This window comes from Candidatus Omnitrophota bacterium, from assembly GCA_028693815.1.
Lineage (GTDB): Bacteria > Omnitrophota > Gorgyraeia > Zapsychrales > Aceulaceae > Aceula.
On sequence record JAQUUP010000009.1, the window covers coordinates 1 to 57,671 of the forward strand.

Annotated in this window: 56 protein-coding genes and 5 tRNA genes (1 of these 61 running past the window's edge); 3 read left to right on the forward strand and 58 right to left on the reverse strand. The window is 37.4% G+C overall.

The genetic code is table 11. The features are described from left to right. From PHY73_04210 to PHY73_04220, 3 genes are all read right to left on the reverse strand, one after another. On the reverse strand, window positions 1-3,225 hold a 3,225-nt coding region (locus PHY73_04210), incomplete at its 3' end, for a C25 family cysteine peptidase (GenBank protein ID MDD3374911.1). Window positions 3,226-3,467: 242 nt separating this feature from the next. Beyond that, a complete protein-coding gene (locus tag PHY73_04215) occupies window positions 3,468-3,944 on the reverse strand; it encodes a peptidylprolyl isomerase (GenBank protein MDD3374912.1) in 477 nt (158 codons plus the stop codon). Window positions 3,945-4,059: 115 nt separating this feature from the next. Continuing rightward, entirely contained in the window at window positions 4,060-5,133 is a 1,074-nt protein-coding gene (locus tag PHY73_04220) for a hypothetical protein (protein ID MDD3374913.1), read from the reverse strand. Window positions 5,134-5,345: 212 nt separating this feature from the next. On the opposite strand from PHY73_04220, the gene PHY73_04225 reads away from it, so the two are divergent. Next, window positions 5,346-5,930, forward strand: coding sequence for a nucleotidyltransferase family protein (locus PHY73_04225; GenBank protein MDD3374914.1), 585 nt, complete (start codon window positions 5,346-5,348; stop codon window positions 5,928-5,930). A gap of 57 nt (window positions 5,931-5,987) precedes the next feature. On the opposite strand, the gene PHY73_04230 is transcribed toward PHY73_04225, so the two are convergent. From PHY73_04230 to PHY73_04330, 21 genes are all read right to left on the reverse strand, one after another. Next, window positions 5,988-6,638: a hypothetical protein gene (locus PHY73_04230; GenBank protein MDD3374915.1), complete on the reverse strand. Its 651-nt coding sequence runs from the start codon at window positions 6,636-6,638 to the stop codon at window positions 5,988-5,990. Window positions 6,639-6,641: 3 nt separating this feature from the next. Further along, window positions 6,642-8,957, reverse strand: coding sequence for a molybdopterin-dependent oxidoreductase (locus PHY73_04235; GenBank protein MDD3374916.1), 2,316 nt, complete (start codon window positions 8,955-8,957; stop codon window positions 6,642-6,644). Beyond that, a complete protein-coding gene (locus PHY73_04240; GenBank protein MDD3374917.1) occupies window positions 8,941-9,417 on the reverse strand; it encodes a (2Fe-2S)-binding protein in 477 nt (158 codons plus the stop codon). The genes PHY73_04235 and PHY73_04240 overlap by 17 nt, the downstream gene beginning before the upstream one ends. Beyond that, window positions 9,404-10,258, reverse strand: a complete 855-nt coding sequence (locus tag PHY73_04245) for an FAD binding domain-containing protein (protein ID MDD3374918.1) — start codon at window positions 10,256-10,258, stop codon at window positions 9,404-9,406. The genes PHY73_04240 and PHY73_04245 overlap by 14 nt, the downstream gene beginning before the upstream one ends. A 31-nt stretch (window positions 10,259-10,289) precedes the next feature. After that, window positions 10,290-12,119 carry a CPBP family intramembrane metalloprotease gene (locus tag PHY73_04250; protein MDD3374919.1) on the reverse strand — a complete coding sequence of 610 codons (1,830 nt, stop codon included), beginning with the start codon at window positions 12,117-12,119 and terminating at the stop codon, window positions 10,290-10,292. 20 nt (window positions 12,120-12,139) lie between these two features. After that, complete coding sequence (locus PHY73_04255; protein ID MDD3374920.1) at window positions 12,140-12,805, reverse strand: hypothetical protein; 666 nt, start codon at window positions 12,803-12,805, stop codon at window positions 12,140-12,142. A gap of 1 nt (window position 12,806) precedes the next feature. Next, a complete protein-coding gene (gene nadC / locus PHY73_04260; protein MDD3374921.1) occupies window positions 12,807-13,658 on the reverse strand; it encodes a carboxylating nicotinate-nucleotide diphosphorylase in 852 nt (283 codons plus the stop codon). Between the two features lie 4 nt (window positions 13,659-13,662). Next, complete coding sequence (locus tag PHY73_04265; protein MDD3374922.1) at window positions 13,663-16,296, reverse strand: valine--tRNA ligase; 2,634 nt, start codon at window positions 16,294-16,296, stop codon at window positions 13,663-13,665. Between the two features lies 1 nt (window position 16,297). After that, window positions 16,298-17,866 carry a citramalate synthase gene (gene cimA, locus PHY73_04270; GenBank protein ID MDD3374923.1) on the reverse strand — a complete coding sequence of 523 codons (1,569 nt, stop codon included), beginning with the start codon at window positions 17,864-17,866 and terminating at the stop codon, window positions 16,298-16,300. Between the two features lies 1 nt (window position 17,867). Then, window positions 17,868-19,094, reverse strand: coding sequence for an aspartate kinase (locus PHY73_04275; GenBank protein ID MDD3374924.1), 1,227 nt, complete (start codon window positions 19,092-19,094; stop codon window positions 17,868-17,870). A 137-nt stretch (window positions 19,095-19,231) separates the two neighbouring features. After that, the gene (locus tag PHY73_04280) at window positions 19,232-20,434 is read right to left on the reverse strand and encodes a cofactor-independent phosphoglycerate mutase (GenBank protein ID MDD3374925.1); all 1,203 of its coding nucleotides are present in this window, start codon (window positions 20,432-20,434) and stop codon (window positions 19,232-19,234) included. Beyond that, window positions 20,431-21,084, reverse strand: a complete 654-nt coding sequence (locus tag PHY73_04285; protein MDD3374926.1) for a phosphopantothenoylcysteine decarboxylase — start codon at window positions 21,082-21,084, stop codon at window positions 20,431-20,433. The genes PHY73_04280 and PHY73_04285 overlap by 4 nt, the downstream gene beginning before the upstream one ends. Beyond that, on the reverse strand, window positions 21,071-22,126 hold the full coding sequence (gene thrC, locus PHY73_04290; GenBank protein MDD3374927.1) for a threonine synthase: 1,056 nt from the start codon (window positions 22,124-22,126) through the stop codon (window positions 21,071-21,073). The genes PHY73_04285 and thrC overlap by 14 nt, the downstream gene beginning before the upstream one ends. Window position 22,127: 1 nt before the next feature. Then, window positions 22,128-23,423: a homoserine dehydrogenase gene (locus PHY73_04295; protein MDD3374928.1), complete on the reverse strand. Its 1,296-nt coding sequence runs from the start codon at window positions 23,421-23,423 to the stop codon at window positions 22,128-22,130. 21 nt (window positions 23,424-23,444) lie between these two features. Then, entirely contained in the window at window positions 23,445-23,828 is a 384-nt protein-coding gene (locus PHY73_04300) for a PilZ domain-containing protein (GenBank protein MDD3374929.1), read from the reverse strand. Window positions 23,829-23,852: 24 nt separating this feature from the next. Next, window positions 23,853-23,931: transfer RNA gene (locus PHY73_04305), tRNA-Pro, on the reverse strand. Between the two features lie 7 nt (window positions 23,932-23,938). Beyond that, the gene (locus PHY73_04310; GenBank protein ID MDD3374930.1) at window positions 23,939-24,934 is read right to left on the reverse strand and encodes an NAD(P)-dependent glycerol-3-phosphate dehydrogenase; all 996 of its coding nucleotides are present in this window, start codon (window positions 24,932-24,934) and stop codon (window positions 23,939-23,941) included. Between the two features lie 116 nt (window positions 24,935-25,050). Beyond that, entirely contained in the window at window positions 25,051-25,755 is a 705-nt protein-coding gene (locus PHY73_04315) for a glycosyltransferase family 2 protein (protein ID MDD3374931.1), read from the reverse strand. Window positions 25,756-25,782: 27 nt separating this feature from the next. Next, window positions 25,783-25,856, reverse strand: a tRNA-Gly gene (locus tag PHY73_04320). 9 nt (window positions 25,857-25,865) lie between these two features. Next, window positions 25,866-25,951 (reverse strand) — tRNA-Tyr (locus PHY73_04325). Between the two features lie 9 nt (window positions 25,952-25,960). Further along, a tRNA-Thr gene (locus PHY73_04330) sits at window positions 25,961-26,036 on the reverse strand. A 407-nt stretch (window positions 26,037-26,443) separates the two neighbouring features. Between PHY73_04330 and PHY73_04335 the strand changes: the two genes are divergently transcribed. Further along, on the forward strand, window positions 26,444-27,649 hold the full coding sequence (locus PHY73_04335) for a 6-phosphofructokinase (protein MDD3374932.1): 1,206 nt from the start codon (window positions 26,444-26,446) through the stop codon (window positions 27,647-27,649). Window positions 27,650-27,716: 67 nt separating this feature from the next. Here PHY73_04335 and PHY73_04340 read toward each other — a convergent pair whose 3' ends face one another. From PHY73_04340 to PHY73_04435, 20 genes are all read right to left on the reverse strand, one after another. Further along, entirely contained in the window at window positions 27,717-28,577 is an 861-nt protein-coding gene (locus PHY73_04340; GenBank protein ID MDD3374933.1) for an NAD(P)H-hydrate dehydratase, read from the reverse strand. After that, window positions 28,546-28,896 (reverse strand): holo-ACP synthase, encoded by a 351-nt coding sequence (acpS, locus tag PHY73_04345; GenBank protein ID MDD3374934.1) that lies wholly within the window; start codon window positions 28,894-28,896, stop codon window positions 28,546-28,548. Before acpS ends, PHY73_04340 begins: the two co-directional genes overlap by 32 nt. A gap of 1 nt (window position 28,897) precedes the next feature. Next, a complete protein-coding gene (locus PHY73_04350; GenBank protein ID MDD3374935.1) occupies window positions 28,898-29,611 on the reverse strand; it encodes a pyridoxine 5'-phosphate synthase in 714 nt (237 codons plus the stop codon). Window positions 29,612-29,735: 124 nt separating this feature from the next. Beyond that, window positions 29,736-30,503, reverse strand: coding sequence for a diadenylate cyclase CdaA (gene cdaA, locus PHY73_04355; protein MDD3374936.1), 768 nt, complete (start codon window positions 30,501-30,503; stop codon window positions 29,736-29,738). Continuing rightward, on the reverse strand, window positions 30,503-31,402 hold the full coding sequence (folP, locus tag PHY73_04360) for a dihydropteroate synthase (GenBank protein MDD3374937.1): 900 nt from the start codon (window positions 31,400-31,402) through the stop codon (window positions 30,503-30,505). Before folP ends, cdaA begins: the two co-directional genes overlap by 1 nt. Further along, on the reverse strand, window positions 31,392-33,329 hold the full coding sequence (gene ftsH, locus PHY73_04365; GenBank protein ID MDD3374938.1) for an ATP-dependent zinc metalloprotease FtsH: 1,938 nt from the start codon (window positions 33,327-33,329) through the stop codon (window positions 31,392-31,394). The genes folP and ftsH overlap by 11 nt, the downstream gene beginning before the upstream one ends. A 120-nt stretch (window positions 33,330-33,449) precedes the next feature. Continuing rightward, a complete protein-coding gene (gene tilS, locus PHY73_04370) occupies window positions 33,450-34,451 on the reverse strand; it encodes a tRNA lysidine(34) synthetase TilS (protein ID MDD3374939.1) in 1,002 nt (333 codons plus the stop codon). Window positions 34,452-34,545: 94 nt separating this feature from the next. Beyond that, window positions 34,546-35,097: a thermonuclease family protein gene (locus PHY73_04375; protein ID MDD3374940.1), complete on the reverse strand. Its 552-nt coding sequence runs from the start codon at window positions 35,095-35,097 to the stop codon at window positions 34,546-34,548. Further along, window positions 35,094-35,651, reverse strand: a complete 558-nt coding sequence (locus tag PHY73_04380) for a hypothetical protein (GenBank protein ID MDD3374941.1) — start codon at window positions 35,649-35,651, stop codon at window positions 35,094-35,096. The genes PHY73_04375 and PHY73_04380 overlap by 4 nt, the downstream gene beginning before the upstream one ends. A gap of 86 nt (window positions 35,652-35,737) precedes the next feature. After that, window positions 35,738-35,814: transfer RNA gene (locus PHY73_04385), tRNA-Met, on the reverse strand. A 61-nt stretch (window positions 35,815-35,875) separates the two neighbouring features. Further along, entirely contained in the window at window positions 35,876-36,178 is a 303-nt protein-coding gene (locus tag PHY73_04390; protein ID MDD3374942.1) for a helix-turn-helix domain-containing protein, read from the reverse strand. A 2-nt stretch (window positions 36,179-36,180) separates the two neighbouring features. Further along, window positions 36,181-36,699 carry a polymer-forming cytoskeletal protein gene (locus tag PHY73_04395; GenBank protein MDD3374943.1) on the reverse strand — a complete coding sequence of 173 codons (519 nt, stop codon included), beginning with the start codon at window positions 36,697-36,699 and terminating at the stop codon, window positions 36,181-36,183. A gap of 14 nt (window positions 36,700-36,713) precedes the next feature. Beyond that, window positions 36,714-37,169 (reverse strand): MgtC/SapB family protein, encoded by a 456-nt coding sequence (locus PHY73_04400; GenBank protein ID MDD3374944.1) that lies wholly within the window; start codon window positions 37,167-37,169, stop codon window positions 36,714-36,716. A gap of 14 nt (window positions 37,170-37,183) precedes the next feature. Further along, on the reverse strand, window positions 37,184-38,155 hold the full coding sequence (gene tsaD, locus PHY73_04405) for a tRNA (adenosine(37)-N6)-threonylcarbamoyltransferase complex transferase subunit TsaD (GenBank protein ID MDD3374945.1): 972 nt from the start codon (window positions 38,153-38,155) through the stop codon (window positions 37,184-37,186). A gap of 4 nt (window positions 38,156-38,159) precedes the next feature. Continuing rightward, window positions 38,160-38,969 (reverse strand): divergent polysaccharide deacetylase family protein, encoded by an 810-nt coding sequence (locus PHY73_04410; protein MDD3374946.1) that lies wholly within the window; start codon window positions 38,967-38,969, stop codon window positions 38,160-38,162. Between the two features lies 1 nt (window position 38,970). Continuing rightward, complete coding sequence (locus PHY73_04415) at window positions 38,971-40,266, reverse strand: S41 family peptidase (GenBank protein MDD3374947.1); 1,296 nt, start codon at window positions 40,264-40,266, stop codon at window positions 38,971-38,973. Then, window positions 40,259-41,695: an Asp-tRNA(Asn)/Glu-tRNA(Gln) amidotransferase subunit GatB gene (gene gatB / locus PHY73_04420; GenBank protein MDD3374948.1), complete on the reverse strand. Its 1,437-nt coding sequence runs from the start codon at window positions 41,693-41,695 to the stop codon at window positions 40,259-40,261. Before gatB ends, PHY73_04415 begins: the two co-directional genes overlap by 8 nt. After that, a complete protein-coding gene (gatA, locus tag PHY73_04425; GenBank protein MDD3374949.1) occupies window positions 41,692-43,128 on the reverse strand; it encodes an Asp-tRNA(Asn)/Glu-tRNA(Gln) amidotransferase subunit GatA in 1,437 nt (478 codons plus the stop codon). The genes gatB and gatA overlap by 4 nt, the downstream gene beginning before the upstream one ends. Next, window positions 43,125-43,409 (reverse strand): Asp-tRNA(Asn)/Glu-tRNA(Gln) amidotransferase subunit GatC, encoded by a 285-nt coding sequence (gene gatC / locus PHY73_04430; GenBank protein ID MDD3374950.1) that lies wholly within the window; start codon window positions 43,407-43,409, stop codon window positions 43,125-43,127. The genes gatA and gatC overlap by 4 nt, the downstream gene beginning before the upstream one ends. A 120-nt stretch (window positions 43,410-43,529) precedes the next feature. After that, on the reverse strand, window positions 43,530-43,928 hold the full coding sequence (locus PHY73_04435; GenBank protein ID MDD3374951.1) for a YbgC/FadM family acyl-CoA thioesterase: 399 nt from the start codon (window positions 43,926-43,928) through the stop codon (window positions 43,530-43,532). 237 nt (window positions 43,929-44,165) lie between these two features. Between PHY73_04435 and PHY73_04440 the strand changes: the two genes are divergently transcribed. Continuing rightward, window positions 44,166-44,552 (forward strand): PilZ domain-containing protein, encoded by a 387-nt coding sequence (locus PHY73_04440; protein ID MDD3374952.1) that lies wholly within the window; start codon window positions 44,166-44,168, stop codon window positions 44,550-44,552. 38 nt (window positions 44,553-44,590) lie between these two features. On the opposite strand, the gene rsmA is transcribed toward PHY73_04440, so the two are convergent. The 14 genes from rsmA to hisD form a co-directional block, all read right to left on the reverse strand. After that, window positions 44,591-45,391, reverse strand: coding sequence for a 16S rRNA (adenine(1518)-N(6)/adenine(1519)-N(6))-dimethyltransferase RsmA (rsmA, locus tag PHY73_04445; GenBank protein ID MDD3374953.1), 801 nt, complete (start codon window positions 45,389-45,391; stop codon window positions 44,591-44,593). Then, window positions 45,388-46,350 carry a 4-hydroxythreonine-4-phosphate dehydrogenase PdxA gene (gene pdxA / locus PHY73_04450; GenBank protein MDD3374954.1) on the reverse strand — a complete coding sequence of 321 codons (963 nt, stop codon included), beginning with the start codon at window positions 46,348-46,350 and terminating at the stop codon, window positions 45,388-45,390. The genes rsmA and pdxA overlap by 4 nt, the downstream gene beginning before the upstream one ends. Further along, window positions 46,325-47,278, reverse strand: a complete 954-nt coding sequence (locus tag PHY73_04455) for a peptidyl-prolyl cis-trans isomerase (GenBank protein MDD3374955.1) — start codon at window positions 47,276-47,278, stop codon at window positions 46,325-46,327. Before PHY73_04455 ends, pdxA begins: the two co-directional genes overlap by 26 nt. Next, a complete protein-coding gene (mfd, locus tag PHY73_04460; GenBank protein MDD3374956.1) occupies window positions 47,275-49,161 on the reverse strand; it encodes a transcription-repair coupling factor in 1,887 nt (628 codons plus the stop codon). Before mfd ends, PHY73_04455 begins: the two co-directional genes overlap by 4 nt. A 36-nt stretch (window positions 49,162-49,197) precedes the next feature. Then, the gene (secD, locus tag PHY73_04465) at window positions 49,198-51,399 is read right to left on the reverse strand and encodes a protein translocase subunit SecD (GenBank protein MDD3374957.1); all 2,202 of its coding nucleotides are present in this window, start codon (window positions 51,397-51,399) and stop codon (window positions 49,198-49,200) included. Window positions 51,400-51,441: 42 nt separating this feature from the next. Beyond that, window positions 51,442-51,720 carry a preprotein translocase subunit YajC gene (yajC, locus tag PHY73_04470; GenBank protein MDD3374958.1) on the reverse strand — a complete coding sequence of 93 codons (279 nt, stop codon included), beginning with the start codon at window positions 51,718-51,720 and terminating at the stop codon, window positions 51,442-51,444. A 24-nt stretch (window positions 51,721-51,744) separates the two neighbouring features. Then, the gene (rpsP, locus tag PHY73_04475; GenBank protein ID MDD3374959.1) at window positions 51,745-51,993 is read right to left on the reverse strand and encodes a 30S ribosomal protein S16; all 249 of its coding nucleotides are present in this window, start codon (window positions 51,991-51,993) and stop codon (window positions 51,745-51,747) included. A 144-nt stretch (window positions 51,994-52,137) separates the two neighbouring features. Then, window positions 52,138-53,643: an anthranilate synthase component I gene (gene trpE / locus PHY73_04480; protein MDD3374960.1), complete on the reverse strand. Its 1,506-nt coding sequence runs from the start codon at window positions 53,641-53,643 to the stop codon at window positions 52,138-52,140. A 2-nt stretch (window positions 53,644-53,645) separates the two neighbouring features. Continuing rightward, window positions 53,646-53,993 (reverse strand): phosphoribosyl-AMP cyclohydrolase, encoded by a 348-nt coding sequence (gene hisI / locus PHY73_04485; protein MDD3374961.1) that lies wholly within the window; start codon window positions 53,991-53,993, stop codon window positions 53,646-53,648. Then, window positions 53,990-54,745, reverse strand: coding sequence for an imidazole glycerol phosphate synthase subunit HisF (gene hisF / locus PHY73_04490; GenBank protein MDD3374962.1), 756 nt, complete (start codon window positions 54,743-54,745; stop codon window positions 53,990-53,992). Before hisF ends, hisI begins: the two co-directional genes overlap by 4 nt. Beyond that, window positions 54,727-55,458, reverse strand: coding sequence for a 1-(5-phosphoribosyl)-5-[(5-phosphoribosylamino)methylideneamino]imidazole-4-carboxamide isomerase (hisA, locus tag PHY73_04495; GenBank protein ID MDD3374963.1), 732 nt, complete (start codon window positions 55,456-55,458; stop codon window positions 54,727-54,729). Before hisA ends, hisF begins: the two co-directional genes overlap by 19 nt. Beyond that, window positions 55,455-56,057 (reverse strand): imidazole glycerol phosphate synthase subunit HisH, encoded by a 603-nt coding sequence (gene hisH, locus PHY73_04500; protein ID MDD3374964.1) that lies wholly within the window; start codon window positions 56,055-56,057, stop codon window positions 55,455-55,457. Before hisH ends, hisA begins: the two co-directional genes overlap by 4 nt. Beyond that, window positions 56,057-56,674 carry an imidazoleglycerol-phosphate dehydratase gene (locus tag PHY73_04505; GenBank protein MDD3374965.1) on the reverse strand — a complete coding sequence of 206 codons (618 nt, stop codon included), beginning with the start codon at window positions 56,672-56,674 and terminating at the stop codon, window positions 56,057-56,059. The genes hisH and PHY73_04505 overlap by 1 nt, the downstream gene beginning before the upstream one ends. Before the next feature lie 12 nt (window positions 56,675-56,686). Next, window positions 56,687-57,671 carry the 3' portion of a histidinol dehydrogenase gene (gene hisD / locus PHY73_04510; GenBank protein MDD3374966.1) on the reverse strand. It continues 242 nt past the right edge of the window, so 985 of the gene's 1,227 nt are visible here — the last part of the coding sequence; the start codon falls outside the window, past its right edge; its stop codon occupies window positions 56,687-56,689.

The following is a 57,671-nucleotide window of genomic DNA, read 5'->3' on the forward strand; positions in this document are numbered from 1 at the left end:
CGGGCTTGTAATTTTTATGGGAGCATAGGCGTTGGGTCCGCCGTAGGCGCCCATGTCGTTGCGTGAGCCATCGAGATCGTTATAAATAGGGTCTGGGTCTCCGGCGTCAACGCAGGGCGATGTTTCTGCAAGGTGAAAGTTGCTGTTGTTCGGGTCGATAAACTCTGGATTAACATTAATGTTATTAGACCCCCAAGCAAGAAGATAATCAATGTCCGTGTTGTTAAAATTATTTTGAATATTAATTTGCAATGGATTTATTAAGTTATGAAAATTTTCTCGAATGATATTATTTTTAATATTTAAGCTATTAGAAGAATCCTCGCCGCTTGAAATGTTCACGAATCGCGTGTTATCATAGACAACATTATTGATGAATGGAACATTAATTTTTTCATCGATTATTTTTATGGCATTAGTGTTGTTGAAAAAGATATTATTTGTGATATCCGCGGAATATCCATCATTATAAAATGCCCATGTATTTTGAACCTGGACACCTGTTTGATTCCCATAAAAAATACAATTTTTAACAGAAAGGATATCTTCCGTCACAATAGGAACGCCATCAGGAACATTAAAAGCGATATTATTAAATTCTATTGAGCCAATACAATCAAAGCTGTCTTGCTTTATAACGATGCTTTCTGATTCGCCTTCTCCTGTCAAAGACATATCTCTTAATGTAAAGGTATTCTGTCCTTCTTCTTCGCCATAAATGCCTGGATAAAAATAAATAGTGACACGAAGCCCTGGCTCTCTTGCGTTGATGATTTTTTGCATTCCTTTATTAGTGTTATCGGGATATGGATATTTTAGTTTTGTGTACGGATGCTCGTAGGAACCCACTTCAATTCCGGTTGTGTTATTGGGATTAAAATGCATAGGGTATTGAACGCTAAAATATACGTTGCTATTATCAATATTATTAAATTCTGATAGTTCATCTACCCATTCGTTAATAGGAACACCCATTTGAGTGTCTACTCTAAAATGTTCCCAGAATTTTTCTTGAAATTCCCAATTTTCTTTAACAGTGTAGGTTCCGTCCGCCATCAAATTTGGGCTTATATGGATTTCATCGCTTAGCGGAATATCTCCAGCATAATCATAATAGAACCCTTGGAATGTATACGCAGGCAGTGTGCCTCGCCCAACATTTTTTACAGAGATATTTAAAGGAATGTTCTCGCCGGCAAGGGGGTGTTGAGGCATATCAGCGTTAAAAAGTACCTTCGCTTCAGGTTTTGAAGAAAGGCCGAGATGATTTGTGATATTAACGGCTGGGTCTCCAAGCAGATTATAGCGATACTGCTCCTCACAGCCTGGCGTGACGGCAAATCTTAGAATTGCCTGAAACACGGATGCGCCTAAACTTACTGCTCCATTTTTATAAATACCTTTAAGAATTTCTTCATCAGCAAAAAATGAAGGATTCGTTGTTGTTGTTCTCGATGGTCCCAAAAAGGCTAGCGCGCCACCATTTGTTTTCTTAATCCATCTTTCTCCAAAACAGTCGCCTTCGATCCAATCAAAGCGTGCTGTGCGCGAAGAAGCGCTGATGACAAGCGCTGGTATATCATTAGTATTATTAAGAGCGTCAAGATCAATATTCTCAGGCTGCCATCCCTCTTCGGTACCGTCGTTACCATTATATGCGATTGTTAATACGCCTTTATTATTGATAAGATCGTGAATCATTGGATCATGATGGATAAAGGTAAAATTAGGGTAATGATTGTTATAGACTTCTCGGTTGTTGTATTCTTCGGATTCTTGATAGTTTTCAAGCAGCGTATAGCGAGCACCATTGCTTGATGGATAAAGAGCTTCTGCAGAGCCTCCTAAAAATAAATGCCGTGTCCCATAGTGATTTTCGCCTTGCGGAGGATTGTTTTCAAACGAAAGTGTTTTGTTGATGATGGTTGATAGTTCCGTTTCATCCTTAATAGGAAATCTGCCAATCAAAAGCTCAGGGATATCATCGTTACCGATAAGACATCCGTATTTATTATCCCCTGTAATTCCTGTGGTTTGATTATTGGAATCCCATGTCGGCATAAACCAAGATTGCGCCTCGGATCCATAGTCAGCGTCTCCAATAAGCAAAAGATACGTAATGTCAGCGATGTTCGCGCTTTGTCGCCAATTCTGATAAAGGAAACTAATGCAGTTTTTGATGCGCTGCTGATTGGTTCCGGAAGAATAGGCGCTATAAAGGGTTTCAAGTGATATCACGCCAATGGTATGAGCGCCTCCTGCCTGCAAAACACGATGATTCAACCAAGAATTAAACGAAGCTGAATTGATAAAGGCTTGTGAACGAATAACGAGGTAATCCGGAAAGAACTGGGTATTAGTATCATAAGCTGGATCAAGGATTTGCTGGGCTGTCAAGACGCGGTATTCTCCTTGTGTTTTAGGCTTATTCTTGCCCTCTAGAATGGCAGTATCTTTTTTCCATTGATAGTTAAGAAATTGGCTCTGATAGATTTTGTGAAAGACATTCTTTTCAGGGTTTTTGATTTTTACGGTGTTGTCTGAAGCTCGTGTTTGAAAGCTTAAATTAAACTGTATCCCTTGTGTTTGAGTAATTATATGGTTTGAAGAGTTGTAATCTACAGGAAAAATTTGAAGTGTTAAAAATGTGATATCCCGAAATTGAGATGTGCCGAGTATTTTGACATTTGATGATTTTTGCTCTCTGTTTGTTTTAGCAGATTTGTTCTTTTCTTCGGCTTGTTCAAAAGTCAGGGGTTGATTAATTTCTTTTTGAATTTCTTTTGTTTTGATATTAGAAATTTTAAAGTCTTTTGCATCCTTAGGCACGACAATGTTAAGCGTGTAGTAAGGAACAGGTGTTTTTCCGTTATGATTAGTTAAGAGGTATTCATGATTCTCTGCAAATTGAATCTTTTGAGATCCTCCTTCGCTAAGTGAGATAACAGGAAATTCTTCAGGGAATTTAATAGAAACTTGAAGCTGTCCCTTCCCTTGATTAGCAATGGATGGATTTATTTCAAGGGAACGTGAAAAATTATGTAGATTAGATTCAATGATTTTTTGAGAAGATATCTTTGGAGGAAAATCTTGTTTTTCTGCAGAATAACTGATGTTGTTAATAGTTAAAAGAATTGTGAGAATTGAAACTGTGGTAAGAAGACTTCTTTTTTTAATTTGAAAAAAACGCGAAAATAAATAATTCTTCAACCAAGATTCGCACATAATTCATGTCTTTCTCCGTGGCGAGAATATTTTAAAAATACTACAGGATCTAAGAAGTAAAAACTAAGGATGAAAAAATGATATAAAAGAAAGCGCTTTCTTTAGTAAAGGGTAGCATGCAGATTATGAAATGTCAAGGTCGAGACAAAAAAAATTTTTCAAAATAAATATTTTCTAATTATTTGTCCTAGATTCCAACTCTTTTTATATCAACAGTTTAAGACTTTGCCTAAAATATCAGACTACTTTTTGAGATAAGCTCGGATAATCGTTTGGTCCTCAATAGGCTTATCTTGAAGCCCTGTTTGGGTGTTATCAATCTTTTCGATAACATCATAGCCATTGATAACTTCACCAAATATTGTGTGTTTCATATTTAACCATGGTGTTGGAACGGTTGTAATAAAGAACTGACTTCCATTTGTATTAGGCCCAGCATTAGCCATCGCTAGAAGGCCTTTGCGGTCAAAGGCAAGAGTTTCCACAACTTCATCTTGAAATGGGAATCCCCAAAGGCTTTCTCCGCCGCGACCGGTTCGCGTTGGATCGCCACCTTGAATCATAAAATTCTTGATGACGCGATGAAATACGGTCCCATCGTAATATTTTTTTTCGATTAAGCCGATCATGTTTTCACATGCTTTAGGTGCGATTTCTGGAAAAAGTTGGATTTCAATATTGCCTTGGTTTGTTTCAAAAACAATAATTGGATTAGACATTTTTTCAACCTCCTCTTGCGCGTAAGTATTTTTGGATAGGATTATTATGGATGTAAGAAAAAATAAACACAATAAAAGTTTTTTTATCATTATGTACTCCTTAGGGTAAATATTTTTAAAAGTTCTTATTTTCAGGCGTATCTTCTTTGCTCTCTTTAGTTTGCGTCTGATTAAAGACGCTTGGCCCTTCATGGGAAGATAGCTTTATTTCTTCTGGTTCGAGTTTAGATGCTAGATCTACATTAGGCTTAGGTGTAGGTTGAGAAATAGGTTCTGATTTTGATTCAGGTTCTGATGCAGCAGTCGGGTTAATTTCAGTTTCTGTCGGAGCGCTTAGATCAAGCATTGCACTCTTTTCAGGGTTTTCTATTCCAGAATTATTGCTGATTATTCTAAAGTCATCTGAGGGCGGCGCAATTGGTTCTGGTTGTCGAATAGGTTCTCGAATAGGTTCCGGTTCTGGAGGAGTTGGCTCTGGCTCAGACTTGAAGTTGCGAGATGTGAGATCGATTTCAGTATTTTCTGTTTGAGGTTCGTTGCTTATTATTTTAAAGTTATCTGAAGGTGGCGGGATAGGTTCTCGCTCTGGTTCTGGCTTTGGCTCTGGTTTGAGTTCTGGCTTTGGCTCTGGTTTGAGTTCCGGCTTTGGATCAGGTTCTGGTTTTCGAATAGGTTCTTGAATAGGTTCCGGTTCTGGAGGAGTTGGCTCTGGAATAGGCTCTGGTTCTGGAACAGGTTCTGGTTCTTGAACAGGCTCTGGTTCTGGAACAGGTTCTGGTTCTGGAACAGGTTCTGGTTTTCGAATAGGTTCTTGAATGGGTTCTGGTTCTGGAGTTGGCTCTGGAATAGGCTCTGGTTCTGGTTCAGCAGCAGGCTCTGGTTTGGGTTCTGATTTTTCAATTTCCTGAACAGCTTCTTCTGCGATAATAGGTTTTTCTTCAGGTTTTGGTGCTTGAGATTCTTGTTCTTTTGATTTGTTTTCGGCTAGACGTAAGCGATCTAAAAAACTTGAGGTTGCGCTCATTTTGCTTGCATCCTGATTTGACGCAACATCATCTGTTGGTTCGTCAATTTCAAGACTTTCAAGAAGCTCAGATGGCTTTGGTTTTCGGCTACCTTTCTCGCTCAGTAAAAGAAAAATAATTGCGATAATTCCGACTGCTAAAATTCCTAAATAAATTGTTAACACGAAAATCTCCTTTAAATGAGCACACAACTTAAACGATTTAAAAGAGTTTTAAGTTGTTTGTGCGAATTTACCCCGCACACGAAGTGTGCTGGGGTTAATGATTTATTTGACCCCATGAATTTACCCCTAAGATATTTTTTGAGGGGTTTCATTAATGTTTAATATTCTTTTTCCGAAGTTGACAAAAAATCAAAACTTTTTATAATGATTTTATGATTTCTTGTATCGTGCTTTCTGCGGGATTAAGCTCCCGATTTGGTTCTCCTAAAGCTTTGGCAAGTTTAAATGGTCAAACTGTTATCGAGCATTTATTGCACAACCTCGTGCTTTCTTGTCTTGATGAAATTATTATTGTTTTAGGCGCCGAAGCTGAAAGAATTGAACCTTATATATTAAAGCATAAAAAGGCTAAGGTTGTCTACAACAAAGATTATAATTTTGGTCAAACATCTTCTTTTCAAGTCGGACTTCAATCGCTCGATAAGAATGTTAACGGGTTTATGCTTTTGCCCGTAGACTATCCTTTGGTTCGATCAGAGACCATTGATTTTCTTATTTCAAAATTCCTAAAAGATTCAGAAAAAATTACAATTCCAGTTTTTGAAAATAAAAAAGGCCACCCTCCTATTTTTCCAGTGAGTCTTAAGAATGAATTTTTATTGCTTTCAGCTGATAAGGGTTTGAATGCAGTTGCTCATCGTTATCCAGAGAAAATAAAATTAGAAGAAGTTTTGGACTTCGGTGTAACGCAAACGTTTAATACAAGCGAAGAATTTAAGAATTTAACTAGTAGCTAGAATTTGGTACGTGTCCTCGGAATCGCGGAATCGGATTTTATGTTTTTAGAATTTTTGCTAAGGACACGTACAATTTGGAAGATCTCCCCCGCAAGGATACATGTTGTCTGTGTGGATATCATTGCAAACAGGATAATCTTTATGATAATTTCCATGATAATCAACACTTCCGACATCAACACATTTTGAAGTGGCGCTCCAGCTCACAAGATTCAAATCGTTACCTGAGGGTGAGATTGTTTGAAGCTTATAATCGATTCGCCACATCTGTTCACAGCCAGCTGGTTCAGCTTCTGCGCAGCGAAAGGCAAAGCAGTAAATCGCATTTTTCTGTCTGCGGCAGCGATAACGGATATCGCCACCGTTAGTAATTGTCATCGCAGGAAGTCCGGAAGGAAAGTTTGTATCAAGATCAGCGCTTGACCCAATAATTGATGATGAATTCCAGCAAACATCTGATCCTCTTGTGCAACTAGTGGTGAAATATTCTTCTGGTGGCTTATAACTGTCACACTGCGTTGGAAGGATCGAACACGCAAGGTATTGTAATCTGGTGACCGCTTGCGCAAAATTATTTCCTTCGTTATACTTGCTTGATGGGTGGGCATCGGCTTTTGTATCTTGAATATTGAGAAGAGAAAAAATTAAAATTAGAAAAGAAAGAGTAGAAATTATTATTTTTCTTGTTTTATTTCTTTGAGATTTCATTTCTTATTCCTGATTGTTTTTCGTTTTAAGCGCGTTTAGAATCTTTTCCGGGGTAATCGGAAGCTCTTTAATGCGCACACCGACGGCATCGTGAATCGCATTGGCAATCGCGGCTGCTGTTGGCAATAGGGCGGCTTCTCCCATTCCCTTGGCTCCAAAAGGTCCTTGTGGGTCGTTGGTCTCAATCAAAATTGATTCGACTGGACATGTGTTAACTGAGCGCGGAAGTCTATAATTTGCAAAGTTAGGGTTAACAACGCGACCGTTTTTAAATTCTAGATTTTCAGATAAAGTATAACCAATCCCCATAAACAATGATCCTTCAATTTGACCTTTGACGGATTGTGGGTTAATCGCTTTTCCAATATCGTGCGCATCCCACATTCTTAATACTTTGACTTCGCCTGTTTCGGTGTTGACTTCCACCTCGGCAATTTGTGCTTCAAACCCATAGCTTCCTGAAACGTTGCCCTCTCCTGTCCGAAAATCAACAGGCGTTGTTTTGGGGTTATAGCTGCCACGGCCAATGATTTGTTGGCCGTAATTAAATGAATAGCAAAGTTCAATGGCTTTTTCAAAAGTCATAATAACTGAAGAAGTTTTTTTGTTAATAACTTCTTCGGCGACAATATCTAGGTCTTCAACGGGAATATTTCTTTCTTTTGAAATCACTTTTAGGATTTGTTTTTTCGCATCTAAGGCCGCTAGCTTTGTCGCATTGCCAGAGATAAATGTGACGCGAGAGGCAAAGCTTCCTGTATCAAATGGAGTGATGCCTGTATCGGCAGCTGTAATTTTAATTCTTTCGTAGCTAACGCCAAGCTCTTGAGCGGCAATTTGCGAAAGAGCTGTGTTGGATCCTTGCCCGGTATCCGCGGCCCCTGTTAAAAAACATATGGAGGCATCTTCTTCAATTTTAATGATTGACCCCGCGGACTCATGCGATTTGTACATTTTTGATCCCATCACGTCAGCGGCGATGCCAATACCAAGACCTCGCTTGATATTTTTTTGTTTGCCTTTTTTATTTTTCCAATCACAGGCGACTGCAGCTTTTTCGATGCATTCTTTTAAGCCGTTAGAAGTTAAAAGCATTTTGTTGGTTGTGACCATATTTGGAGTTGTGATATTTTTAAGTCTAAACTCAACGGGATCCATTCCGATATTTTCGGCAAGCATATCCATATGCGATTCAACAGCAAATCCTGATTGAACGCCACCAAAGCCTCGAATAGCGCCACTAATGGGATTGTTGGTATAAACGCGGTAGCCTGTAATGCGAAAGTTGCTGATTTTGTAAACCATAAAAATACGCATCATCGCAGCCGCTAGTACTGTTGGCCCATAACTGCAGTATCCGCCGCCATCTGCGTAAACTTCTCCGGAGATAGCCATTAAGGTGCCGTCTTTCTTGACGCCAGATTTTAATTTGTAAATCATGGGATGTTTTCGACGAGAAAACGAAAACTCTTCTTCTCTGGAATAAGTAATTTTGACCGGGTAGCCTCCTGCTTTCTTTGATAAAAGACAAGATGCAAAATCCATCGGTAACATTTCTAATTTTCCGCCAAATCCGCCACCAACAGCCAATTTGATTACCCGCACATCGTTAAGGTTCATTTTTAAGCATTTTGCTAATGTCTCGCGTATCTTAAACGGAGCTTGCGTTGAAGTCCAGAGTGTAATTTTTTCAGAAAAGTCTTCGAATTGACCAACGCAAACATGGGGTTCCATGCACGTGTGAGCTGCCGAAGGCAAATAAAAAGTATCTTCACGGACATAGTCGGATTCTTTTAAGGCACGTTCGACATTGCCGAAATTTGTTGGTAAAATTAATGCAATATTGTTTCGCGCATTATGGATTTGAGGTGCACCAGGTTTGATGGCTTCTATCATATCAAAAACTGCGGGTAAAACTTCGTATTGAACATCAATAAGTTTTAAGGCTTTGTCCGCAGTTTCTTCATCAATGGCGGCGACTGCTCCAATCTCATCCCCGATATAGCGAACTTTATCGGCTTCGAGTGCTTGCTGATCTGCTGTTTGTGGAAAAAAGAATTCATTGGATCCAAACTTGATGCCAAGGGTATCTTTTGCGGTAATGATGGCTTTGACTCCTGGGAGTTTTTCAGCCTCAGATGTGTCGATGCTAATAATCTTAGCATGAGGATGTGGTGAGCGTAGCATTTTTCCAATGAGCATACCAGGAAGTTTTAGATCGAAGACATATTTGGTCTGACCCGTTACCAGTCCTCTGCCATCAATGCGTGGAACGCTTTTTCCTACAGGATTTAAGAAATTATTATTCTTTGTTGTCATGATTATTCAACTTCTGGGATGCATCTTTGACGGCATCAAATATTTTTAAGTAGCCACCGCATCGGCAGATGTGGCCGTCGAGTGATTTCTTTATTTCATCAAGGTTTGGCTTTGGATTTCTATTTAAAAGAGATTTTGTTGATAAGATAAATCCAGGTGCGCAAAAGCCACATTGCACAGCGCCATTGTCTAAGAATGCCTGTTGAATGGGATGAAGCTCTTCGCCGCGGCTTAAGCCCTCGATAGTTAAAATTTTACACCCTTCAACATTTTTGGCAAGAGTAATGCATGCTAAAACAGATTTGTCATCAACAAGAACTGTACAGGCTCCACATTCGGCTTCATTGCAGGCTGTTTTTGTTCCTGTGAGTCCGAGCGTATCGCGCAAGACTTCTAGAAGAGTTTCGTGCCCTTTGAGATCTAGAGAATATTCTTTTTCATTAATATTAAGTATTGTCATTGATTTGAGCCAGTAATTTCTGAATTGCGTATTTGCTATGAACTTTTAACAATTCTTTTTTGTATTCTGTATTAAGCTTGTATTTTTCAGGATCAAGGCTTGTTAGAATTTTTTCTTCTATTTTTTCATCAAGATGAGATTTTTCTAATGCTTTTTCAATAGATGCATCTCTTTTTGAGAAGGATGCGCCGTCATTTATAATGAATCGGACATTGGAAATTCTCTCTTTTTCTACAGAAGCCTTGATGCAAATTGTTAGCATTGGAAGATCTATCCCGGAAGTTTTGGCAACGCGTTCGTAAATAATAGCTGTATTTTTTTGAGTTGAGATCAAGATAGAAATCAATAGTCCTTCAGATTTTGCATTATTCTTAAAAAAGTCTTCAGCGGGTATTTCTTTTATTTCGTTGTTTTTGGCAAATTTTAATGTTGCTTCTAAAGCAATAAGACAGCTTGCAAACTCTGCCCAACCATAGCGGCAGGCAACGTTGCCTCCAATGGTTGCCATGTTTCGAATTTGTGTTGAGGCGATATTTTCTGCGACAACTTTTAGGATCGGACAGTTTTTCTTAATATCGTTATTTTGGATAATATCATCAAGTGTTGTCATCGCGCCGATGGTAATTGCCCCTGTCTTTATTTCGATACCTTTGATTTCGGAAATTCTTTGAAGGCTGATAATGTCATCAGGAGTTTTTAGCCCTTTTCGCTTTAATGATTTTAAAGTGTTAATTAGAAAAGTCCCTCCTGCTAAAACCCGAGCATTTTTAAGGGTGCTTAGAAGATGGCAGGCTTCTTTGAGAGTTTTTGGACTGTGGTAGTTAAATGGATTTAGTAACATTTTTAATATTATAGTTGAGTATTGTTCTTTTTCAACTTTCTTTTTTTTCAAGAAGCTCAAGTGCCTTGTCGATGATTAAGGCATCCCATCCATGGGCTAGAAGTTTTTGTTTGATCTGTTCTTTTGAGTTCTGATCCCAGTTGATCGGGGTGCTTAGAAAATTCTTTAGAATTCTAAGATTATATTCTTGGTGCTGATTCAATTTTAAAGGAATTTCTTTATTTTCTAATTTATTTATAAAAAATGCGAAAAGTCCCCAAAGCAAAGGAATAAACAAAACAAAAAGACATGTAATAAAGTCAAAGGGTTGACTTTTTCCAAGAATAAATCCTGCCCCACCCCAAAAAGCATCAAAAAGATAATGGCTGACGACAACAGGAATAATGCCAAATCGAAGATAAATAAAAGATAAAAAGAACCCGAGAATAGAAACCTCGATACCTCGAAACCACATTGGAAAGATTGGATAATGAGTGTGTCCAAATCCCCAGATGATAGATGATAAAATGACGGCGAGAAGAACGTTTTTGAGAATTTTTGTTCCAAAGTGGATGCCAAAAAGACGAAACATAATCTCTTCGCTTAAGCTTGCTCGAATGGCGATAATAAAAATTGTCAAAAATGGCCAATAATTTGAGGAAAGCTGCGGGATTTGTAGCCGTTCAATCCAAACATTAAAATATTGTTGGCCGATATAAAAAGCAGCAGACTGGATGCCAAGCATAATGATTGCACCTAAATAGCCAATGAGTACCAAGAAAAAGATTTCTCGTGATAAGAATCTTGATGAAAGATAAGGAAGAAAACCTTTTTGTTTTTTTGGAGATTCGCAAGCCATTGATTCGCCAGCAAGTCCTGGTAGAACTAGACTTATGGCGGATAAAAACGCACCGATGACTAAATAAAGGGCCAGTTCCGAGAAAAAAATCTTTAATGTAGAGGCTGTTGAGTAGTCAAAAAGAAAATTTTGAATATTGTTTAAATGGAAAACAATGAGAAGCACAAATACTACTCCAGCTAGTATTGCGTAAAAGTTTTTTGTTGCATGCATGGCAATACTATTTTTTTGGATAACGACAAAGAAAATAGCTGCCATTAGCAACAAATAATAAAGGAGCATAAAAATTCCAGAGAAAACTCGACCAGATTGTTTGCTATTTTCAATCATGCGAGAGAATTGATCTGGGACATCAAGGTGATTTTTAGAGAAATATAAAATTTCGTTTCCAGAAATTGTCAGACTTGTAATAAGTTTGGCGGTTCCTGAATTCGGAGTTTTGCTCCAGGGGATTTCGATGCCATTTTTTTGCCAGGCGAAATAATAATCTGTTCGGTTGTCACGTTTTTCTGTTGACTCTTCTTTGAAGGTATATCTGGAGAAATCAAAATTAAAATTATCTTTTAAAAAGTTTTTAGCAAGGAGCTGGGAGTTTTTAGATCCAATCTCTTCTCTTTTGGCGGTGTCAGAAATAATATGTCTAAAAGATATGATGTCTCCGTTTTTGGGATCAATTGAGACTAAGAATTCTTCTTTTTCATTTTCTTTAAAGAAACGAACTTTCCAATAAAAAAGATTAAAGTCATTCTTTTTGATAAATTCTAGTTCTTTATTAAATCCGATGGTTTTTTGAAGATATCGATCAGCGCTTGTTCTTGATTTTAAAATAACAGCATGTTGAAAGTTAGCAAAATCAACATTTTGTTTTTGAGCGATATATTCTTGAGCAATTTGTAATGCTTGTTTTTTTCCGATGGAAAGATTGAGAAATGAAATTTGCTTGTAGCTTGTTTGTTTCCAAATTAAAAAACTAATGATGGCAAATAATGATAATACAATCCATGTTTGTTTTTTAATGTTCATAGCGTTTTAAGCCTCGATGATTAAAATAAATGCAGCGTCTCTGGAGGAAGTCTTTTGAGTTCTTGGTTGCCAAGAATCTTTATAGACCAGCGAAGCAATTCAATTTTTTGTTTTAGTCGTTCATTTGGTTCTGTGATATTACGTATTTTCTTTCGGGATAAGAATAATATTTTTCGAAGTGTATTGAAAATAATGCGAGCCTCTCTGGCTCTGTTTTGACCGGATGAAATAATGTTATTGATATAAGTGAATGAGAGCTCGTTTGCGGTTGTGTTGTAATGATCAAGGTCTCGGATTAAATTTGGGACCATTGATTTAAAATATTTATATCGGTCCATTTCACAAAGGGTATACATGATCTCAATTTCTACGAAGATTGAGTCCGTTCGGCTAAGTCGACGAATTAGAGATCGAATGGCTAGTTTTTTTTCTCTAGAAAAGATAACTTGAGCGAATTTTTCTCTAAAAATACGCACAGCAGCAGCAGTTTTGTACTGGGAAAGCGTTTCATCATCAACCATGGCAAGAAGGACATTTTTAGGTTCGTTGGCGTATTGCTTAGAATACTCTTCTAAAAGGTTTTTGTCGTTAAAAATCCCATGCTGAGTTTGTGCGTAAGTAAGCGTTGATTGTAGTGTACAGAATGAGACAAGTAAAATAAACAATGAATAAAAAATAGTTTTCATTTTATTGGGTAATCTCCATTGAAACATTGATTGATTTTTTCGTATGAGTTAATGCGCCGATTGAAATACGGTCAACGCCAGTTTGAGCATACGACCTGACATTCTCTAGATTGACCCCTCCTGAAACTTCTAGCTCAGGGTTTCCTTTTTTGTGCTTATTTTCTTTGCTAAAGGCGACGGCTTTTTTGATTTGTGCTAAATTCATGTTGTCAAGTAGGATGATGTCAGGACCAGCTAGCCAAGCTTCCTTAAAATGATCGAGGTCCTCTATTTCAATTGTAATCAATTTTTTCGTCTTTTTTCGTGCTGCTGTTAGCATGTCTTTAACAGGCATTTGCGGGCAGGCAATATGGTGATTGTCCTTAATGAGCACCATTTCGCCTAAATTAAGACGATGATTCGTGCCTCCTGCTTTTTTGACGGCGAGTTTTTCTAGGAAGCGTAATCCTGGTGTTGTTTTTCTCGTATCAAGTATTTTAGCCTTGTAGGGTTTAATCGCATTTACAAACTCCGTTGTATTTGTTGCAATGGCAGAAAGATGGCTTAAGAAATTTAACGCAATTCTCTCCCCTGTTAAAAGGGCGCGCGTTTTTCCTCGTAATTTTATAATACGTGTTTCAGCTTTAACAATATCGCCGTCTTTAAAAAATGTTTTTATTTTAATGTTTTTATCTAGTTTCTTAAAAACAGCTTTTACGACATCGAATCCAACAAATGTTGCTTTTTGATGCGTTACAATATATGCATCGCAGATCATATTTTTTGGAATAAAAATATTGGTTGTGATATCTTGCTGTCCGATATCCTCTTTAAGGGCGATATTAATGAGTTGTTCGATTTGTTTTTTGCTCATATCGTTAAGATAAATCCTTTATAATAGAGGTTAGCTCGCTAATATTATTTGTAATTTCTTTAAGGCGCACGGTCTCTTTTTCGATTACGTCTTTGGGTGCTTTCTTTAAGAAATCTTTGTTTTTAAGTCGGGCAGAGAGTCCTTTGAGAGCCGATTGACTCTGAAAAAGCTGTTCTTTAATTCTATTCTTTTCTCGACCAATATCAATAATTCCAGAAAGTGGAATATAAAACTTTATTTCTCCAGAAATTCCAGCGGCAGCGTCTTTTGAAGAGAAATCATTGCCAAATTTAAGATTTTCGATGCTTGAAAGTGAGCGTATGATTTCAGCGTTCTCTTTAAAGCTTTTAAGAATTTTATTAGTTCCAATCAAAACGCAATCACTTTTTGTTGAAGGCTGGATGCGCCATTGTGCTCTGACGTTACGGACAGACACAATAAGATCAAAAATATTTTTCATATCTGATTCAATTGAAGTGTTGATAAGTTTTTTGTTTGTTTTCGGCCAGGATTGCTTTGCTAAAGACTTGTCTTCAGGATGGATGTTGTGCCATATTTCTTCGCTTACAAAAGGCATAAATGGGTGGATCATTCGAAGAATTTGTTCTAAAACAAAAAGTGTTACAACTTTAACGTTTTTGTTTTCAAAGTTGTTTTTAATCATTTCAAGATACCAATCACAGAAATTCTTCCAAATAAAATCATAAATAATGTTTTCGGCCTCTGAGAATTTGTATTTCTCGATTGCATCTTCAAGCTCTAAAAGCGTTATTTGCATCCGAGAGAGAATCCATTGGCAAGGCATGACAAGATCTTCTTTTTTAATATCCGCAAAATCTTGGTCTAGATGCGCTGTGTTTAAGTCAGCTGTATTCATGAAAATAAGACGAGATGCATTCCAGATTTTATTTGCAAAATTTCTTCCAATTTCAAATTTTTCTTTAGAGATAAATAGATCTTGGCCGGAATTCATAATTAAGCTAAAGCGAAGAGCATCGGCCCCATATTCTTTGATGATTTCTAGTGGGTCAATGGCGTTCCCAAGTGACTTTGACATCTTTTTTCCTTCAGCATCTCTAACGGTTCCATGAAGATAAACATCGGAAAAAGGAATATCTCCCATGAATTCAAGGCCGGCCATGATCATGCGCGCAACCCAGAAAAAAATAATTTCTGGAGCGGTGAAAAGCGATTTTGTAGGATAAAAATACTTTAGGTCATCATTTTTTTCTGGCCACCCCAACGTGGCAAATGGCCAAAGCCATGAAGAAAACCAAGTGTCTAAAACATCGGGATCTTGATAGAGATCCTCCTTTTTACATTCTGGGCAACATTTTGGTGTTTCTTCAGAAACAATGAATTTTTCATCGCCGCAAGATTTGCAGTACCAAACCGGAATGCGGTGCCCCCACCATATTTGCCTTGAAATACACCAGTCTCGAATGCCTTCCATCCAGTTGACGTAAACTTTTGTCCAGCGATCAGGGTAAAATTTGACTTTTCCTTTTTTGACGACATCAAGTGCTGGCTTAGCTAAAGGTTTCATTTTGACAAACCATTGCTTTGATAGATATGGTTCAACAACGGTATGGCAACGATAGCAGTGTCCAACCGCATGTTGGTGTTGATCGATTTTAACAAGTAAGTTTTGCTGTTTTAGTTTTTCGATGATAATCTTACGTGCTTCGAAGCGATCTAGATTTTTAAATTCTTTTGTATTTTCGTTTAAAGTCGCATCCGCATTAAGAATGTTAATGAATTCTAGGTTGTGGCGTTTTCCCATATTAAAATCATTGGGATCATGAGCCGGCGTTACTTTAACCGCGCCTGTTCCAAATGTAGGATCCACAAAATCATCGGCAATAATTTTTATTTCACGATTCATTAAAGGCAAAATGAGGATTTTGCCAATAAGATTTTTGTATCGTTTGTCTTTTGGATTAACAGCTACTGCTGTGTCGCCAAGCATAGTTTCTGGGCGGGTTGTGGCAACAGTGACGTATTGGTTGGGGTTATCTTTAAAAGGATATTGGATATGATAAAGTGACCCTTGCGTATCTTGATGCTCGGCCTCTTCATCCGAAAGGGCCGTGTGGCATCGTGGACACCAATTAATAATGTATTGTCCTCTGTAGATCAGGCCTTTTTTATAAAGCTTAACAAATACGGTATTAACGGATTTTGAATATGAGCCATCCATTGTAAAGCGTGTACGCTCCCAGTCACATGATGAGCCAAGTTTTTTTAGCTGATGGATGATTGTATCGCCATATTGTTTTTTCCATGCCCAAAGTCTATCTAGAAAATCTTCGCGACTAATATCGTGACGTGTTTTTCCTTCTTTAGCGAGTTGTTTTTCAACGACATTTTGTGTAGCAATTCCTGCATGGTCTGTGCCAGGCATCCAGAGCGTCTCAAAGCCTTTCATTCGCTTGTATCGAATGATGATATCTTGCAGCGTATTGTTGAGCGCGTGGCCCATATGTAAAATCCCGGTGACATTCGGCGGTGGAATGACAATAGAATATGGTTTTTTATCTTTATTGTACTGGGCATGAAAAATGTTATTTTCTTCCCAGCTTTGGCCCCATTTGTCTTCAACTTCTTGAGGCGTGTAGCGTGCAGGTATTTCGTTCATTTTATTTTTTGGAATCTTTCAGTAATTTATATTCAATGCTGTCGATTAAGGCTTCCCAGCTGGCTTCGATAATATTTTCATGAACACCAACTGTTGTCCAACAATCAGTTTCATCTTGAGATTCGATTAAAACACGGACTTTCGCTGCTGTTGCCGATTTTGAATCAATGACTCTAACCTTGTAGTCTGTTAGGTGCATTTTAGAAAGTCCGGGATAGAATTTTGTTAAAACTTTTCGCAAGGCGCAGTCAAGTGCATCGACGGGCCCATCGCCATCAGAAGCACTAAAAACTTCTTCTCCTTTAACTTTGATACGAACAGAGGCTTCGGCAAAAACTTTTCCATCGTATCGCTTTTCAGTTGTTACCTTAAAACCTTCAAGGATAAAAAATGGCGTATATTTTTTTAATTCTCTTTTCATAAAAATTTCAAATGAAGCATCCGCAGCCTCAAATTGATAGCCTTTATGCTCTTTTGCCTGAAGGCTTTTTAGCATTTTTTTAGCGGCAGAAGATTTTTTATCAAGAGTGACATTCATTGATTGAGCTTTGAGTATGATTGGCATTTTGCCTGCAAGTTCTGATGTGACAAATCGTCTGTGATTTCCGATAACTTGAGGATCGATGTGTTCGTATGCGGACGTATTTTTTAGCATGGCATCAATATGAACGCCGCCTTTATGCGCAAAAGCAGAGTGCCCAACAAACGCATGGTTATCAGGAAGTTTAACATTGCTAATTTCGCTAATAAAATATGACGTTTCTGTTAGGTGTTTTATTTTTGATGCTGGAATTGATTTATGTTTTGTTTTTGTGTGTAAAATTCCAACAATGGTCGTTAGGTCGGCATTGCCACAGCGCTCCCCTAGACCGTTAAAAGTTCCTTGGATTTGTGTGCATCCACATTCAACTGCCATAAGGCTATTGGCGGCTGCTAAATCAAGATCATTGTGGCAGTGGATTCCTAGAGGAATTTTTATTTCTGTTTTAATTTTAGAAATAATTTCTTTTATTTCACCGGGAAGTGTTCCGCCATTTGTATCACAGAGGATGATGCAATCAGCTTTGGCTGATTGTGCAGCTAATAATGTTTTAAGCGCGTATTCAGGATTTCTTTTATATGCATCAAAGAAATGTTCTGCATCGTAAAAGACTTCTCTTTTCTTTTTCTTTAAGAATGTGATCGAATCTGAAATCATAGCTAGATTTTCTTCTAGCGTTGTTTTTAAAACATCTAGAACATGAAAATCTGAGCTTTTTCCAAAGATAGTGATTGTTTTAGCTTGGGATTTGATTAGTTCTTTTAAATTGTGATCCTCAGATGGCTTGATTTTAGCGCGACGCGTTGAACCAAAGGCCGCAATAATGGAGTTTTTTAATTTCCGTGTTTGAATAATTTTAAAGAATTCTTTATCTTTTGGATTTGAGCCTGGCCAACCACCTTCAATGTAGTGAACGCCAAGTTCATCAAGCTTTTCAGCAATTCGTACTTTATCATTTGCAGAGAAAGAAACACCTTCAGTTTGCGATCCATCTCGCAGTGTTGTGTCATAGATCGTGATGGTCGACATATTATCCGATCCTTTCCAAATTAAATTTTTTATGTAAAATACGAACAGCCTTATCAACAAATTTACGATTAATAATACAGGATATGCTAATTTCAGATGTTGTAATCATTTCGATATTGACTTTATTGTCTGCGAGTGCTTGAAACATTTGTGCTGCAACGCCTTTGTGAGAACGCATGCCAGAACCAACCACAGAAACACGTGCAATGTCTTTGTCTGAAAGAACATCGCCAATTTTTATTTTTTGGGAGAGGTCTTTTATTGTTTTAAGAGCCTTGCTTAATTCTGTTTTTGGGACAGTAAACGAAATATCTGTTTGCCTGGTATGACTTATGTTTTGTACGATGGTATCAACATTAACACCAGCTTTTGAAATTTCTGTAAATATTCTAGCCGCAACGCCTGGCTTATCTGGAACGTTACAGATTGTTACTTTTGCTTCTGATTTGTTGCACGTAACGCCTCTAACCGAGACACTTTCCATTTTTTCATTTTTTTTAATAATCATGGTTCCTTCCTCCTTGGAAAAACTAGATCGAACATGCATTGGAATGTTATATTTTTTTGCAACCTCAATAGAGCGCGATTGCATAACTTGGGCACCTAAAGCAGCCATTTCAAGCATTTCTTCATAGGTAATTCTTGAAATCTTTTTTGCTTTCTTTTCTATTCTTGGGTCTGTTGTGTAGATTCCTTTAACGTCGGTATAAATTTCGCAAACATTGGCATCCAGAGCTTTGGCTAGAGCTACGGCTGTTAAGTCAGAGCCGCCTCTTCCAAGCGTTGTTATCTCAAGATCAGACGTAATGCCTTGAAATCCTGCAACAATAACAATTTTTCTTTTTTCTAGAGCTTTTCGAATTCTTTTGGCATCGATTTTTATGATTTTAGCTTTTGTGTGTGATTTATCTGTTCTAATGCCGACTTGCCCACCTGTAAATGAAATGGCATCATGTCCAAGTTTTTTAACAGCCATTGCTAAAAGAGCACACGAAATTTGTTCTCCTGTTGATATAAGCATATCCATTTCGCGTTCAGGAGGCGTTTTATCGATTGAAAATGCTAATTCTTCAAGCTCATCAGTTGTGTCTCCTAGCGCGGAAACAACAACGACAACGTCTTGATTATGTTTTTTATAGGAAACAATCCTTTTGGCGACTTCTTTGATACGGTCAATGTTAGCGACTGATGAACCGCCAAATTTTTGCACAATAATTCTTCTTTCCATCGTATTCCTCTTTTTTGTTAAAATTTTCTTTAAATTTTTCAAAATAAGCAGAAATGTTATTATAAGAACTATAGAAATAAATACAAGTAAAAAATATTTATATAATACTTAAAAACAGTATAAAAAGTTGATATTAGCTATAAATATTTGTTGATAAAACAATCCATCAGCTGCTCTCCTGTTTCAAATGAAAGTCCTGATTGATCAGATGTTTTTTCACAAAAAGAAATATTGTCATTTTTAGGGATGCCTTTGCCGAACATTTCAAAACAAACTGATTCGCTTGTGTGCGTTCTCTTTTCAACTGGTGTTCTATGGTCAGGTAGAACGAGAATACGAAAATCATCATTTAGGTTAAAATGATTTAGAATGGCTCCAATAATCTCTTTATCGATTCGTTCGATAGACTCAATTTTCATCTTCAGGTCACCATTATGGCTTGCTTCGTCAGGTGCTTCAATGTGAATAAAAACAAAATCTTTTGTTTTTAAAGAATCAAGAGCGTATTGAGCTTTTCCTGAGAAATTAGTATCATAATATCCCGTGACGCCTGGAACATTAATCACCTCAAGGCCAGCTAGCTTTCCAATGCCGTTGACAAGATCCACAGCAGAAATTACAGAGCCTGTTAGTTCAAATTTTTCTTTGAACAGAGGAAGATCAGGTTTGATGCCTTGCCCCCAGAGCCAAATGTTATTTGCTGGATTTTGTTTTAAATCAATGCGGATTTCATTGATATGATGTTTTTGAAGAATGTCCTTTGCTTTTTCCATAATTGCCAAAAGCGTTTGCGCATGCATCCCGTTTGGTAGATGTGAATTAATGTTTTGATTTGAAATATCATGCGGAGGTGTGCAGTTAATTTTTGCAAGAGCCTTTGGGTCTCGACATTTAATGACCACAAGATGTCGATAGCTTTTTCCAGGATAAAATGTAACATTGGGGATGTTTATTTCTTTGTTTAGAGAATCAATGATGGTTCCGGCTTCTTTCGATGTAATATGCCCAGCGCTATAGTCAATCATGACATTATTTTCAATAGTGACAAGATTACATCGAAATGCAATTTCATCGTTTGCTAGATTAATTCCAAGATTAGCAGCTTCAAGCGGCGCTCTTCCAGAAAAGAATTTTCTTGGATCATATCCAAGGGTAGAAAGATTTCCAACATCAGATCCAGCAGGCAGACCCTTAGGAATAGTGTAAACAGAGCCAATTAGCCCATTTCGTGCAATAAAATCCATATTGACAGTATTGGCATGTTCTAGCGGAGTTTTTCCTCCGAGCTCTTTAATGGGATAATCAGCCATCCCATCAGGCACAACGACAATGTATTTCAAAGTTTTTTCCTTATGTGTTCAATGAGATCTTTAGCCATGTGTTCTTTTGAATGTTGATTTGATAAAACGTCGCCCTTTTCATCAACAATAAAGCTTGTGTATGATTTTTGCGAAGCGACATTAACAACAACAAGATTGCATTTGGCTTTTTGAATCAGTGTTTCAGATCGAGCGATGAGAAATTCTTTTTTAGCATCTGATTCAAGCTTAAATCCGACAAGAAAAGTTTTTGGAGAAATTTTTTTTATTTTTTGAATTAATTTTTGTGTTGGAACTAGATCTAATTTAAATTCAGAAAGATTCGAGTTGATTTTTTTAGTATAAGGTTTGCGAAGCTTGTAATCTGAAACAGCAGCTGCATGAATAACAACATCATAGGATGTTTTTTTTAGTTCTGACAAAAGTATTCGCGAAAGTTCATCAAAAAATCGAAAATTTAGAATGCGATTCGGCATATGTCGAAGAGGATGTGTGACGGGTCCTTGGACCAGAGTCGTGTTTGCTCCTTCTCGAGATAAAAGGTGGGAAATGCGATGTCCGATCTCTCCTGTTGACGCGTTACTGATGACGCGCATTTGATCAATCGGAACCCATGTGGGTCCGCAGGTAATAAGTATTTTTTTATTTTTTAGGGGTCTATTTAAATCCAATTTTCTTCAAGATCGCTTTCAAGTCAGGTTCAATAACAGATGGTTTTTGCACGTTTTCAATGGCGAGATTTGGATCTTTTAATCCGTGGCCTGTTAACGTACATACGATGGTTCCTTTTTGATTCTCAAAAAAGTTTGCTTGATGCAGTTTTAAAATTCCAGCAACAGAAGCCGCTGATGCGGGCTCTGCAAAAATGCCTTCTTCTTGAGCTAATATTTTGTAAGCTTGTAAAATTTCTTGATCCGTTACTTTGTCGATGATTCCCCCGGATTCGTCACGTGCTTGTTCGGCAGTTTTCCAGCTAGCAGGATTTCCGATGCGGATAGCAGTTGCAAGTGTTTCTGGATTTTCAATAATGTGTCCATCGACAATTGGTGCTGATTTTGCAGCTTGAAATCCAAGCATTCTAGGGAGATGGGTTGTTTTTCCTGCATGTTTATACTCTTTGTAGGCTTTCCAGTATGCGGTGATATTTCCGGCATTGCCGACAGGAATAGCATGGAAAACAGGCGCATTAGATAGAAAGTCGCAAATTTCAAAGGCCGCTGATTTTTGTCCTTCAATCCGAAATGGATTCAGTGAATTGACGAGCTCGATAGGATAGTTTGATGTAATTTCCTTTACTAGCGTTAGGGCTTGATCGAAATTACCATTGATGGCAATAACTTGTGCGTTGTGAATCATGGCTTGTGCAAGTTTTCCAAGTGCGATATTCCCATCTGGAATTAAAACAATACATTTTAGTCCACACCGAGCTGAATATGCGGCTGCTGATGCAGATGTATTTCCGGTCGAGGCACACATGACCGCAGTGGCATTATTTTCTTTTGCTTTTGATATTGCCATCGTCATGCCGCGATCTTTAAACGATCCTGTTGGATTGGCTCCATCATATTTTAAATAAACATCAAGACCAATTTTCTTACTTAAGAAATTTGATAAAATTAAAGGAGTGTTTCCTTCTTGAAGAGAAACAATTGGTGTTTTATCCGTGACAGGTAAAAAGTCACGATATTTTTTAATGATGCCTTCCCATTTCATTTTACAGATTCTCCATTCGAATAGCCACAGGCTTGCTTTTTACAAGAGCTAGCTTTGAGATTTTTTCTAAGGCAATCCGAAGCTTTTTCTCTTTAGCTAAATCTGTTAGCATGACAAGAGGGGCCACAGACGCTTTCTTTTGAGTTTTTTGATTGACAGATCCAATGCTAATGCCATGTTTTCCGAGAATGCCAGAAATTTTGGATAAGACACCCGGTTTATTGGTAACAAGTAAACGGATATAAAATTTTGTTTCGATTTGATCAATTTGTTTTAGTTTAATTGAGCGATTTTCATATGCAATATTTTTCATGCGTGTTCTGGCAATGTTCTTGCCTTTTGTCGCAAGGTTGATGAGATCACTGACAACGCCAGAGGCAGCGGCAAGCTGCCCTGCTCCCTGCCCGTAGAGTAAGATGTCGCCCAGCGGATCAGTTTCAAGAAAGATTGCATTAAAAACACCGTTTACAGATGCAAGTGGATGGTCTTCATCGATGAGCGTTGGATGAACGCGAAGCTCAAGTGCGTTATTTACCATTTTCGCAATTGCTAAAGGCTTGATCACAAGACCTAAATCTTTCGCATATTTGATATCGTCATGAGAAATTTGAGTAATGCCCTCTACATGAATATTTTTAAGATTAATAACTTTTCCAAACGCGAGATGAACTAAGATACTAAGTTTGTGTGCAGCATCCATGCCATTGACATCGAGCGTTGGATTGCTTTCGGCATATCCATTTTTTTGAGCTTTTATTAAAGCATCGGCAAAGGTGCATAGGGTTTGCGTCATTTCGCTTAAGATAAAGTTTGAAGTTCCGTTGATAATTCCATAAAGACTTGTAAAATTGTTGCCTGCTAGCCCTTCGGTGATGGCATTGATAATTGGAACGCCTGCTCCAACGGATGACTCAAAATAAATATTTTTCTTTTGTTTGATTGCTTCTTTAAAAAGTTCAGGCCCGTATTTTGCAATAACAGCTTTGTTTGCGGTGATCACGTGTTTTTTAGATCGAAGCGCTTGTAAGATAAATTCTTTGGCAGGATGTGTCCCTCCAATAAGTTCGATGATAACATCAATATTCTCATCATCTAATACATCGTTTGCTTTGGTTGTGAAAAGATTCTTTGATAGTTTTATTTTTTTTGCAATCGCAGAATTCTTGTCGCAGATTTTTTTAACGACAAATTCTGTTTGAAATCTTTTTAAAAAAGTTTTATTTTGGTTTTTAAGAATTTTAATAACACCGGCTCCTACAGTACCGCAACCAATTAAACCAATATTAATTTTACTCATATCAAAAATTCCTTTTGTTAATTAATAATCTTGTTGAGATTTTAAAAAAGCTTCTTCAATTTTCTTAAAAATCGCATCCGCATCAGCATCGAGATCTTTAATTTCAACGCGGATTTCATAGATCACTCCAGGGATTCTTTCCTTGCATTCTAGAACTGTTCCCTGAACGCTAAGGGTACTTGCCATATAAGGTGTCTTGATCATGATCTGAAGTTTTTTACCAGGGGCGTGTATAACGCTACTTGAAAACAGAACCCCACCACGGCTAATATTTCTTAGTTGTGAAATGCTATGCTCTGCATCTTGTTTATCAGCTTCAAAGAAAGTAACAATAAAATGTTTTTCAACGCGAGGATATTTTCGACGGTCTTCTCTTTCGTTTGGATTTATTGGACTATCTGTCATGATATCTCCTCTTTTCTTTAGAATTGGTCGGAGCGGTGAGACTCGAACTCACGACCTCTTGAACCCCATTCAAGTGCGCTAATCCAGACTGCGCTACGCTCCGAATAATTTTATTCAGATTTCATTCTTCGATTCATCAAGTCTCTGACAGCAATAGAAGCTTTTTTATTTTTATAAAGAATATTAAAAACTTCTGCTGTAATTGGCATTGAAATGTTGCATTTTTGGCTTAATCGATAAACCCCTTTGGCGGTTGGGACTCCTTCAGCAACCATTGCCATTGACGACATAATATTTTTTAAGGTCTTTCCTTTTCCTAGCTGTTCTCCAACAAAACGGTTGCGACTTTTAGGGCTAAAGCATGTTGTTGTTAGATCTCCTAGACCGCTAAGGCCTGAAAATGTTTTTGATTTTGCGCCAAGCGCTTTTCCAAGCCGAGACATTTCTGCGAGGCCGCGAGATAAAATGGCAGCTTTTGTATTCGTTCCTAATCCTAGTCCATCACAAACACCACAAGCAATGGCAATAATATTTTTGATACTGCCGCCTAGCTCTACTCCTATAATATCAGAATTTGTATAAATGCGAAAGGTTGGAGAGTTAAAAACTTTCTGGAGTTTCTTCGCAAGCGGCGCATTATGAGAGGCAATAACAGCTGTTGACGGAATGCCTTTGGCCACTTCAATGGCGATTGTTGGCCCTGATAAAACAGCAAATTTAACGGCCCCTAGCTCTTCATGGATAAGTTCTGACATTCTTTTAAGCGACGAAGTATTGATTCCTTTAACAACGCTTAAAAATATTTTTTTAGAGATATCGTTCTTTTTAATTTCCTTTAAAGTCGATCTTAAGAATTCTGAAGGAACTGCAAGGACAATAACATCAGAATAATTAAGCGCATCTTTAAGAGATTCTAGGAGCATTATTTTTTTAGGGATATCAATGCCGGGTAGAAATTTTTGGTTTTTTCTAGTTTTTTGCATTTTTTTGATATATTCAGGAAAAGCTCCCCATAGACAGACAGAATGACCATTTTTGCATAAAAGAATGGCTAGAGTTGTTCCCCAGCCGCCATCGCCAATAACTGAAATCTTTGTTTGTTTCATAGAATTTTCCTATTAATATGAATATATTTACTTAATTATATTATATTCTAATGGTCTTGCAAGGGAAATGTCGTAATTTTAGGATAAGAAAAAGGACGAGAATAAGCGCTATTCGATTATTTCCAGACAAAAATTTCTCTGAAAACTTCGTACATGTAAGCTGAGCCCCAGCGGATAATTTGAAGTTTACGTTCTCCGCCTTCTCTTGCTGGTTCGTCACCTGGAATATCTGCAACGCTTAGTTTTCTTTTGGCGGCTCGGATTGATAAAAGTGGCTCCCAGCTAACATCTGTATGAAAAAGCTTCTCTTCTGTTTCATAACTGCTATGTTTGTGCAAGTCTAGGTCGTAAATGAGTTTTGTTTTGTAGGCACGAAACATTACCATAGCATCTGTATAGTGTCCACCATGGAAAAGGTTAATGAAAGTTGTAAACATTTTATTTCCGAAAGCGGTGACGATGTCATCATCATAGCTTTTAGCCTTACCGGCGTATCGTGAAACAATGACCATGTCATGGCCTTCTTTCATTTTATTGATGCAGTCAGGGATAAGTTCTGGAATGCTGTTTCCATCTGGGCTAAAGGTAAGAAGAACATCGCCTTCAATGTGCGGAAGTGCTTCAATATAGGCATGGCGCAATCCTTTTCGTTTTTGGATAATTAACGGCCAGCCTTGTTCTTTCACGTATTCAATTGTTCCATCCTTTGATTGGCCGTCTACGATTAAAAGTTGATCGTACCACTCTTTTTTAATGCGTGGCATGATTGCTTTTAATCCTTGGATTTCATTTAACGTTGGAAGAAATAGGGTGACTTTCATCGTTTCGCAGCTCCTTTAAGTAAAAAATGGAGCGAGAGAAGGGAATCGAACCCTCGTATCAAGCTTGGAAGGCTTGTGTTCTGCCACTGAACTACTCTCGCAAAAATTACTGGTGGGCAGAGAAGGATTCGAACCTCCGTAGCGCAGGCGCAGCAGATTTACAGTCTGCCCTCGTTGACCGCTTGAGTATCTGCCCATAAAGAAATGGAGCTGGCGAGAGGCTTCGAACCCCCGACCTACTGATTACAAGTCAGTTGCTCTACCAGCTGAGCTACGCCAGCAATTTTCCTTAGTTTAAAATTAAGAAAGAATTGCGCTATACTTGCTTTTCATAATTTGATTATTAGAAAAACATGGTACAGCAAACTTATCTTTATATTTGATACTTTATAAATAATATTCTTTAAAACGAGATTTACTTATAACAGATTTCTTTATCGCTGTAAAGTATGTTTTTATATTAATGCAAGCCTGCTCTTTTTTCGGCCTCTCTTCCTTGCTTATTTTAATATTTTACAATTGATTTTAAACAGTGAATATGATACGCTAGCTTCTGTTCGTTGTAAGGGTTGATTCAACTTATTAATTAGAAATCCCGATACGCTGCACGTACGGGATAAATTCGCGCAGATAACTTAGCGTTTCTGCTAGTCACGTAAGTTATGCGCTCATTTAAAGGAGATTTTTGATGAAGAAAATTGGAATTATCACAAGCGGTGGAGATTGCGGAGGGCTTAATGCTGTTGTTAAAGGTGTTGCACAAATGGCAAATCGAAAAGGTGTTTCTTGCCATGTAATACCAAATGGTTACGCAGGACTTTATAATTTATCTGATTTTGATAGTCTTGTGGAACTTACTCCAGAAAGAATTGATTCAGTTAGTTCAGCTTTGGCTGGCTCTGAGGCTGGGCATTCACGTGTTAAGATTAAGAAAATTAAAGATGATAAAAAATATGATCGCATTAAAGAAGGTCTTAAGAAATTCGGTATTGATGGCCTTGTTATTAGCGGTGGTGATGACACCGGAAGTGTTATTGTTGACCTGTCTGAGCATGGGATTAAATGTGTCCATGCGCCAAAAACCATGGATCTTGATCTTCAGACATATTCTGTTGGAGCGGATTCAACTATTAGTCGCATAGCCACTTTTGCGCAGGATTTAAAGACAACGGGAAGAACACATAACCGCATTATTGTTATGGAAGTTTTTGGTCGATATGCAGGTCATACAGCTTTTCGTGGTGGAGTGGCAGCTGATGCAGACGCTATTCTTATTCCAGAGATTCCTGTTGATTTTGATGTGCTTTATCATCATGTTAAGAAACGTTTTTCAAGACGCATCGAACAAAGCGATGTTCGCGCTGGAACATATTTAATTGTTGTTGCTGAGGGTTTAAGAAATTCGAATGGTGAAGAATTAGTTGATGAATCTGCTGGAGTTGATGCGTTTGGACATAAAAAACTCACTGGATCTGGAAAATATGTTTGCCAAGAACTTACAAAGCGTTTTAAAAAAGATGCTGAAATTAAGAAATTTATGGAAAAACAAAAGATGTATGTGGAAGGTTTGTATGAAATACCAGAAGTGCGTTCAGTTGCACCAGGACATCTGGTTCGATGCGGACAATCCTCTGCTTATGATGCAAATTTTGGTAAAGAAGCTGGAGCCGCAGCGGTCCTTCTTCTTTGTGAAGGTATTGATGGCGTTACCGTTGTTGGCGTTAGCGGAAAGAAAATTCGCTACATGGAAACAAAGAAAGCTATTGAACAGCGTCACGTTGATTTAGATGTTGCTTCATTGCACGAAACATTGGGTATTTGTTTCGGACGTCCGCGTCCAGAAATTAAACCTATTTTTGAGAAAACTGAAGGACCGATCGAACGACATTTGTAAGAATAAAAAAGTTGATAAAAAAGGGCTCATGGAAATATTTCCATGAGCCCTTTTTAGTTTTAAGATCTTAATCTTGAAGTGCTTTTTTAAAAGCAGCGGGAATGTTATCAATTAAATCTGTTGCAATAAGTGAAACCTTAGTTTTTTTCTTTGCTGCAATATCTCCTGCTTTTCCATGCAAAAAAGTTGCATATTTAGAAGCATCAAAACCTGAAAGCCCTTGTGCTAAGAATGCAGTAATCATTCCCGTTAGGACGTCTCCAGTTCCAGCTGTTGCAAGCCCAGAATTTCCAGTTTTGTTGACATAGATTTTTCCCCAAGAAGATGCAACGACAGTACGAGATCCCTTTAAGACAAGAATGCAATCATATTTCTTTGCAAAAGTTTTGGCTACGGATTCCCGGTTTGATTCAACATATGTTTTTGTTTTTCCAGTTAGCCTGGCCATTTCTCCTAAGTGCGGAGTAAGAACGCGCACGCCTCCCTTTGTTTCTAGAATAGAGATATTTTCTGATAAAGCATTTAGAGCATCGGCATCAATAACCATGGGGTTCTTTATCGATGAAATTGCTTTTAAGATAAAACGTTTCGTTTCTTTGTTCTGCGAGAGCCCTGGGCCGATTGCAACGGATTGATATTTTGAGAGTTCTTTTTTGATATCGTTTAAAGCAGAGCATGAAATTGTTTGCTCTTTTGTTTCTTTTAGAGGCCAGGTCATGATGACTGGAGAAATCTTTTTTTGTGCGATGGCGTTAAGGCTTTTTGGAATGCCGAGAGTAACAAGACCTGCTCCAGAGCGGATAGCGGAAAGACTGCTAAGGACACCTGCCCCTAGCATACGTTTTGACCCGGCAATAACAAGGACATGGCCAAAAGTATTTTTGTGTGATTTTGAATTACATCGTAATAATGGCGTTGGCAACCGCATAGTTTTTTGTATGGGATAACGAGACAAAGATTTTTTTGTTAAATTCTTTTATATGAAAAATACAAGATGGCTTGCCATTATGTTGGTTTATAATTTCGATGTCCTTCCATCCGACGTGTGCATTTTCACCTAACGCTTTCAAAACAGCTTCTTTAGCAGCGAAACGCGCAGCGAGGTGTTGCTCTGGGTATCGTCTTTTTTTTGCATAGGCAATCTCTTGATCTGTAAAGACGTGCTTTAGAAAATCATCGCCCCATCTTTTGATGGCTCTTGAGATGCGTTCGACTTCAACAATATCTGTTCCGTGACCTAGAATCATTTTATTTCACCAGTTTCATCATATCTTTTACAGCTTTTTTAAGGCCGACAAAAATCGAATGAGCAATGATAGAGTGCCCGATATTAAGCTCATTTATTTCTTTGATTTTTGCAATTGGTTTTGTGTTTTGATAGTTTAGTCCGTGGCCGGCATTAACAATGATGCCGATTTCTTTTCCAAATTTTGCAGCGTTTTTTATTTTCTTAAGTTCTCGTTCTTTGTTTAGCTTTGTTTTTGCATTGGCGTATTGTCCGGTATGAAGTTCGATGGAATTTGCGCCAAGTTCTTTTGATCTTAAAATTTGTTTTTTTTCTGCATCAATAAAAAGACTTACAGCAATACCTTTTTGGCTGAGACGCTTGATCACTTGTTTTAGCCGATAGGAATGTCGAATCACATCAAGGCCCCCTTCGGTCGTGAGCTCCTTACGTTTTTCCGGGACAAGCGTTACTTGATCAGGTTTTAGTTGGCATGCAATTTTTACAATATCTTCGTTCGCAGACATTTCAAGATTAAAGCGAGTTTTGACTTCTTTTCTCAGCTGCCAAACGTCTTTATCATTTATATGTCGTCGATCTTCTCGTAAATGCGCAACAATGCTATGCGCCCCTGCTTGTTCACAAATTTTTGCTGCATTTACAGGACAAGGAAGAAGTTCTCCTCTTGCCTGGCGAATTGTGGCGACATGATCAATATTGACTCCTAGCTTTGGCATGGTAAATTTTTTGCGTAAAAATTAAGTTTGGACTAAAGCCCCATTGACATAAAGCCATGTGATAATGGCTAAGCCTAAAGCAATGAGTTTTAGAGCTAGGTTGTGTGTCAGCCACTTTTTCATTTTATTTCTTATGTCCTAATAATAAATTTTTTAAAATACTAGCAAATCGTTCTTTGTTGACAACAGGAATAAATCGTCCATCTGCAACAATAGAAATGTCACCTGTTTCTTCTGATGCAATAACGCCAATGGCGTCAGTTTGTTCTGTGACGCCTAAAGCGGCACGATGTCTCGTTCCAATGATTTTACTTAAATTGGAATTCTCAGATAGCGGAAAAAGACAAGCAGCCGCTAAAATTCGTTCGTTTCGAATAATAACACCACCATCGTGAAGTGGTGACGTTGGGACAAAAATACTTTGTAAAAGTTCTGATGAAACTTTCCCATCTATAGAAACTCCGCTATCGATGAAAGTTTTAAGTTTGGTTTCTTTTTCGATGGCGATAATGCAGCCGATTTTTCTTTGAGCTAGTTTGTAGACAGCTGTTGTAATTTTTTCAATAAGGGCGATGACTTCTGACTCTTCTAGACTTATATTAAAAAGATGTTGCTGACCTAAGCGTGCAAGCCCCTGCCGTAATTCTTGTTGAAAAATAATTAAGACAGCAAGAATCGATATTGCAAAAAAGTTTTTTAAAAGCCAGTTTAAGGTGGTCAAACCTAATAGTTGAGAAATGAGAAAGGCGATCAAAAGATAGATGAGGCCTTTAAGAACTTGAAAAGCGCGTGTTCCTTCAAAAAAAACAAGAATCTGATAGAAAACAACCCATAAGACAAAAATTTCAACAATAGGCTTGACGAGTGACCAAATTGTAAGGATTGTTAGCATTATTTTGCTCGATTGTTTTTTACATTAATAATAGCGTCTGTTAAGTCGGCGACTTCACGCATTTGTTTAACATCGTGGACGCGAACAATGTGTGCACCATTCAGAATAGACGCACTCACGGATGCAGCACTACCCATTAGGCGATCGGAAACATCTTTTTTAAGAGTTTTCCCGATGAAAGATTTTCGAGACGTCCCGATTAAAATGGTTTTTTTGAGGGCTTTAAATTCAGATAGACGCTGAATGATTTCTAAATTATCCTCTACCGTTTTGCCGAACCCAATTCCTGGATCTACTATTATTCTATCTGATTTTATTCCAATTTCCAAGCATTTTTCAATTGATTTCTTTAGGTCCAAGACTATTTCTTGGACGAGATTTTTATATGAAATGCGTTTTTGCATTGTTCTCGGCGTCCCTCGAATATGCATGAGTATAATAGCGGCGTCGTTTTCTTTTATAACCTTTAGCATAGATTTTGTTAGTTTTGATCCCATGACATTGTTAACAATGCTTGCGCCTGCTTCTAAGGCTGCTTGTGCGATTTCAGGCTTGTAAGTGTCGATCGAAATCGGGATATTTGTTTTTTTAGATAAAGTCTCAATGATTGGAATTACGCGCAATAATTCCTCTTTTATACTAATTTTTTTTGCGCCAGGACGAGTAGATTCGCCGCCAATATCAATAATATCAGCGCCATCTTTGATTAATTTTAAAGCATAGGATACTGCGCGGTTTGGTTTTTTATTTAATAAGCCGTCTGCGCTGAAAGAATCGGGCGTCGCATTGACGATGCCCATAATTTTTGTTTCTTGCCCAAGGACAAGATGTAAATTCTTGGCGCGCACAACAAATTTATTTCGTGTGCGCCTAGAAGGGTTTTTTGTCTTAGGCGTCATTGGTTTTTAAGTTGTTGTTACTAGAATTGACTGGTATTTCTGGATTTGTTTCAGTCTTTTCTGTGTTCATACCAAGGAGTATTTTGGCGTCATCGACATCAAGGATTTCTTTTTCTTTTAGTTTGGCAACCAAAGAAATAACATTTTCTTTGTTATCGGATAATATTTTTTTTGCTTCTTGATAGGCAGAATCTATCATTAGCCGAATTTCTGTATCAATGGCTTTTGCAGTATCTTCGCTATAATTTTTTTGCTCCATCATATCTCGACCGAGAAAAACTTGTCCATGATGATTTCCGAGGGTTAATGTGCCAATTGTTTCGCTCATTCCGTATTCGCAAATCATTGCGCGTGAAATTGAAGTTGCTTGCATAAGATCATTTTGCGCACCGGTTGTAATGTCATCCAAGAAGATTTCTTCTGCCGCTCGTCCGCCAAGGGCGACAATAATTTTTGCGATAAGCTCTTTTTTGCCCCAATTATGCTTGTCTTCCATTGGAGGTGTGATTGTGTATCCCCCTGCCATTCCTCGAGGAATAATGGAAACTTTTGTGAAAGGATCAGCCCCATTAACTAGCAGAGATAAAAGTGCATGACCTGCTTCATGATAGGCTGTTATTTCTTTTTCTTTTTTTGAGACAATGTGGCTCTTTTTTTCTGGTCCCATTGTGACGCGTTCAATCGCTTCTTGCATTTCCTCTTGCTCAACAGAATCTTTATTTTTTCGGGCAGCCAACAGAGCTGCTTCATTGCAAGCGTTGGCTAAGTCTGCGCCAGAAAAATAAACGGTTTGCTGAGCGATTTTTTTAAAGTCAACATTCTTTGAAAGTTTTATATTTTTTGTGTGCACTTTTAAAATAGCTTCACGTCCTAGAATATCCGGAAGAGAAACAACGATCTGGCGATCAAAGCGTCCTGGTCTTAAAAGTGCTGGATCGAGTGTGTCGGGCCGATTGGTTGCTGCCATGACGATAAGACCACCGTGTGTATCGAATCCATCCATTTCAACAAGTAAGGCGTTTAGTGTTTGTTCGCGCTCATCGTTTCCTCCCCCTATTCCAGAGAAGCGTAGGCGGCCAACCGCATCAATCTCATCGATAAAAATAATGCACCCTTTGCCTGATGCTTTTGATGCTTTGCGTGCTTGTTCAAAAAGATCGCGAACACGTGAAGCGCCTACGCCAACAAACATTTCAACGAAGTCTGAACCGCTTAAAGAAAAAAAAGGAACATCGGCTTCTCCTGCGACAGCTTTGGCAAGAAGTGTTTTTCCTGTGCCGGGCCTTCCAACTAAAAGAACGCCTTTCGGAATTTTCCCACCGAGTTTTTCAAATCGCTTAGGATCTTTTAGAAATTGAATAACCTCTTGTAGCTCTTCTTTCGCTTCCTCAACGCCAGCGGCATCATCGAAGGTAATCTTTTTATTCTTTCCATCGTTTATTTTTGCTCGAGACTTACCAAAAGACCATAACTTGTTTCCCATTTGAGCGCCACGATTGGATAAAAACCAAAAGAATAAAATTAAAATTAAAATTGGTCCCAAGGAAAAAAATAGACTTGACCATAGTGTGTTTGGCCTGAGAACTTTAAAGTCAGAAACATTTTTTCGGATAAGGCCTAAAATAACTTCATCATCTAGAGGAAGAATAACTTTAAATTTTGAATCATCTGAAAATGTTCCATCAATTTGGTTGTCAGTCATTTCTAAAGAACGAATTTTCGATGTTTGTTTATTTTCTTGGAGAATGCTGTAAAATTCACTATACGATATTTCTTGCGGTACATGGGCATTGCTAAAATTTGATTGGCTTGATAAAACAATAAGAACGAAAATTAGCCCTAGCCAGAGCCAGAAATTGCTATTCGGCGGACGCTTTTTTTGATTTTCTTTGGAATTCTTTTTTGGTAATTTTAATTTTTTTTGCATGCAAAACCCCTTTATATATCTATATTATGAAAAGTTCTATTATATCCTTGGCTTTGTTTCCAAATCTAGGTTAGAGCTATTATAACGGCTTTTAGGATTTTATCAAGGTTTCCCTAAGGCTTATCTTATTTTCTTTTTTTGAGAAAAAATAAGAACTAATTCTTTTTTTTGAATTGCGATAGATTTGGGTAAATGAACAATCGATTTACTTGGACGATTGTTTATAAGGCATTCTATCTCTTTGATATGGGAAAAAGTCAGCGCTTTCATGTTGCCACTTAGATGCTGAATCGCGAGTCTAATGACAATTCTTTGTATTGCAGGATGGTGTTGGGCAAGTTTTTTTAGATCTAGAGAAATATTTCTCGATTGTTTTGGATGATTTGAAATTTTCAAGAAAATAGTTTCTGCTTCAGATTTAAGAAAATCATAATCAGTGGCCGCTTGAATAGAAAGATGCGCCAAAACGTCCTTAATATTAGGGTTGTATTCTTTTTCCAGTAATGGAATAAGATCCATGCGAATTTTGTTGCGTGTAAAAATCTTACTACGATTTGTTAAATCGGTACAAAATTTTATATTATTTTCTTTAAGAAAATGAACAACATTTATTCGGCTCAAAGTCAGCATCGGCCGGATAAAGGCCATTTGATAGATTTCTCGTTTTGGTAAAATACTTCGCATGCCAGATAGGCCTGTGCCACGTAATAATCTCATTAAAATTGTTTCAGCAAGATCATCTTTTGTGTGGCCTAGTGCGATTGTTTTTGCTTTGTGTGTTTTTGCGACTTTGATAAGAAAGCGAAAACGTTCTTCTCGAGCAGCTTCTTCAAGAGATTGAGCTTTTTTCTTTAAGCAGATTTTTTTAGAAGTGCAAGGGATTTTGAGTTGGTCGCAAAGCTGTTCAACGAACGTCTGGTCGCGGACTGCTTCTTTTCTGATTCCATGATTAAGATGCGCTACATGCAGGTTAATGCTAAAATCGTGACGTAACGCATAAAGCCCATGTAGAAGAGCAACGGAATCTGGTCCACCGGAGACACCAACAATAATTTTTTCGCCAGATGCAAAAAGATTATTATCATGTGAAAATGTTTTAAGTTCTTTTAAGAATGTTCTCATTTAGTGATTAATTTTTTAATACGTAAAGCGATATTTAGGATTCATGGCAAGCAATAAAATTAAGATAAGTTAAGCTTGGAATAGGACAGCATGCCTAATCTCCTTGGATCCCTCGCTTTTCTTTTCTTGCTTCAAGATAGGCTTCTCTTAGCTCAGTTTCGTATTTTGTATTTGGAGGAGTGATGCTAAGATCAGCGAATCCTTGACGTAAGATTTCAGCGTTAACCAGCGTTCCATCTGCAAGAAAAATATATCCTAGAAGATGACCTTGCTTGTCTCGATATTCTCTATCGAACTCTATTTTGACTTGCTTTCCTTTTAAGAGATCATTTGCATACTCATAAGCTTTTTCTTCAGTTTCAATAGTAGGGTTTTCTTTTTCTTCAATAAGAATATTAAATTCATTATAGTTTAGCTTTTTTCGTTTAGGTGGATCGACTGGTTTTAAACCTATAAGTTTGATACGTCTTTTATCGGTTAAAAGAATTAATCCTGGGTTTGTGATTTCTTCGACGGTTGCTTTTTTATTTTCTGAGGAAAGGCTTAAGAACAAAGAGTTTGATTTCTTTTCGGCATTCGCAGCTTGTGTTGCGGAGCATATGAAAAGGAATAAAAATAATAATTTAATAAATCTTATTCGTATCATTTTGATAAAAAGACTTTAACTTCATCAAATTCTTTTTTGGCTTTTTTTGTATTTTCTTTGGATTTTTCGTATTTTTTTTCTTTTTGCGTAATTTCTTTTTTTAATTTTTCTTCTTTGTTTTGAAGTTTATCTTTAAATTTCGTTATTTCAAAATCAAAGTTTTTCTTGCTTTCATTGAGCTTATTTTCAGCGTTCTCAAGGTTTTTCTTGCAGAAATCTACTTTTTTTTGTGCTCTTTTAATTCTTTGTTCTAATTTTTCAGTTTCTTTAGAAATTTCATCTTTTCTTGAAAGATTAAAATCGGCTAGTTGATTTTTAGATTGCACTAATTCTTTATTCGCATTTTTTTCTTTTTCTTTTATTTCATCGTATTTTTCAATAGCACGATCCAAGTCTTTTCGACTTTCTTTAGAAAGATTTTGCTTTTTTAAGCGCCAGATTTCAAGCTCTTCAGAGCTAGCGAGTGTTTTGTCCGAATTGTTTTTGGCAAGGACAGTTGTGGACAAAGGACTAGTGACAAAATAAATTAGTAATAAAAATATATAAATATGCATTAAAAATAACCTTATTTGTTTATTATACTGGAACTTGAAAATCTAGCAAGCGTTTCGAAGAAATTGATCTTGATTATTTGAAGAAATGGTGGCGGCGACTGGATTTAAACCAGTGACAAATCGGGTATGAGCCGAGTGCTCTATCAGGCTGAGCTACGCCGCCGTAAAAAATGCATTCTACGGTAAAGAGAGTAAAATATCAAGAGTTTTCTCGAAAAGATAATTTATGAATTGCGAAAAATGATATATAAAAAGAAAAAGACAACACCAATTGAAATTAGATAAAAATCATTAAAATAAAAAAAGTCTTGGATGCGTTCTGTTGGGGTGTATTCATAGTGAGTATTTTCAGCAATAATTGATCCTGCATTCTTTATGGCAAGCACGTCACTTTTCTTAAAGCGAATAAATTGCCCAGCGATTCGATAGACTTTAAGTTTTTCCTCATCGGAAAGTTCCATAATCTTTTTTTCAGAAACCCCTAGTAGCTGCCCTGCTTCTCTAACAGAAATAAATTGATCAGACATTTTTACCCTTTAGCTTTTTCGAGTGTAATCCATCGATCTACTTTTGCTCGTTCAAATCTCCAATTTTCTCCGTCACGGATGGCTGGAATGTTACCAGCATTTGCCATTTCAACAACAGATTGAATATCAATATCGAGATAGTTAGAGACTTCATCAATCGTTAAGCTTTCGCTAAGCATTTGGCATTTTCCTTGAAAAATGGCACCTTCAACAATGTTTAATTTTGGTGTTGAGATGTTGCCTTCTAGTTCTGAGCCGGGCATAAGAACAAGCATCGTTTTGGCAGTGACGTCTCCCTTGACTTTTCCAGCAACAATAATACTTTCTCCTGTGATACGTGCATCAACATTGGCATTTTCTCCAATGGTCAATGTTCCTTTTGTTTGAAGCGTTCCCTGAAAGTTTCCATTAATTCTTAAATTGACAGGATCTGTAAAAGAAAGCGTTCCTTGCATTTCTGCGTTTATTTCAATAGCTTTTTGTTCATCATCTTTTTTGTTTCGTTTATCCCGAATAGCCATTTTTTCCTCCGATTTTAGGGCCGAAATATTTTTTCAATCTTTTTTTCAATAGAACGAAGTCCAATCAATGTTAAAAAAACAACAAATGTTACTATAACGGCAGCTCCGTATTGTCCTGCGGCAACCGCCATGCCAATTCCGGAAACCACCCACATACTAGCTGCGGTTGTCAGCCCGGTGATTTCAGTGCCACCGCGAATAATTGTTCCAGCGCATAAAAATCCAACGCCAGTTACGATTCCAGCAATAATTCGCGTTGGGTCAACGATATTTGCTTCCTTATATATATCAAAAAGATGAAATGAAGTCAATACGAGGAGTGCTGATCCAACGCCAATTAAAATGTGTGTTCTTAAGCCGGCCCCTTTGTGGCGAATGAATCGCTCAATGCCGATGATGCTAGATAATAGAATGGTTAAAAGAATTTTAAATAATACGTTACCTGCTTGAGAAAGAATTTGTTCAATCACTTAAGTGGCCTCCTCTATTTTTTTATTAGGTGATACCCAAGTCCTGCAATCATCGCGGCGTTATCCATGCATAAGTCAATATCAGGAAAAAAGACATTGATATTTTTCTTTTTTGCCTGAGAATGAAGTTCTTTTCGAAGTTCTGAGTTAGCGGCAACGCCTCCTCCGACGACAAGGGTTTTAATATGTTTTGATTCGCAGGCCAGAATTGTTTTCTTAACAAGTGCTCCAACGACGCTTTTTTGAAATGCGTATGCAATTTCTTGAATACCTGAAGAGCTTAATTCTTTTTGTTTTTTGACATGGTAATAGACTGAGGTCTTAATACCGCTAAAACTAAAATCAAAACTATTGGATAGATTTGCACAAGGAAAGTGAATTTTTTTATTTATTCCTTTTTTTGAAATTCGATCAATAACAGGTCCACCAGGATATCCTAGCTTGAGAATTCGTGCAACTTTATCGTATGCTTCACCTGCCGCATCGTCGCGTGTTTGGCCCAATAGTAAAAAATTTTCAAAGTTCTTTATATGAAAAATGCTCGAATGTCCACCAGAGACAACAAGACCAATTGCCGGGAGCCTAGGAAGCTCTTTTATCTTATTTTCTTGTTTTATTTTTCTTAAGAAATTTGCATAAAGATGTGCTGTGATATGGTTGACTTCAACAAGCGGCTTTTTTAAAGCATAGGATAGAGATTGCGCAAAGGAAATGCCTACTAGAAGTGAGCCAATTAGGCCTGGGTTTGATGTAACCGCAATCGCATCGATTTGTTTTAATGGAACTCTTGCTGTTTCCAAAGCCCGGTGTGTTACCGTATTAATAAGCTCTAATTGTTTACGTGAAGCGATTTCCGGGATGATACCACCGTATTTTTGGTGATCTTTTAAGCTTGTCGCAATAACGTTCGACAGGATTAACTGTCCGTTTTTAACAACGGATACGGATGTTTCATCGCAGGATGTTTCTATGCCTAAAATTTTCATTTTATTAATAGCCAGTAAGTGTTTTTACGGTAACAAATTCAAACCCTTGTTCTTTGAGTTTTTGACTTTGCTCTTGAATAACTTTAAGTGTTGAAGGTCGATTATGGGCAATGCCAATGGCATAACCTTGTTTTTTGGCAATATTGGCAAGTTTTTTGATTTGATTTCTAATGTATTCTTCATTTGAAAGATTGTCTAAAAAGACGTCGCGTTGTGCAAAAGGAATTCGTACTTCAGCGGCTGCTTCCTTACAGATTGAGTCTGAAGTTACTCGACTATCAACAAAAAATAATTTTTTATTTTTAAGATAACGAAGAATGATTTTCATAAAGGCTTTATCTTGAACGGCCTTTGATCCCATGTGATTATTGATCCCCTCGGCGTAAGGCACAGACTCTAGATAATCATCAATTGTTTGCTCTATTTTTTTTGCGTCCATGTTGGTCGTGATGATATAATTTGGTGGATAGACTTCAGTAAATTTATGTGGCTCTAGAGGAAGATGAAGCATGACTTCTTTGTTATTTTCGTGAGCGCATTGCGCCGAAAGTTTACTATAAGGAAGATTCGGCAAAACAGAGATGGCAATAGGAATGTCGATGTTTTTTAAGAAATCGCAGTTTTTATTATATCCCCAATCGTCAATAATGATTGCAATGCGTCCTGTGTCAGGTCTTCCAAACATTTTTCGAATGACAGGTCTGTGCTTTTCAAAAGGCTTATTAAGATAAATGTAAAATAAACCTCCTAAAGATGAAATGATAAGGAAGGCGCATGAAGCGATTGCTAAAAGGTTTCGTTGCTTTTCATTCATTCTAAAGCTCTTTGCGGTAAACTTTTATTCCTTTTAGAACGCTTATAGCCGACTTTACTTGATCATCCGCTAATAAACGTTTTTTAGCTTTTTGGTCTTTGATTGCGTTTACATCTAATTCTTTGTCGCCATTTTCAACATCATCAAAAATCTTTTTGGCGGCATCTTCGCTCTCATCATTTTTCGACACGTTGATTGATTCGTATTCAACGATAATATCAGGCGTGATGCCGATTCCATGAATTGAAATATCTGAAGGTGTAAAGTATTTGCTTGTTGTTAATTTGAGACCTGCCCCATCTGGCAGAGGAATTACGGATTGTACAGAGCCTTTTCCAAAGGACTGCGTTCCAATGATAACTCCTCTTTTATTGTCTTTGAGTGCGCCGGCTAGAATTTCGCTTGCTGAAGCGCTTCCTTCGTTTATCAAAACAGCAATTGGCCAATTAATAAATTCTCCATTTGAGTTTTTTGATTTTTCAACGCTATTTTGGGATGGGTTTCTGGATTTTGTTATGACAATAATTTGTCCTTCAGGAAGAAATTCTTCTGTAATATCGATTGCAACATTAAGAAGACCGCCAGGATTGTTGCGTAAATCTAAAATAAGGCTATCGGCATTTTTGCTCTTAAGGGTATTGAGAGCTTTCTTAAATTCTTTGTAGGAATCTTCACGAAATTCTGTTAGACGAATATATCCAATTGTGTCATCAAGGATCATAACATCTTTAACATCTTGAATATGAATTAACTCGCGTGTAATTGTAAAATCAAGAATTTTTCCTTCGCTTTCACGAAATATGGTTATGTCAATTTTTGTGCCCGGACTGCCTCTCAATTTTTTAACAGCTTCGCTTAAGGTAATATCTTTTGTTGATTCTGTATCAATTTTTACAATTTTATCTTTGGCTTTGACACCAGCCTTCCAAGCTGGCGTTCCTTCTAGGGGAGTGATTACTGTCAAAAGGTTATCTCGGATTGAAATTTCAATGCCGAGTCCTCCAAATTTGCCTTCTGTTTCGGTCTTTAGATCTTTAAAATCTTCAGGTGTCAAGAATTGACTGTGTGGATCAAGTGAGCTTAGCATTCCTTTTAATGATCCATAAATAAGTTCTTTGGCGGATGGTTCTTCCGTGTAAGCTGCTTGCACAGTTGTTAGCGCATAGCTAAAAAGTTCGATTTGAGAATAAAGATCGTCGGGTAGCGTGTCTTTTTTATCGATTTCAGATGTTGCAATTTTCGTTAGCGTTAAAACAGAAAAAAGACAAATAATAATAATAAGAATTTTTTTAGTCATTGAGGATTCTCCTTTTGATCATCTCACCAATTTTTTTAGGGTTTGCTTTTCCTTGTGTTTTTTTCATAGATTGTCCTACAAGAAAGCCAACAGCGCTTTCTTTTCCAGATTTAATTTGTTCGATTATTGAAGGATTTTCATCGATCACTTCTTTGATAACTTTTTCAAGAGTCTCGTCATCTGAAACTTGCGCGAATCCGTGATCATTAATAATTTGATCGATAGTTTTTCCTGTATCAAATTTGATTTTTAAAACATCTTTACCGGCTAAATTGCTTAATACGCCTGTTTCAACTTTGTCAATTAAGGCGATGAGATCATCTGAGGATAGTTTTGCTTTTAAAAGATCGATTTTGCGTGTATTTAATTCTTGCTTAAGTGCGCCCGTAACCCAGTTGCAAACTTTTTTTGGTGAATTGTATTTTTTTGTGCATTCTTCAAAGAAATCAGCAATTTCTTTATCCTGAACAAGTACGTTGGCATCATAATCGGACAATTCGTAATTTGCAATGAAGCGATTTTGTTTTTTTGATGGTGACTCTGGAAGATTTTTTTTTGTTTTTTCGACCTCTTCTTTTTCAACCATAAATGGAACAAGGTCAGGTTCTGGAAAATAGCGATAATCGTGGGCCTCTTCTTTGCTGCGCATTGAGACAGTGATTTGTTTGTGTTCATCCCATAGCCTTGTTTCTTGAATGATACGTTCGCCTGATTCAACAAGCTTGATTTGACGAGCGACTTCAAATTCCAGAGAACTTTTAACTGCTTTAAAAGAGTTTAGATTTTTTAACTCTGTTTTTGTTCCGAGTTCTGTTTGGCCTTTTTCTCGGATTGATACGTTGGCATCACAACGCAGGCTTCCTTTTTCCATGTCACAATCTGAAACATCTAAATATTGCAGGCAAAGTTTGAGTGTTGTTAAGTAATTATAAGCTTCTTGAGCGGATCGCATGTCGGGTTCGCTTACAATTTCAACCAAAGGTGTGCCTGTTCGATTGTAATCAACGAGGCTGCTTTTAATTTTTGGATCATGAATAAGTTTGCCGGCATCCTCTTCCATGTGAGCACGCGTAATACCGATTTTCTTAATTTCGTTTCCTGTTTTAACATTCAGATATCCTGTGTGTGCAATTGGAAAATCATATTGCGAAATTTGATACGCTTTGGGAAGATCAGGATAATAGTAATTTTTTCGATCAAACTTAACAAGCGAGTTAATCTCACAATTAAGGGCAAGGCCGATTTTCATGGCATACTCGAGGACTTTTTTATTTAGCACCGGTAGCGTGCCCGGAAGTCCTAAGCAGATCGGGCAGGTTTGACTATTTGGATTTTTCCCAAATTCAGTTGAGCATCCGCAAAATATTTTTGTTTTTGTATTTAACTGAAGATGAACTTCAAGACCTATCACGGTTTCGTATTGTTTCATAACGTGACTTTCTTTTTGTGCCAATCTGTATTTTGTTCATATGTATGAGCAATGCGAAAAATCATTTCTTCATCAAATGGTTTTGTCATAATTTGTAGACCAATCGGAAGTCCATCATTTGAAAATCCACAAGGCAATGAAAGCGCTGGAATACCTGCTAAATTTGCAGAAATCGTATAAATATCTGAAAGATACATGGACAGCGGGTCAGATGCTTTTTCTCCAAGTTTAAATGCAGTTGTTGGAGATGTTGGCGTCAGGATAGCGTCGAATTCTTTAAAGGCTTCATCAAAATCGTTTTTGATTAGGGTTCTTACTTTTTGTGCTCGTAAATAATAGGCATCATAATAACCAGAAGATAGTGAATACGTTCCTAACATAATGCGTCTCTTGGCTTCTTGTCCAAAGCCTTGGTTTCGAGTTTCTTCATACATATCGATAATGGGTGTTCGTCTCTTATCTTTTGGATAACAACGTAATCCGTATTGAGCGCCATCAAAGCGTGCGAGATTAGAGCTGGCTTCTGCTGTTGCTAAAATATAATATGTGGCCACGGCATATTCTGTATGCGGCAACGAAATTTCTTTAAATTGAGCACCTTTCTTTTTTAAGACCTCAATAGCTGTTATAATTTTTTCTTTTACTTCAGGATCAATGCCTTCAACAAAGTATTCTTTTGGAATTCCAATTTTAAGATTTTTGATGTCACCGGTTAATGCTTTGGTATAGTCAGGAACAGGCAAGTTAGCGGAAGTTGAGTCCATCTCATCATGGCCAGCAATAAGATTTAACAATAATGCTGAATCTTCAACGTCTTTAGTCAAAGGGCCGATTTGATCAAGGCTAGAGGCAAAGGCGATAAGACCATAGCGAGAAACTCGCCCATAGGTTGGTTTAAGGCCAACAATGCCACAAAAAGAAGCTGGTTGACGAATCGATCCTCCGGTGTCAGATCCTAGGGCCCAAATCGCTTCGTGTGCCGCAACAGACGCTGCAGATCCACCGCTTGATCCGCCAGGGACACATTCTAAATTCCAGGGATTTCGTGTTGGGCCAAAAAAAGATGTTTCAGTGGATGATCCAAACGCAAATTCATCCATATTGGCATGTCCGGTTATACGAGCGCCAGATTCTAAAAGTTTATCAACAACAGTTGCATTGTATGGCGGTCTAAAGCCTTCAAGTATATGCGATGAGCAAGTGGTTGGATAATCTTTAATGCAGATATTATCTTTGATTGCGATTGGGACAGGAAATTCTTTAGTAGAGCTTTCTGATTTAATTGGTTTTTCTGAAATATGAGCGTATGCATTGATTCTTTTGTCAAAGGCATCAATTGCTTGTTTTACGGCTAAAAAAACAGATTCGGCCGTTTCTTTTTTTTCTTTAATTAAACTTATAATTTTATGCGCGGTGAGTTCGTTTAGCTTCATTCGATCACCTGAGGAACCTTAAAAGAGCCATTTTCACTTTCAACAGCAATTTTTATTGCCGCTTGTTGTCCAAGTGATTTTCTCAAAATATCATCTCTAAAAACGTTTTTTAAAGGCAAAACATGGCTTGTTGGCTTAACATTGGTGATATCAAGTTTTTTTAGTTTCTCAATGTAGGTCAAGATATCTTCTAGATTTTTTGCAAGTGCTTCTGCCTCTTGATCATCCGTATAGATTCTTGAAAGGTGCGAAATGTACTGAACATCTTTTTTGCTGACCATAACTGTATCCTATTAATAAAAATTTATATATGAAGATATGTATATTATCATCAAAGAGAATTTGTGACAAGATAAAACTAGAAAATATAATTGATAAAATGAGATAAATATAGATTATTTTTAGACGTTTTTAATCTTTGGCTCAAGAACTTGCCGGAGATTTTCAGGGATTTGGCTTGGTTTAAAGTCTGTTGTTAGGCAGACAAGCGTGATTTCCGATATGACTATAAGGCGCCCAGATTTTTCTTCTGTAACCTGTTGGTCAAAAATGAGTTGAGCAGCTGTCATTTTCTTCAGAGAGGCAGTGCAAATAAGCGTTTCACCATAACGTGCAGGACTTTTGTAAGAAATGGTGCAGTTGCGGACAGCATACATGTAGCCTTGTTTTTGGAATTCGGATACGCTTAACCCTAAGTCTTCTAAAAATTCTGTTCGGGCTTCTTCAAGATAATTTAAATATGTTCCATAGTAAACGACTCCTCCTGCATCCGTGTCATGATAATAGATTTTCTTTTTCACTCAGGACCTCTTTTGTTTTTATAAAATGATTTTAAATATGTTATTTTCTTAATCCTTTATTTTCTAGCACTTTTGGTTAATGCTGTCAAGGAAACACGGGAAACAAAAATATATTTTATGAGTCTTGTAAAGTAAAAATTAATATGGTATATTTAATCTAGCCACGGAAACCGGCAACGGTTGCGTGGCTTTTTTCTTATTATCTTATATAAATTTTATTCACAAAGGATTTATCTTATGGATTCAAAGCAAGATAAGTGTCGTCTCGACGACGACAATCGTTATTTTCCTCGCTGGGAAGTTTCAAACAAGGTCACCTATAAACATGAAAGTGGTATTAATTTTCACGAAGGCGTCAGCAGAGATATTAGTAATACGGGTGTTTGTCTGAGAACATACGAAAAGATTCAGCCCCAGGAAAAACTTTTCATGACCATTGAGTTATCCGATGGAATTTCAATTCAAGCTCAAGGTCGCGCTTTGTGGGAAAAAGTAGGTGAAAAAGATTTCTTAGTGGGTGTGCGTTTCGAGGATATTAGTGAAAAAGTGCAAGAAATGATTTTTAATTGCGCTTTTGAATGTCAAAAAGGTCAGTTTCAAGAAAAATGGTATGAAGGCGTTTGATCTAACGCCTTTTTTGTCTCCCCTGTATTAAATTTATATTACAATTGATTAAAATAATTCGAGATATTGATAAAATCGTTTAAGGTAAGATTTTCAGCTCTCGATGTTGGGCTAACATTGCATTTTTCTAAAATAGTTTTAATTTGTGATTTGTTATATTCGTTTGGCAGTGAATTTAGAATTGTTTTTCGTCTTTGCTGAAAAGTTTGGCGAATAGTTTTAAAAAGCAAATCCTCATTCTCGGCTTTTATAGGTGAAGCTTTTTCGAAATTTAAGCAGACAAAAGCAGATTCAACTTTTGGTATGGGTTTAAAGCAAGAATTCTTAATTTTAAATAAAAGGCGTGGCTCGCAGTGATATTGCATAAAACATGTTAGTGATCCGTATTCTTTATTCCCTGGTTTAGCAATCAATCGTTTAGCAAATTCTAATTGAACAGTAATGAACGCTGACGATATATGCTGTGAGTTTTCGATCAGCTTTTCAATAATAGATGATGAGATATAGTACGGAAGATTTCCGATTAGTTTTATTTTTTTATTTAATTTGAGAAAGTCAAATGTTAGAATATCGTCATTGTAAATCTTTACATGAGAATCAGAAATTTTCTTGGAAAGTTCTTCAGCCAAAGTACGATCCTTCTCGACGCCAATAAGCGCCTTGACTTCAGGTGCAATTTTTCGCGTTAAAGCTCCAAGTCCTGGCCCGACCTCGAGAACACAATCAGTGCTTTTGAGATTAGATGCAGAAATAATTTTATTGATAATATTGGGATCGATTAAGAAATTCTGCCCGAGATATTTTTTAGGGTGAATTGGTTTCTTTGTTTTTTGTTTCATTGAGATAAATGTGCTGCTAATCGAATAGATTCAATCATCGATGACGGATCGGCTTTATTTTTTCCAACAATATCAAAGGCTGTCCCGTGAGCTGGAGATGTGCGAATGATTGGAAGTCCGATTGTTAGATTGACGAGACTGTTAAAATCAGATGCCTTAATTGGGATTAGTCCTTGGTCATGATACATAGCAATAATGGCGTCATATTTTTTTATGTTAAATGGGCAAAATAGAGTATCGGCAGCAAATGGACCATCGATATTTCTTGAAATTTTTCTAATTCTTTTGATGACTGGAATAATAGTTTTTTGTTCTTCTTTTCCGATTTTTCCGCCTTCTCCTGCATGTGGATTAAGCCCACAGACTCCAATTCTTGGTTCTTTAATTTTGAATTGTTTTTGAAGAGAGTTCAGCGTAAGGTGAATTGTTTGATAAAGATTTTCTTGCGTAATCGAAGAACTTACCTCGTTAAGTGGAGTGTGTCGAGTTGCAATGATGACTTTTAGATTTTTTGTAACAAACATCATATCGAACTTTTTTACTTTAAAGAAATTGGCTAGATATTCTGTGTGTCCTTTAAAGTTAGGATCAAGCATTTGAATGGCTTCTTTGCAAACTGGTCCAGTAACCAGTGCAGATATTTTCTTGATTTTCAGAAGGCTTAAAGCTGTATCAAGATAAGCCAAGGAGGCCTCTCCTGCTTTTTTATTGGGCCCTGTAAATTTGTTTTTAGAAACATCAAAATTTTTTAAATCAATAAATGAGCAATTTTTTAAAGGGCTTTTAAAATATTTCCGAAAAACTTCAAAATCTCCAATAATTTGAAATCCTCCAATGTTGCGGATAGAAGGATCGACAAGAGCTTTTGCGATAATCTCTGGACCGATTCCGCAAGGATCACCCATTGTGATTCCAATGACAGAATTCTTATTGTTATTTGATTTCAATGTAGGCTTCATTTCTTAGTTTTTTTAACCATGCTTCTCGAAGTTCGTTAGTTTGTTTTTGAGTTAAAATATTTTGGATATATTCTTTTGCTTCTTCTAGGGAGGGGATGCTTTCAGGAGTTTTTTTCTTAACTTGAAAAATATATATTCCAGTTTCGACAGGGACAATAGAAGAAACTTCGCCTTCTTTCAAATTGAATACTACATCTTCAATTTCTGGGATTGCTTCGCCTCTTGCGATAGTTCCGATCGCAGGCGAATCAGAAAAATTTTTAGCAACTTCTGCAAAAGTTTTATTGGTTTCTTTGTTATTTAAGAGTTCTAAGGCTTTTTTTGCTTCTCGTTCAACATCTTTTGGATCTCTCCCCTCGTTTGGTATAAATATTGAGTCGAGCTCAACTGTTTCTGGTTTTTTGAATTTATCAATATTTTCTTCGTAAAATGTTGTAACCTCTTGAGGGCTAACAAAAACTTTTGATGAAACTTCGGAATTTTCCATGTAGCGTATTTTTAGATCTTCGAGAATCCGTTCTCGAACCTCAGAGACTGTTAGTCCTTGTGAGGTGAGATCGTCTAAGAATTCTTTTTCAGTTTGAAACTTTGATTTGATTTCATCAATCCGCTTATCAACTCCTTCTGGCCTGATTATAAGTTCTTTTTGATCGGCAGCATCTACAATTAGCTTGTTGTCAATAAGCCTTGATAAGCCGTTAGCTTGGTAATAAGACATGATTTCTTTAATTTCTTCTTTGCTTCGCCCTGTTGATGCGAGATTGATATAAAGCATCGATAGAAATTGTTTGAGGTCTTGCATTGTAATCGCATTGTCGTTTACAACGGCAAGAATTCTATCGGAAAATTGGCAGTATCCTTTGCTTGCACCAGAGAGAAGCAATATTATGATTAATAAAAATTGTGCTGTTTTCTTAAAATGTGTCATTTGGTATCTCCAGATTCTTTTTTCATGTTTTCAATAGATTCTTTTAGTAATCGACAATATAGATCAAATCCGATAGATGAAATATATCCGTGTTGCTGTTCTCCAAGTAGGTTTCCGGCGCCTCGAATTTGTAAGTCTTCAAAGGCGATATTAAATCCTGATCCTAGGCCACTGTGCTTTTCAATCGCTTCAAGTCTTGACTTTGATTGTGACGATAGCGATTGTTTTGGTGGCGCAATAAAATAGGCATATGCTTTATGATTGAATCGTCCGACTCTTCCTCTGAGTTGATGTAGGTCAGCTAAGCCGAATCGGTCTGCACGATTGACAATAAGTGTGTTGGCATTTGGAATATCAATGCCAGATTCAATAATGGTTGTGCACACCAGAATATCAATCTCACCGCTTAAGAATTGTAGCATAATTTTTTCTAAAAGGCGACCAGACATTTGCCCGTGAGCAGTACAAACGCGTGCGCGCGGAACGAGTTTTTTGATAATATTGCCAATTTTGTCAATATCATCAACTCGGTTATGGAGAAAAAAGACTTGCCCTTTTCTTCTGAGTTCACGGTTAACTGCATCTTTTATTAAGTCTTCATCAAATTCAACAATATGCGTTGATATCGGAACTCGATTTTCCGGGGGCGTGTTAATTGCTGACATATCTTTTGCGCCGGACAACGACATGTAAAGTGTTCGCGGAATAGGAGTTGCCGTAAGCGTTAAGACCTCGACGAGGAATCGAAGGTGTTTAAGGTGTTCTTTGGCTCTGACACCAAAGCGCTGCTCTTCATCAATAATGACAAGTCCCAGGTCTTTAAACGCTATATCTTTTGAAAGAAGCCGGTGTGTGCCGATTACAACATCAGCTTTTCCAGCTTTAAGATCCTTGATGATTTCGAGCTGTTCGCCTTTTGTTCGAAATCGATTGAGCATTACAACTTTAACAGGAAAATCTTTAAGTCGTTTTGAAAAATTATAATAATGTTGTTCTGCTAAAATTGTTGTTGGGACTAAAATAGCAACTTGCTTGTTGTTCATAACTGCTTTGAAGCTTGCGCGCATGGCAATTTCGGTTTTTCCGTATCCAACATCTCCACAGATGAGTCTATCCATGGGAGTTTTTGATTCCATGTCGATTTTAGTTTCTTCCCAGGCTTTGATTTGATCAGGGGTTTCTTTGAAGGGAAAGTTTTTATCGAATTCTGTTTGCCAAGAGGTATTCTTTGAAAACTGAAAGCCTTGTAAGCTTGCGCGCATAGCCTGCACATGGAGAAGTTCGCCAGCAAATAGTTGAATTCGTTTTTGAATGCGGGCTTTTATTTTTTTCCATTCTCCTGTTCCGAGCTTGTAAAGGCGAGGAGGTTTTTTGCTAAAACCGATATATTTTTGGACGAGATGCATATCTGCTTTTGGAACAAAAAGCTTGTCCCCTCCTTTGTATTCGACGATAAGATGTTCTTTTTTTTCTTTGCCGAAATCAAACTCCTCAATTCCGAGGAATTTTCCAACACCGTGATTGTGATGAACGAGATAGTCTCCTTTTTCAATATCGACAAAATTGTTAAGCGGTGTTTCGTTGGAGAATAATTGTTTTTTGGATTTCTTTTTTGGGAGAATAATGACGATATTATGTTGCCATATTGATTTTCCAGTTTTTAGATTGAGACTGGAAATGTGGCGGATTTTATCATCGTCGAGATCAACGCGAATAGGCGAGTCAAAGTTTGTTGGAAAAATATCTACAATTCCGCCGCGTTGACTAAAATCTCCCTCTTCGAGACAAAAGTCTACGCGTGTATAACCGAAAGAATCAAGATGGACAAGGACGGAATCAACAAAAATATGCTGGCCAACAAAGAATTTTAAAGATTTAAACATCCCTTGATCTGCTTTTTAAGGAAAAGACTTGCAAAATTATTTTTTATTTTTTTGCCAAGCCAAAACAAGTGGCGCAGCAATAAAGATGGTGGAATAGGTTCCAGAAACAAATCCGACCATTAAACAAAAGGCAAATGTATTTAAAACATCTCCACCCAGAAAGTAAAGAGCGACAACAACTAAGAGTGTTGTTACTGTTGTTAGTATTGTTCGTCCTAATGTTTGGTTGATGCTTAAATTGATAACATCTTTGAGCGTCGTCTTCCTTGTTGCTAGAAGATTTTCTCTAACACGGTCATAGATAACAATCGTATCGTTGATTGAATAACCAGCGATTGTCAACAGGGCCGTAATAACTAAAAGGTCAATTTGGCGTCCGGCAAGGATTAAAAGCCCTAGCGTTAAAAGAACGTCATGCAGAATTGCGATAACACCGGCTGCGGCAAAATCAAAGTGCTTAAAACGAAAACCAACAAAAACAAGAATACCGCCCAATGCAAAAAGTATTGCGAGAAGGGCGCGTTTGCGAAGCGCTTGGCCAACTACAGGACCAACTTTTTCCAAGCGCATGATTTCAAATCGATTGTCTGGAAAATTTTTGCCAAAGGCCTCGACAGCTTTGTCATAGACATCTTCTGCCGATCGAAGAATGATTGTTTCAGGATTTTTATCAAATTGCTGGATGACAAAGTTTTGGAGTCCTTCTTCTTGCAAGGTTTGACGTAGTTCTTGAGCGTCGACAGGTTTTTCAAATTTGTATTCTTGAATCTGGCCTCCTGCAAAATCAATGCCATAGGCGTTATCTTTTTTTTGCCAGAGCGCCACCATTCCAATGATAATTAAGATTGCAGAAAGAGCATAACAAAGATATCTTTTTGAAACAAAGTCAATTTTTGTGTTTTGAAAGAAATTAAGACTGGGCAAGGATTTTAGAATTTTGGCTTGAATTAAAATGTCAAATAATGTTCGTGTGACAACAAGCGCGGTAAATAAACTTGCAATTAAACCAATGGAAAGAGTAACGGCAAATCCTTTGATGGGTCCAGATCCAAACTGAAAAAGCATAAAAGCTGCAATCAGTGTTGTGATGTTAGAGTCCACAATGGCCTTAAAAGCCTTACTAAATCCATTGCTAACAGCTGCTTGAAGGGGTCTGCCGTTTGCGATTTCTTCTCGAATTCGCTCATTGATTAGAACGTTGGCATCCACAGCCATGCCAAGCGTTAAAATGATACCGGCAATGCCGGGAAGCGTTAAGGTTGCTTGCGCATCTGGCATCATGGTGTTTAAAAATCCCATCGCGCCAACGATCAGTAAAAAATTTAAAATCAAAGCCAAATTGGCAATAAGGCCAGAAATAAAATAGTATAAGAACATAAAAACTAAAACTAAAATTCCGCCGACAATGGTTGCTTTGATTCCTGCGTTGATCGAGTCTTTTCCTAGAAGAGGACCGACTGTTCTCTCTTCTTCGATGTGCATTGGCGCTGGAAGCGCACCCGATCGAAGCGATAATGCCAAAAGGTTTGCTTCTTCAAAAGTAAATAGACCGGAAATTTCGGCACTGCCTGTTAGAATTGGTTCTTTGATATTCGGCGCAGATAAAACTTCACCGTCTAAAACGATCGCAAGACGTTTGCCGACATTTTCTCGTGTCAATGTCGCAAAAGCTTTTGCTCCTTCTCCATTTAGAGAAAGCGAGATGTGCGGTTGTCCAAATCCTGTCTGGTTAAAATCAACGCGGGCATCGGACACCGCTTCCCCGCTTAAAGCAGTTTTTTCTTCGAGTAAAATAGGTCTTTTTTGTTCGTCTTTGGTATATTTTAAAACGTATCCCGTTTCAACTTCTCCAGCTAATGCTTTGCTTAAAAGTGTTGGATCATCACTGACGAGTTTAAATGCAAGTTGGGCGACTTTTCCAATTATTGCAAGAGCAGAATCGCGATCGGTTACACCGGGAAGCTGAACAAGAATTTGGTTCTCGCCTTGACGCTGGATAACCGTTTCACCGACACCGAGCCCATCAATACGATTGCGTAAAATTTCCATGGCGCGCACGACAGCATCTTTGCGTGCCTCTTCAGAAATTTTATCGGTTTCGACTTTCAAGATAAGGTGCATACCTCCTTTAAGATCGAGCCCAAGATTGATGCGTTTTTCAAAAGGCAATGCGAAAAAAAGTGATGCAGCCGTAACGGCCAAAATCAAAAGAATGCGTGTCTTTAAATTCTTTTTCATAGAAGTCCTTTTTTATTATTTGATCTTTCTAATATAGATACATTAATTTTTTTGAACGCGCAAAATAGCGCCTCGATCAATCTCAACTTTAACATTGTCGTCAATTCGAACCACAACACTAGATTCTTTAAGGCTAACAATGGTCCCGTGAAGGCCACCACTCGTGACAATCTCATCATTTTTCTTGAGATTATCTAGCATTAGCTTTTGTTCTTTTTGTTTTTCCTTTTGCGGCTTAATGACTAGAAAATAAAAAACAGCAAAAATAAGCGCGTATGGCACTAAAGCCATGATTGGATTAATGGTTTGTTCATTGCCCATTTGACGTCCTTTCGTAATTTCTTTTTAAGATTTTTTTGTCTTTTTGACTAAAGATCGGACCGTATCGCTCATCTGAGCCCCTTTTTTAATCCATTGCGCTAACTTGTCATGGTCAATAGAAAAAGATACAGGTTTTTCAGATGGATCATAGTGTCCTAAAATTTCGAGATTGCGAGAATCACGCTTTACATCTTTTTTAATAGCAACAATGCGATAATTGTATCGTTTTTTAGCTGACTTTCCAATTCTTTGTAATCGAATACGTACTTCCATGGGTTGCTCCTCTTTCTTTTTTGATGGCTTTGCCTGTTAAAATCTAGAAATAGGTTAATTAAATATATTAATATACTATCGTGATTTTTATTTATTTCAACTCAAATTTGCATTAAAAGCAATTCTTCGCAAATTTAGCTCTTTTTATACAAAGTTGTTGTTCGCCATTTCAATGGCCATTATTTGCGCTTTTGCCTTATTCCGTGTTTCAATGTATTCCTTTTTAGGGTTGGAGTCAGCAACAATGCCAGCGCCCGCTTGAACATAGGCTGTTTTGCCCTTAATCACAATTGTGCGAATGGTAATGCATGTGTCTAGATTTCCAGAAAAACTTAAGTATCCAATACAGCCAGCGTATGGCCCGCGTGAAACAGGTTCAAGTTCATCAATAATTTCCATGGCGCGAATTTTTGGGGCTCCAGAAACCGTTCCTGCTGGAAAACAAGCTTCGATGACATCAAAAGCATTTTTGTTATTTTTAAGCGCCCCTTTAACATTGCTAACAATGTGCATGACATGTGAATAATGTTCAATGCTCATAAACTCAGAAAGTTTCACGCTTCCTTTCTTGCAAACTCGACCAAGATCATTGCGCCCAAGATCAACAAGCATAATATGCTCGGCGCGCTCCTTTGGATCTCGCAAAAGATCTCGAGCAAGCTGAAAATCATGTTTTTCATCTTTTCCTCTTGGACGTGTTCCTGCGATAGGACGTGTTTCAACAATGCCATTTTCGCATCGCACTAAGAGCTCAGGTGAAGATCCAACAATATAAATATCGTCAAATCGAAGCAAATACATATAGGGTGAGGGATTCACTGTGCGTAGCGTTCGATAAACGTTCAGAGGGCTGGTTGTTGTTTCCGTTTTAAATCTTTGTGAAAGCACAACCTGAATGATCTCGCCCGCGCGAATTTTCTTCTTTGCCTCATTAACGGCTTTTTTAAATTTGGATTCATTAAATGTCGATTGAACTTTAGATGACATTTTCTTTGATGTTTTTGTTTTCGGTTTTATTACCGGTTTTTGTAGGCGATTAATCGTTTGGTAAATTGTTTTTTGAGCTGCTTTGTAGGCCAAGAGCTTTTTTTGAGCTGAATCTTTGGGATCAATTTTAACGCAGGATATAATCTTAATTTTATGATTAAAGTGATCAAAAATAATGAGATTTTTTGCTAGAGACAAAAGAATGTCTGGAAATTTTAGATCGTCTTTGGGTTTATTAGGTAGATGCTCAAAAAAGCGAACGGCATCATATCCAATATAACCTAAAAATCCTCCGCAAAATCTTGGAAGTCCTTTGACTTCAACAAATTTATAGCGGGACATAATTTTCTGAACTTCTTTGAGTGGCGATAGGTCTACTGTAAAAGTTTGCTTTGTTGCTTTTGTTCCTTTAAAAGAAATAATCTCAGCTTTATTGCCAGTGGACTTAAATACAAGCTCTGGTTTCTCAGCTAGAAAAGAATAACGCGATACCTTTTCTCCTCCTTCAACGGACTCGAGCAAGAATGAATAGCGAGAATCTTTCGCAATCTTTAAATAAGCAGATGCCGGAGTTTCTAAATCGCCTAGAATCTCTTGATAAACGGGTATTAAATTTCCTTTTTTTGTAAGCTTAACAAACTCTTTTTCTGACGGATAAAACATGACTAGTTAATCTTTCTGTAAAAACAACTCGTTTTTCCTGTGTGGCATGCGCCGCCAATTTGGCGAACAGTAACTAAAAGCGTGTCACAGTCACAATCGTAATAAATTCCTTTAACAAATTGAAAATGACCAGATGTCATGCCTTTCGTCCAATATTCTTTGCGTGATCTTGACCAGAAACAAGTTTTTTTGTCTTTAATAGTTTTTTTTAATGATTCTATGTTCATGTATGCAAGCATAAGAACATCTTTTGTTTTGTAGTCTTGAACAATAGTTGGAATAAGGCCATCGTTATTGAATTTTAGTTTTTTTAATGTTTGTGGTGTAATTTTTATTTTTTCTGGGATCATGATCGTACCTCGATTGATTTTGTGTTTAAATATTTTTTTACTTCTGGAATTGGAATTTCGCCATAGTGAAATATCGATGCTGCCAAAGCGGCATCAGCTGTTGTTTTAGTAAAAACATCATAAAAATGTTCTAATTTTCCAGCACCACCGGAAGCAATGACAGGAATGTTAACAGCATTGCAAATTGCTTTTGTCAATCCTAAGTCATAACCGTTTTTTGTTCCATCGCAATCCATGCTGGTTAGAAGGATTTCTCCGGCACCAAGGTTTTCTGCCTGTTTAGCCCATTGAATGGCATCTTTTCCTGTCGGCGTTCGCCCTCCGTGAGTATAGATTTCCCAGCTGTCTTTGTTCTTTTTGGCATCAATGGCAACGACAATGCATTGGCTGCCAAATTTCTCTGATGATATTTTGATAAGATTTGGATTTTCAACAGCTGATGTATTCATTGACACTTTGTCAGCGCCGGCGTTTAGCAAGTCTCGAATATCATCAATAGAATTAATGCCTCCGCCAACTGTTAGTGGCATAAAAACTTGCTCGGCTGTATTTCGAACGACATCAAGAAAAATAGGGCGCTTTTCATGACTTGCCGTAATGTCTAGAAATACAATTTCGTCAGCTTGTGTTTGATCGTATGTTTTGGCGCATTCCACAGGATCGCCGGCGTCGCGCAGTTCAATAAAATTAATACCTTTGACAACGCGGCCATCTTTAACATCTAGACATGGAATTATACGTTTTGTGAGCATAGTGCAATCGCTTCTTTCAAATCAAATTTATTTTCATATAGTGCTTTTCCAATGATAACGCCGTAAAGATTTTTTGCTTTGATTGACAAAATATTTTTAATGTCATCAAGACTTGATATTCCACCGGAAGCAATCACTGAAAGGTTGACCGTATTTAAGATTTCTTGTATTTGTTTAATATTGGGCCCAACAAGAGCGCCATCGCGTGCAATATCTGTGTAAATAAGAGTTTTAAGCCCAGCTTGCTCAAGCTTTTGGGCAAGGTCTTTTCCTTGGATAGATGAAACTTCAGCCCATCCTTTGGTTGCGACCATTCCATTAGCGCAATCAAGGCTAACGGCGATTTGATTATCCCACTTTGAAAGAACGTCTTTGATAAAATCGAAATCTTCAACCGCCTTTGTCCCTAAGATAATACGAGAAATTCCAATGTCTGCAAAACGTTGAATTGTTTCTTTGTTGCGGATGCCGCCTCCGACTTCAATCGGAACATCGATTGATTCTTTAATTTTCTTGATAATATCAAAATTAGTTGAAATACCTTTTTCGGCTCCATCTAAATCAACAATATGAATCAATTGGGCTCCACAGCTTTGCCATTTTTGAGCAATTGATACTGGATCGTGATTATATTCTGTTTTTTGATCAAATTTACCTTGCGTGAGACGGACAACTTTTTGATCTTTTAAGTCGATAGCGGGTATAATAATCATTTTAATTCGTTAAAGTTTTTTAAGATCTTTAATCCTATTTCTTGACTTTTTTCAGGGTGAAACTGAACTCCAAAAATATTATTCTTTGAGATTGAAGATGTAAAATCTAGACCATAGTTCGTTGTTGTTGCACTGACTTCATTGTTTTTTGGTTTTACAAAAAACGAATGACAAAAATACGCATTAGAGTTCTCTTCAATCCCTTTAAATAAAGGGCAATTTTTTTGTTTAATATTAAGCTGGTTCCATCCCATGTGAGGGATTTTAAGATCAGTAAACCTAACAACAGATCCTGGAATAATGCCGAGAGTTTCAACAGTACCGCCTTCATCGCTTTGGTCGAATAAAAGTTGAAGACCTAAGCAGATACCTAAAAATGGTTTTCCATTTTTGATGGCGTTTTTTATTATTTCAATAAGCTTAAGACTTTTAAGTTTATCCATGGCAGGCGCGATGGCGCCAACACCAGGTAAAACAATCTTTTCAGATGTGCTGATAATGTCAGGATTGTCTGTGACAATGGCGGTTGCGCCAACTTTTTCAAGTGCTTTTTGGACGCTTCTTAAATTCCCCATTCCGTAATCAACAATAGAAATCATTAGTCAATAATTCCTTTTGTTGAAGGAACGCCCTTGCGTCGAGTTTCAATGCGAACAGCATCACATAGAGCAAGCCCCAACGCCTTAAAAGCTGTCTCGAGAGTTGTGTGCAAGTCTTCGCTGACATTTTTAACATTGACAATAAGATTGACTCCAAGATTATTCGCAAAAGACTCGAGAAAGTGCTCGAGATAAGTTAGAGCGTATCCGTCTTGCATATTTGTTCCAGAGGCACCTTCAAAACTAAGCTTGAGGTAACCACGTCCGCCAATATCCAGAATAACTTCAGAAAATGTCGATTCCATTGGTGCTGCAGCAAAGCCAAAGCGTTTAATGCCATTCATGTCGCCTAAAGCTTTTTTGAAAATTTTTCCGAGTACAATACCAATGTCTTCGTTAGTGTGATGGATATCAATTTCTGTATCTGCTTTTTGAACTTCAAGGTTTAAATCGAATAATCCATGAAAAGCAAAAAGTTCAAGCATGTGGTCAAGAATGCCTATGCCGGTTTTGATTTTTGCTGACCCTTTTCCGTCGAGATTAAGTTCGGCTATGATTTCGGTTTCAGTACTTTTGCGTTCAAATGTTGCTTTTCGATCTTTTTTTAAGTTTAGCATATTTTGCCTTTCTTATTGTTTGAAACGTATCTGGACAGATTCATTGTGCTTTGTCAGTCCTTCTAGAAGAGCGATTTTTTCAAGCGCTCCTTTTGCCTTTTCGAGTGCTTTTCGTGAATATGAGATCATATGACTTGTCTTTGTAAAATCAGATAAAGATAATCCTGAAAAAAAGCGAGCTGTTCCAAGTGTTGGCAAGACATGGCTTGGTCCTGCGATGTAGTCTCCAATGGATGTTGGGCTGTTAGGACCTAAGAAAATGGCACCGGCGTTATCGATTTTGTTAGCAATGCTGGAGGCATTGTTTGTCATGATTTGCAAATGTTCAGGGGCTATCCGATTGGCGATAACAATCGCTTCTTGCATATTTTTTGCATAGATTGCATATCCATTTGGAATTCGATTTTTAAACATCTTTATAAATTTCTTAGTTGTTGTAATCAAGATTGCAAGCCCGTCTAGATGTTCTGCTTGAGATTCAAGATCTGCCAAAATATAATCTGGATTGCTGTGACGATTGGCAATAATGGCAAGTTCGCTTGGACCGGCGAGCATATCAATATCCACATATCCAAAAAGTTGCCTTTTTGCTTCTGTGACATACATATTTCCCGGGCCGATAATTTTATCGACTTTTGGAATTGTTTTTGTTCCAAACGCAAGGGCTGCAATGGCTTGTGCACCACCTGCTTTATAGATTTCATTGACTTTCAAAAGATTAGCCACGGCTAAAATATATGGATTAATATTTCCATCTTTGTCTGGTGGTGAGACTAAAACAATGCGTTTAACCCCAGCAATTTTAGCTGGGATTGTTGTCATATAAACGGAAGATACTAAAGGTGCCGTGCCGGCTGGAATATAAATTCCGACAGATTCTAAAGGGGTAATTTTTTCCTTGAGCATCACCCCTTCGTCATTTTTAACGCGGCTTGGTTTTTTAATTTGTTTTTTATAAAACGTCGATACGTTGTTGATAATCATTTTTAGTGTTGAG

Bases quoted from the DNA above. Each gene is read 5' to 3' on its own strand.
- PHY73_04215 (MDD3374912.1), bottom strand. From the start codon at position 3,944: ATGTCTAATCCAATTATTGTTTTTGAAACAAACCAAGGCAATATTGAA.
- hisF (MDD3374962.1), bottom strand. From the start codon at position 54,745: ATGCTCACAAAACGTATAATTCCATGTCTAGATGTTAAAGATGGCCGC.
- PHY73_04505 (MDD3374965.1), bottom strand. From the start codon at position 56,674: ATGCTAAACTTAAAAAAAGATCGAAAAGCAACATTTGAACGCAAAAGT.
- PHY73_04335 (MDD3374932.1), top strand. From the start codon at position 26,444: ATGAAGAAAATTGGAATTATCACAAGCGGTGGAGATTGCGGAGGGCTT.
- PHY73_04390 (MDD3374942.1), bottom strand. From the start codon at position 36,178: ATGTCTGATCAATTTATTTCTGTTAGAGAAGCAGGGCAGCTACTAGGG.
- mfd (MDD3374956.1), bottom strand. From the start codon at position 49,161: ATGTTTAAATCTTTAAAATTCTTTGTTGGCCAGCATATTTTTGTTGAT.
- tsaD (MDD3374945.1), bottom strand. From the start codon at position 38,155: ATGAAAATTTTAGGCATAGAAACATCCTGCGATGAAACATCCGTATCC.
- trpE (MDD3374960.1), bottom strand. From the start codon at position 53,643: ATGTTTTATCCGTCAGAAAAAGAGTTTGTTAAGCTTACAAAAAAAGGA.
- PHY73_04315 (MDD3374931.1), bottom strand. From the start codon at position 25,755: ATGAAAGTCACCCTATTTCTTCCAACGTTAAATGAAATCCAAGGATTA.
- PHY73_04245 (MDD3374918.1), bottom strand. From the start codon at position 10,258: ATGTTACTAAATCCATTTAACTACCACAGTCCAAAAACTCTCAAAGAA.
- nadC (MDD3374921.1), bottom strand. From the start codon at position 13,658: ATGAGCAAAAAACAAATCGAACAACTCATTAATATCGCCCTTAAAGAG.
- ftsH (MDD3374938.1), bottom strand. From the start codon at position 33,329: ATGCAAAAAAAATTAAAATTACCAAAAAAGAATTCCAAAGAAAATCAA.
- gatB (MDD3374948.1), bottom strand. From the start codon at position 41,695: ATGAAACAATACGAAACCGTGATAGGTCTTGAAGTTCATCTTCAGTTA.
- PHY73_04375 (MDD3374940.1), bottom strand. From the start codon at position 35,097: ATGATACGAATAAGATTTATTAAATTATTATTTTTATTCCTTTTCATA.
- PHY73_04310 (MDD3374930.1), bottom strand. From the start codon at position 24,934: ATGAAACAAACAAAGATTTCAGTTATTGGCGATGGCGGCTGGGGAACA.
- rpsP (MDD3374959.1), bottom strand. From the start codon at position 51,993: ATGGAAGTACGTATTCGATTACAAAGAATTGGAAAGTCAGCTAAAAAA.
- acpS (MDD3374934.1), bottom strand. From the start codon at position 28,896: ATGATTCTAGGTCACGGAACAGATATTGTTGAAGTCGAACGCATCTCA.
- PHY73_04415 (MDD3374947.1), bottom strand. From the start codon at position 40,266: ATGACTAAAAAAATTCTTATTATTATTATTTGTCTTTTTTCTGTTTTA.
- PHY73_04340 (MDD3374933.1), bottom strand. From the start codon at position 28,577: ATGCGGTTGCCAACGCCATTATTACGATGTAATTCAAAATCACACAAA.
- PHY73_04455 (MDD3374955.1), bottom strand. From the start codon at position 47,278: ATGACACATTTTAAGAAAACAGCACAATTTTTATTAATCATAATATTG.
- gatC (MDD3374950.1), bottom strand. From the start codon at position 43,409: ATGGTCAGCAAAAAAGATGTTCAGTACATTTCGCACCTTTCAAGAATC.
- PHY73_04300 (MDD3374929.1), bottom strand. From the start codon at position 23,828: ATGACAGATAGTCCAATAAATCCAAACGAAAGAGAAGACCGTCGAAAA.
- rsmA (MDD3374953.1), bottom strand. From the start codon at position 45,391: ATGAAACAAAAAACAAAGAAACCAATTCACCCTAAAAAATATCTCGGG.
- cdaA (MDD3374936.1), bottom strand. From the start codon at position 30,503: ATGCTAACAATCCTTACAATTTGGTCACTCGTCAAGCCTATTGTTGAA.
- PHY73_04380 (MDD3374941.1), bottom strand. From the start codon at position 35,651: ATGCATATTTATATATTTTTATTACTAATTTATTTTGTCACTAGTCCT.
- PHY73_04410 (MDD3374946.1), bottom strand. From the start codon at position 38,969: ATGAATGAAAAGCAACGAAACCTTTTAGCAATCGCTTCATGCGCCTTC.
- PHY73_04265 (MDD3374922.1), bottom strand. From the start codon at position 16,296: ATGAACGAAATACCTGCACGCTACACGCCTCAAGAAGTTGAAGACAAA.
- PHY73_04225 (MDD3374914.1), top strand. From the start codon at position 5,346: ATGATTTCTTGTATCGTGCTTTCTGCGGGATTAAGCTCCCGATTTGGT.
- PHY73_04250 (MDD3374919.1), bottom strand. From the start codon at position 12,119: ATGAACATTAAAAAACAAACATGGATTGTATTATCATTATTTGCCATC.
- PHY73_04240 (MDD3374917.1), bottom strand. From the start codon at position 9,417: ATGACAATACTTAATATTAATGAAAAAGAATATTCTCTAGATCTCAAA.
- hisA (MDD3374963.1), bottom strand. From the start codon at position 55,458: ATGATTATTATACCCGCTATCGACTTAAAAGATCAAAAAGTTGTCCGT.
- PHY73_04440 (MDD3374952.1), top strand. From the start codon at position 44,166: ATGGATTCAAAGCAAGATAAGTGTCGTCTCGACGACGACAATCGTTAT.
- folP (MDD3374937.1), bottom strand. From the start codon at position 31,402: ATGACGCCTAAGACAAAAAACCCTTCTAGGCGCACACGAAATAAATTT.
- PHY73_04350 (MDD3374935.1), bottom strand. From the start codon at position 29,611: ATGCCAAAGCTAGGAGTCAATATTGATCATGTCGCCACAATTCGCCAG.
- PHY73_04230 (MDD3374915.1), bottom strand. From the start codon at position 6,638: ATGAAATCTCAAAGAAATAAAACAAGAAAAATAATAATTTCTACTCTT.
- PHY73_04255 (MDD3374920.1), bottom strand. From the start codon at position 12,805: ATGAAAACTATTTTTTATTCATTGTTTATTTTACTTGTCTCATTCTGT.
- hisH (MDD3374964.1), bottom strand. From the start codon at position 56,057: ATGATTTCTATTGTTGATTACGGAATGGGGAATTTAAGAAGCGTCCAA.
- thrC (MDD3374927.1), bottom strand. From the start codon at position 22,126: ATGAAATGGGAAGGCATCATTAAAAAATATCGTGACTTTTTACCTGTC.
- pdxA (MDD3374954.1), bottom strand. From the start codon at position 46,350: ATGAAGCCTACATTGAAATCAAATAACAATAAGAATTCTGTCATTGGA.
- PHY73_04295 (MDD3374928.1), bottom strand. From the start codon at position 23,423: ATGAGTAAAATTAATATTGGTTTAATTGGTTGCGGTACTGTAGGAGCC.
- yajC (MDD3374958.1), bottom strand. From the start codon at position 51,720: ATGGGCAATGAACAAACCATTAATCCAATCATGGCTTTAGTGCCATAC.
- cimA (MDD3374923.1), bottom strand. From the start codon at position 17,866: ATGTCGACCATCACGATCTATGACACAACACTGCGAGATGGATCGCAA.
- tilS (MDD3374939.1), bottom strand. From the start codon at position 34,451: ATGAGAACATTCTTAAAAGAACTTAAAACATTTTCACATGATAATAAT.
- PHY73_04275 (MDD3374924.1), bottom strand. From the start codon at position 19,094: ATGGAAAGAAGAATTATTGTGCAAAAATTTGGCGGTTCATCAGTCGCT.
- hisI (MDD3374961.1), bottom strand. From the start codon at position 53,993: ATGATCCCAGAAAAAATAAAAATTACACCACAAACATTAAAAAAACTA.
- PHY73_04395 (MDD3374943.1), bottom strand. From the start codon at position 36,699: ATGGCTATTCGGGATAAACGAAACAAAAAAGATGATGAACAAAAAGCT.
- PHY73_04235 (MDD3374916.1), bottom strand. From the start codon at position 8,957: ATGACAACAAAGAATAATAATTTCTTAAATCCTGTAGGAAAAAGCGTT.
- secD (MDD3374957.1), bottom strand. From the start codon at position 51,399: ATGAAAAAGAATTTAAAGACACGCATTCTTTTGATTTTGGCCGTTACG.
- gatA (MDD3374949.1), bottom strand. From the start codon at position 43,128: ATGAAGCTAAACGAACTCACCGCGCATAAAATTATAAGTTTAATTAAA.